The sequence below is a fragment of the Vibrio mediterranei genome (assembly GCF_013364395.1).
Taxonomy (GTDB): Bacteria; Pseudomonadota; Gammaproteobacteria; order Enterobacterales; family Vibrionaceae; genus Vibrio; species Vibrio mediterranei.
This window is the reverse complement of record NZ_JABXGK010000001.1, coordinates 630,921-688,591: the sequence shown is the minus strand read 5'-3', so window position 1 is coordinate 688,591 and position 57,671 is coordinate 630,921. Positions and strand designations below refer to the sequence as shown.

Here is a 57,671-nt window from a genome sequence, read left to right as displayed (position 1 = left end):
AACGCACACGCGTCACTTGATCGGATTTATTGGTATCAAGCATGCGTGATACTGTGCCCTTACGAATCCATACGGACAACATCGCATCAACACCATCTTCACTGAGCGAGAACTTCTTAGCAATCTCCTGACGACTCGCGCCAGGATGCATTTCAATGAATGATTTTAACTCTGTAAGAATCATGCAGTTTGCGCCTCTAGTGCACTCTGTTTTCGGCCTTCGCTTTGCAGTAGCTTGAACACCAGTACACACACTAACAGAATGGCAGCGATCCAAGCAGCACTGGTCATAGGATGAGCCGTGAAATGAGTAACCTGGTAGTACAGCGTTGCACTTCCGTAGGCTAGACCCATTGTCCACACCGCAATAAAGCGTGCGTATTTTTGACCGAACTCTTTAACGTAAGCACCCATTGCTGCAACACATGGTGTGTAAAGCAAGATAAAGATCAAGTAAGCAAACGCTGCATTGCCAGTGACAAAGTAGCCTTTTAGGTTACCAAAAATTGATGTATCTACGGCCTGCTCTTCAGCTACGGCAGAGGAATCAGTAAGGTCACCAACATCGACACCTAGAGGATCTGAGTAGCTAAGACCAGCTAGATTCGCCGGAATAGATTCAACCGCTTCTTGTAGGCTGCCCATCAAATCATATTCACTTTCTTCACCTTCACTCGAAGTGTAAAGGCTATTGAGTGTACCAACGACCGCTTCCTTCGCAAAAATACCAGTGATAATACCCACCGTTGCTGGCCAGTTATCTTGCTGTACACCCATAGGTGCAAAGACTGGAGTAACCACTTGAGCTGCTTTCGACAGTACTGAGTTTTCGCTATCTTCATTACCGAATGAGCCGTCTGTACCAACAGAATTTAGGAAGCTCAAGATAGTCACAACTACTACGATAGTTTTACCTGCACCCAATACAAAGCGCTTCAGTTTCTGCCATGTTTTGATCATGACGTTTTGGAAGGTTGGCAGCTCATAGTCTGGCATTTCCATAACTAAGCTATCACTCGAGCCTGGGTAGATGGTGTGCTTAAGTACTAAACCTGTAAACACTGCCGCGACAATACCAAGGATGTACAAAGCGAATACCACATTTTGACCGCTTTCCGGGAAGAAAGCCGCTGCAAACAAGGCATACACAGGAAGGCGGGCACCACACGACATAAATGGAGCCATGGATGCGGCGAGTTTGCGCTCACGCTCTTGATCTAGGGTACGTGTTGCCATAATGGAAGGCACGTTACAGCCAAAACCTAAAACCAGTGGGACGAATGCTTTGCCCGGTAGACCGATTTTTTGCATGACTTTATCTAGCACGAACGCGGCACGAGACATGTAACCAGAGCTCTCAAGAACGGCCAAGAAAAGGTACAGAGCTGCAATCACTGGGATAAAGGTAGCTACCGTTTGAATACCACCACCGACACCGTCAGCAATAAGCGTTACAAGCCAAACAGGTAAGTGTCCATCCAGTAGATAGTGTCCACCATCAACCAGCAACGCACCGACACCAATGTCAAAGAAGTCGATAAATGCGCTACCAATGTTAATGGAGAACATAAACATTAGGTACATCACCACAAAGAAGAATGGCACACCCACCCATTTGTTCAGAATAAGTGCGTCTACTTTTTCAGTGAAGCTGCGGCTTAGCTTACCTTCACTACGGCGAAGTTTCTTACATTGTTCATGCAGGAATGTGTATTTGGTATCAGCAACCTGTAGATCGATATCAAGTTGAGTTTGCTTGCCAGCCAGTTCAATGTCGTCACGCTGCTCTGATGTCAATGAGTTCAACACCATCACATCTTTTTCTAATGCACGAATCGCTAGTGCTCGCGAATTAACCGTTTCTCCAGCAAAAACAGGTTCCACTTTCGCAATAGCCTGCTCCATCTCTGCACCATAATTAATGGCAAGCGCGTCAAGAGTAAGACCTTGAACAACGGTTTTGTGTAGACGTTCTTTTAGGTTTCTAACTTGGTCTTTATCCGTCGCAGATAGTGTCATCACCGGACAGCCAAGCGCTTTCTCAAGCCCAGCAATATCCAATTTTACTCGTTCACGCTTTAACGCATCCATCTTGTTAAGTACAACTACCATAGGGCGACCCAGCTCACGTAGCTGGAGCGTCATATACAAGCTGCGCTCTAAACTGGTAGCATCAACAACGTTAATGATAAGGTCAGCAGGATGAGTCAGAACAGCGCGAGAAGCTATCGATTCATCAATACTGTTACCGTCATTGCCACTATCTAACGCGTAGATCCCCGGTAAATCTGTTAGTTGAAAGTCATCACCCGCATGATGATATTGACCAGTTTTCTTTTCTACCGTGACACCAGCCCAGTTACCAACTTGTTGCTTAGCACCTGTAAGTCCATTGAATAAGGTCGTTTTACCGCTGTTTGGGTTACCGACTGTCAGAATGGTGTAGTTCATTACACTGACTCCACTTCTATCGCTTGCGCTATGTTATTGCGAACAGCCAAAGAGACGCCACGAACCTCAATTTGCAGAGGGTCACCCATTGGAGCTCGACGAATAACTTTAACTTCGGTATTAGGTAATAATCCCATTACCATCAGTTTTTTACGGACATCATTCGATAGTCCTGTCAGTGCAGTGATTTTTCCACTGCTTCCGATATTCAAATCAGCAAGTTTCATTAAATCCACCCAAACTATGATTGGTAATGAGAAATATTAACATTAACAATAATTTTATATTTAAAAACTAAGGTTTCGCATTGCGCTAAATCAATTTTAGCGCCAACGCAACTGCAATATTTGTCAAAATGTTTCCGTCAATTACGTCAATTTCTGAAAATAAACCCAACTTTCATGACGAGAAGATGACTAGCAAAAAAGATAAATAAAAATAAAATCATTAAATATCAACACTTTACACTAAATACAAAACAATGGCGTAATACTCATAATAAGTTGCCGTTTTTTTTATAAGGAAAATAAGTGGAACTGCTTATAGTAAATCCCAACAGAGCAAACCTGCTCCTGTTAATCGAAATTCCAGAGGTGATGTGGGTAACCGCATCACTCCGGCAGCAAGCGAAGGTGTCATTGGCACCCGCGGTATGGTCCCCCGGCTATGCCGCGAATTTTTTTTCTTACTCGTCTCTCAAACTTCCTTCTCACGTCTACTTTTCTGATTTGTAAACAATTAACCTATTCCCCATACTCAGTAATAGATGGTCAAATGGAATTGGACACTATGTTTAAACTTAACGGAGATGTTGGTGAAAGTTTCGGCCCTTGGCAAATGGGACAAGATGCCTCCTTAATCCCACTGCTAGATATGGCTAACATTGCCTGTGGCTTTCATGCCTCTGATCCTGACAACATGATTGAGACTATCGAACTCTGTGTCACACATCAGGTTACAATTGGTGCCCATCCTGGGTATGCCGATAAAGAGGGATTTGGGCGGCGCTCGATACCAATGACACGAAATGCCCTCATTCACTCCGTGATTTATCAGATTGGCGCTCTTAAAGCACTGACAGAATATCAAGGCAGTCATGTAAGTTATTTTAAGCCACACGGCGCGTTATATAACGATATGATGCAGTCCGATGATATTTTGAAGTGTATGTTGACGGTGTCAGCCTCTTTGAATTTACCTCTTATGCTATTGGCAACAAATCGTGCCATGACCCACTCCGAAATGGCGAGTCAATGTGGAGCATCATTAATATTCGAAGCGTTTGTTGATAGACGCTACCAAACCTCAGGCTTACTGGCACCGCGAAATCTAGAAGGAGCAGTGCTTCACTCTGAAACCGATATTCTTGGGCAAGCCTCATCCCTAATCTCACAACATTCTGTACAAACCATTGACAATAAGACGTTGAAGTTAGATGCCGAGACACTCTGTGTGCATGGAGATAATGAGGCGTCAATTCGAGTCGCCAAAGCAATCCGCTCACTTATTGACGCTCAGGTCTTATCATGAATACCAACTTACGCATCATTGCGGTATCTGAGTCAGCACTTATGGTGTACTTTGGCGATGAAATTGAACTCTCTTTACCAAATGCTATTGGTCAGTTCTGTGACCGGATAGAGCAACAGTTTGGGGAAGGTATACTCAACCTCACCCCTTCCTACACCAGCTTATTGGTGGAATATCATCCTTTGAGAGTGGATGAGCAGCAGCTTCGACAGTTCATCACAGACATTAAGGTAATCGAAACCAGTCTGTCCACAACGTCATCAATTACGGTTTTACCCGCCTACTACGCCCCAGAGGTAGGCCCAGAATTAGACAGCATGTCTCGTGACTTATCTCTTGCAATTGAGCGTATTATTGAAATACACAGCCAGACACTTTATACCGTTTGCGCTATCGGCTTCGCTCCAGGGTTTGCTTTTCTAGCTCAGGTGTCAGAAGCCATCCAAGTTCCCAGACTGGTCACACCGCGACACTTTGTTCCAAAAGGAAGTATCGGTATCGCTAATAATCAAACGGCGGTTTATCCTCAAGATACGCCTGGCGGATGGCAAATCATCGGTAATTGTCCTATTGAACTTTATAACCCTCAGCAGCCACAAGACAGCAAGTTGAAGGTGGGAAATAACGTTCGATTCGAAGCAATAGACAAGCAAGAGTTCATAAGTCTTGGAGGCAAGATATGCCCAAATTGGTAGTGCTCAATCAAGGACATCATGCAACTATTCAAGATCTTGGACGCCACCATTGCGCGCAATTTGGGTTAAGTCCGGGTGGAGTCAGTGATCTACACGCCCATTGCTGGGGCCAAAAACTGTTAGGTAACCCGTCTACCAACGCCAGCATCGAAATACTGCTTGGGCGGATAAAGCTGCGTGCAGTCGGCGATATCGACGCTGTTCTTACCGGAGCTGATTGTCGCGCAATTAACGCTACTCGCGGTATTGCCTTGCCTCAGTGGCAAGCCTTTCGCTTGCATGATGGCGAAGAACTACACCTATCCACGCCCAGAAAAGGACTAAGAACGTATTTCTCGGTCAAAGGAAATTTCCAAATTCCTTCTTTTCTGCATAGCGTCGCAACGGTTGAAAGAAACCAAATAGGAGGACTAGGAGAAGGAAAACCACTCGCTATGGGAGATATATTGACCACTACGGATAAAGCTCATACCAACCCCATCAAGATGCCAAATTCGGCAATTCCACGTTATGCATCCAGTTATCGACTCAGGCTCATCCCCACTTTTCAATACCATCAATTATCATCGCAGGTGACCAATGAAATACTGACATCGCAATATCGAATTTCAGCCAATAGCAATCGCATGGGTATCAGACTCGAAAACGAAAACGGATCAACCAGTACGGCTTTACCTGCTGTTGGTTCGATGATCTCAGAAGGTATTGTTTGCGGAGCTGTTCAACTCCCGCCAGACGGGATGCCAATTATACTACTGCAAGATAGACAAACGTTAGGTGGCTACAAAAATCTTGGCACCGTCGCTTTCAGAGACTTGGCGAGGCTTGCACAGTTAAGACCTGGCGACCACATTGAGTTCCACCTGACTAACCTTGAAGTCGAACGTCATAAGCAACGAGCCTTTTATCAGTACTTTGAACTCTAATCGCTCGTTTCTTCTATATCCATGGCAGCAAACTTCGAGGGCGGCAAACCGAAATAGAGTTTGAAGCGTTGCGAGAAATATGACGGATCGTTGAAACCACAAGCAAACGCCACGTCAGCCACTTTTTCTCCTTGTAACAACATCTCACACGCTTTTTCCATTCTCACATCCGTTAGATAGTCGGTAAATGTCGCACCAAAAAGTGATTTAAAACGACGCTGAAAACTGCGCTCGGAGATAAACAAAGATTTAGACGCCGTAGCGGTACTAAAATCAGGGTCATTGAAGTGTACTGACACCAACTGAGTCACTTGGCGTTTCCAACTTTCATACTTGTCGGTTTTTACTTCAACCGATGAGGTTTCCGTCTCTGGATTCAGTAAAGAGCGAGCCTTCTCCTCTGCCGGTCCCGTAGTTGACTGCTCACCTGACAGAGTCCAGCGCATGGTAATTCGATTTCGACCGTTTCGCTCTACAGGTTTCAACTCGCCACCAGAGTGATGTATATGGAAAGGAAGACTACTTGGACTGAAATCCAACTGATTAACGGCCATCGTATCCAATTGAGTTGCATTACTTTCGCTAAAGTTAGGGAGTGGTAAACCACTATCTTCAAAGCAAACGCTCAGCTTCGCTTGGTCATCATCCAGAGTAATACGTATGACTTGCCCACGAACCAAACGTCTCATTGCGTTAGCAAGTATCGAATTAAATATGATGTCTAAGTCACAACTATCTACTAACACAATATCGCGACTGGCGTGATTAACCAGCTCAACATTGATGCCATAGCTGTCTAACTCTTTCTGCCACGCCGCCAGCGTGAACTTTAGGATCCGCGTCACCGAGCATAACATTGGCTTTTGATTGCTATCCTCAAACACAGCACGCACACTTTTTAGACTTTCACTCGCTTCACTGCTTTTGTGAGAGAAACTGGAATTTTCTAGCTTAAACTGTTTAGAGTGACTGATCGCCTGCTCAGTGAGTTCTCGAAGCACTTGGTGACGTATATTAAATGCCTTTCTAAGTTGTTGATTATTCCCCACCAGAACTCGACTTTGATGTTGCAATTGTTCCGTCTTCAACGCGACTTGTGTTTTTAGCACGGTATTCATTGCTTGTATTCGACGTGAACGCCAGTAGATAAACATCGCCGTTGCACAAACAAAACTTATACCAAGAAGGGTATAAAACCACCCGGTCATATACCAAGGTGTGAGTACATAGAACTCGAACACTTTGGTCCTCGGACTATCTTGCTCGCCTGATATTGCAATTTCGATATGCTGCTTGCCCGGCTTTGGCTTATCAATATTTAACTGCTGTCCTTGCAATTGCTGCCAATTAGAATCACCGATTCGATAGACCAAGTTATTCCCTTGCGCAAAAGGCCATAAACCTAACTGCAAAGCAATTGAATCACCAAACTCCACTTTAGGTGTTAATCCTGCTACACCACCAAGGTGAATGGGTTGGTTATTGATCGATACCTTCGACACTAGTACTTCCGGCAAAGGCAGCTGTGCATCAAGTAGTGCATTCGAACTGAACTCGACAATGCCGTAGCGTGAACCTACTATCACTTCATCACTTTTTTGACTGTAACTACAACTGCCATTGATAAACTCATTATTGATTAGCCCATAAGGCGCACTAAAATGTTTCGTGATATCTCCTGAGGTCGAATAGGCAGAAATCCCCGCTGATGTTACGAGCCAAACACGCTCATCCGCTTGCGTAATACATACTGGACGAATGTTGTCGTGAAATAGAGGAAGGGTCCTAAAGGCTCGACTAGGTAGTGATAACGAAAAGGCTCCATAGCCACTCGCCACCCAAATCTGCTCATCAGAGGAGGATATTTCGATAACGCTGCCAAAGGGTTCACTCTGCTTAATAAAGTGACTTTTGCCATTTTCAATCAGATACAGTCCGTGGTCCGTCCCAACAACGGTGAGTTCTGGATTAACAACTTCGATTTCAGTGATCTTTGCAGGTAAGTGCTTGCTCACCACCCAATCATCACCAAAGTCTGTGACTTTTTTAGTCACTGTGTTTACGCTCATCAACCTTAGTCCATCACTCAGCCACAGGCTGTTGCCCGACCCTATCGCCAAGTGATCAACGTGTGTTGGTATGCTATCAATCTCTTGTCGAATAGCCGTGACACGATATTTGGCGAGATCGAGTTGCAACAGTCCTCTATCAGTCGCTAACCATAATTGTTTGTCTTGTTGGGTCAGTGATGAAACACGCCCCCAAAATACCAGTGTTGAGATTCCCTTGCGATCTATTGAGTAGAGTGCAGATGGCGTAATAACCCAGTAGCCTACCAATGGGTTTGCTACGACTTCCAATTTCGCCTCTACGCGCTGTAGTTCATCTTCTAACGACACCGTAAAACGACGAAATAGATCACCATATTCTGAGAAATAGCGCATGCCATTATCGGTGGCGATCCACATCCCATCCATTTTGTCTGATACTAGCGAATATATCTTTTCACCAGATAAGCTGAACTTGTCATTAATGTTGTGTTCTACACGTTCGGCGCGATAGGTTGCTTTATCAATTAGGAACAAACCATGCTCCGTTCCAACCCAGAAGTATTGAGTAGATTCTTGGAGTGTCAGTACATGGGCGCGATTCAGTAAATAGTAGTGTGACTCTTGGTTTACCAAGGAAAACTGCTCCACGCCTGTACTATACCCTATCAAAAGCTGGCGTGTTGAGGACGAATAGAATAATTCGGTAACCATGCCTCTATGGCTAGTCTTGAGTTGACTCAAGGCTTGATCTTGCCACTTAAACACACCTACATTTGTCCCTAAAAACCAAGTCCCATCAACTTTCAAAACGGCACGTATATCAATATTTGAACCGCTGTAGAACCGTTCAAAGATAGCTAGGTCGATTTGAGAAAAGTTCTGTGAATTTATATCCTGAACGTAAAGGTGTTTTTGATCGGCAAACCAAACTCGCGGTCCACTATGACCAATACGTTTTATGCTACCAGTGATTTCTACTTGATATGCAACTTGCTCTTTACCCAGCGGGTAACGAGTCAATAGCTGATTACCTCTGGCATACCAAAACCGGCCATCTGCAAATGTAACGGTACGACTATTGAAGGACGCACCATTGAGCTCAACAAAACGAGAACCATCGAAAAATCGAACTTTATCATGCACATCAATAGACCATAACCCGCCCTCTTCTCCAGGGAAAAGCTGTTTCGCAGCAAGAAACTTTCCTTCGGTTTGCAGAGTGAGTGGGTAGAATATTGGCGGTAATTCGACGGCAAATGTAGTGATGGAATAAATCGCCAGCGCAGCTAAGCTCAATAGTTTTGCTATAAAGCAAAACAAGTAAGATGAAAAACCCCTGCTTCCACCGCTTTTATAAGGTAGCGGTAAGACATTCGTAGACGAGTAATGAAAGCAATGGGTCAAAATAAACCTAGTTAATTTGCGTCGATAATTATCGATAATTTAATAGATTTACTTAGTCAGGGAAAGTAATTGTGTGACTTCACTCATATAAATGATTGTTGGATCACGCTAAAGGTGATGGTCGTCATCAGCAAAATTCAGAAAACGACCAACACCTCAAGTATCAAGTAGGATTAATCTGGCACAGATCAATTATTGCGTCATGCAATCAACGATATTGGTCGAGATTGACTCAAGAAAAGTAAAATAGCTCCCATCTGCCACTTCAATATCGGTCCCCAGTGGGTCTAGAGTTCCAATGGAAGTATTGGTGCCCCTAGTAACTGATTGAATCACGGCAGGTGTATATTGCGGTTCAGCAAAAACGCACTTCACATTTTGCTCGCGAAGCGTGGTTTTAATCGAGATCAGTGTTTTTGCTCCAGGCTTGCGTTCTGGGCTCACCGTAAAGTGACCTAGATTGTTCAAGTCGAAGTAACTTTCGAAATAGCCATAAGCATCGTGGAAAACATAATACCCTTCCGACTGAATCGGTTTGAGCTGCTGCTGAATCTTCTGTTCCGTTGCATCTAAGTTAGCCTCAAATGCTTTGAGCTTTGCCAAATAACCCGCTTCGTTTTTAGGATCGAGCTCTATCAATTTCGCAGTAATAGCTTTTGCGACCTGTCGCGACTGTGCAGGTCCTAACCATACGTGAGGGTCGTAGCTACCGTGGTTGTGTCCTTCATGACCGTGATCATGACCATCTTCATCGCCATATTCTCTCAACGCTAAGCCAGGAACAGTTTGAATTTCCAGCACGTTATTTTTCCCCTCAAGAGACTTCTCAAGAAAACTCTCTAGGTCGCTACCAAACCAAATGACCAGTTCACTACTTTGTAGTTTTTTCACATCAGAGGGCTTTAGGGCATAATCATGAGGTGAGGCGCTTGCGCTTAACAACGAAGAAGCCGTTTGGTCATCCAGAATCAGTTCATGGGAAATCATCTCGAACGGTTTTATACTATTAAGTACTTCAAATGCTTGCGATTTAAATGGAAGCAGTGTAGTAAGTGCCAAGATCGGAATGTAACGGTACATGTGCCCTCTAATTGTCTACTAGCGTGTGATGATTCGAAATGTTACATTATAACAATAAGCAATTGCAAATGAGTTCTATTCATGACTGAACTGATAAAGCTGAGCGGTGTAACCGTTGAGTTCAGTAAACGTAAGGTTTTGGACGACATAAACCTCACGATAAATAAAGGCCAAATTTTAACGCTTATTGGCCCAAACGGTGCCGGTAAGTCCACACTAGTCAAAGTGTTACTTGGCTTGCAAACTCGCTTTCAGGGAAACATAACCCGTGCCAAAAAGCTTAGAATTGGTTACGTCCCTCAGAAACTTAAATTAAATGACACCCTTCCACTTAACGTGGAACGCTTTCTTGCACTTGCCGGAAAATACAGCGCGCAAGAAAGACAAGATGCACTCAAACTTGTTGGTGCAGAGCACTTAATGAAAAGCAATATGCATCAATTGTCCGGCGGTGAGAATCAACGTGTCTTACTAGCTCGCGCTCTATTACAAAGACCTGACTTGCTCGTTTTAGATGAGCCAGCGCAAGGCGTCGATGTTCAGGGTCAGATTGACCTGTATGAACTCATAGATACATTGCGTCACCGTTTTGGCTGTGCGGTTTTTATGGTCTCTCATGACTTACATCTCGTTATGGCAAAGTCCGACGACGTTATCTGTTTGCATCACCATATTTGCTGCCAAGGCAGCCCGCAAACCATTACGCAACACCCATCGTATATCGCTCTGTTTGGTAGTGCTACTAAAGAGACACTGGCTTTTTATCAACATCAGCACACCCACCATCATCATGATTTATCCGGTGAGCCTGTAAAGGGTAACGCTTCACAATGTGCTCACCACAACCACGGACATACATCATGATTGAGTTCTTACTACCTTCTATTTTCGCAGGTATAGGTATTGCTTTAATTGCTGGGCCTCTTGGTTCATTTGTAGTATGGCGTCGCATGGCCTATTTTGGCGATACACTGGCCCATGCTTCACTTATGGGGCTCGCATTGGGTTTCCTACTAGATATCAATCTGTATTTAGCTCTGACGGTCTGTTGCATGGCATTAGCTATCATCTTAGTAACCTTGCAAAAACAACGACTGGTCGCCACTGACACACTGCTCGGTATTCTCGCGCACAGTGCATTATCGTTAGGTTTGGTTGCCGTCAGCTTCTTGGATAACATTCGAGTAGACTTAATGAGTTATTTGTTTGGTGATTTGCTCGCAGTATCACCAACTGATTTAATGTATATCTATGCTGGTGTGGCGGTCATAGGCGCCTTGCTGTTTGTCTTTTGGCGACCACTGCTCTCTACCACAGTCAACGAAGATCTGGCCGCAGTAGAAGGTGTCAATGTCGACCTAATGCGTCTTATCATTATGTTGATGGTGGGTTTAGTTATCGCAATAGGTATGAAGTTCGTTGGCGCGTTAATCATGACGTCACTATTGATCATACCCGCTGCGACAGCGAGAAAATTTACCGTAACACCAGAGCAGATGGCAATCACCGCCTCATTTATTGGCATCATCTCAGTATTTTGTGGTCTGAGTTTATCTTGGTTTTATGACACGCCGGCAGGCCCATCGGTGGTCATCAGTGCCGCGAGTTTTTTCTTGTTGGCGCAGTTGGTTCCATCGAGAGCCTAATCTGTAGATTACAATATAAGCTCTTGCACAAAAAAGCCCCTGCCTCTTTCAAGGCAGGGGCTTTTTTTATACGTCGAATTACCAACCAGTAATTTCACGCAGACCTTTACCGATATCGGCTAGGCTCTTAACCGTTTTAACGCCTGCAGCTTCTAATGCTGCAAACTTGTCTTCAGCGGTACCTTTACCACCAGAGATAATCGCACCAGCATGGCCCATACGTTTACCTGGAGGAGCTGTAACACCTGCAATGTAAGACACTACTGGCTTCGTGACGTTATCTTTAATAAACGCCGCCGCTTCTTCTTCTGCCGTACCACCAATTTCACCGATCATTACGATCGCTTCAGTCTCTGGATCTTGTTCAAACAACTTAAGAATGTCGATAAAGTTAGAACCAGGGATTGGGTCACCACCGATACCGACACAAGTAGACTGACCAAAGCCTTCATCAGTCGTCTGTTTTACCGCTTCATACGTCAGTGTTCCTGAACGAGAAACGATACCCACTTTGCCTTTCTTGTGGATGTGACCAGGCATGATACCAATTTTGCACTCATCAGGAGTGATAACACCTGGGCAGTTTGGACCAATCATGACCACACCAGCTTCATCGAGACGTACTTTTACATCAAGAAGGTCAAGTGTCGGAATGCCTTCTGTAATAGTCACGATAAGCTTAATACCCGCATCGATAGCTTCAAGGATCGCGTCTTTACAGAATGGTGCAGGAACGTAGATCACAGATGCCGTTGCACCCGTTTCTTCAACAGCTTCACGCACAGTGTTAAATACAGGCAGACCTAAGTGAGTTTGACCACCTTTACCAGGAGATACACCACCAACCATCTGTGTGCCGTATTCAATCGCTTGCTCTGAGTGGAACGTACCTTGACCACCAGTGAAACCTTGGCAGATAACTTTTGTATCTTTATTAATTAGTACAGACATTATTTGCCCTCCGCTGCAGCAACTACTTTTTCCGCTGCTTCTGTTAGCGAGTTTGCAGCAATGATATTAAGACCACTTTCTGCCAGTTTCTTCGAACCTAGAGGCGCATTGTTACCTTCAAGTCGAACAACAACAGGGACTTCAACACCTACTTCTTCAACCGCACCGATGATACCGTCTGCAATTAGATCACAACGTACAATACCGCCGAAGATATTTACCAATACAGCTTTTACATTGCTGTCAGATAGGATGATTTTGAATGCTTCTGTAACACGCTCTTTTGTCGCGCCGCCACCAACATCTAGGAAGTTTGCAGGTTGACCGCCATGAAGGTTTACGATGTCCATAGTACCCATCGCTAGGCCTGCACCGTTAACCATACAACCAATGCTTCCATCAAGAGCAACGTAGTTTAGCTCCCACTGTGCGGCATGTGCTTCGCGCTCGTCTTCTTGTGAAGGATCGTGCATTTCACGAAGCTTAGGTTGGCGGTAAAGCGCATTTGAATCGATATTGATCTTACCGTCTAGGCACAGTAGGTTGCCTTCGCCAGTAATAACAAGAGGGTTGATTTCCAGCAGAGCAAGATCGTACTGTGCAAACATGTTGCCAAGACCCATAAAGATCTTCACAAATTGTTTGATTTGGTCGCCTTCAAGGCCCAGCTTAAATGCAAGCTCGCGGCCTTGGTAAGCTTGAGGGCCAACCAATGGATCAATCGCTGCTTTATGAATCAGCTCAGGTGTCTCTTCTGCTACCTTCTCAATTTCCACACCACCTTCTGTTGATGCCATGAAAACGATACGACGAGAAGCGCGATCAACGACTGCACCAAGGTACAGCTCGTTAGCAATATTTGATGCTTCTTCTACTAGGATTTTTGTAACTGGCTGACCATTGGCGTCTGTTTGGTAAGTCACTAGGTTTTTGCCTAGCCACTTTTGAGCAAACTCTTTAACACCGTCTTTGGTATCGTGAAGTTCAACGCCGCCCGCTTTACCGCGGCCACCAGCGTGAACCTGACATTTGACTACTTTCTTTTCAGTACTGATACGACCAGCGGCTTCGAACGCTTCTTGTGGGGTGTCACATGCGTAGCCTTCTGGTACAGGCAATCCGAATTCTGCAAACAGCTGTTTGGCTTGATATTCATGCAAATTCATTGTGCGATTCCATTTGTTATATCCCTGAGGGATTTTTTATTTCCATAAAACCGGTATCGGTTATACGTCTGTAGGAGTACTCGTTAGAGTCGCCTTAAGGGCTTACTAAGGAGCTAGACGTGAGCAAGTCTAGCTCCTTTTATTTTAGACGTCCATACGTCCAAAATAAAAACAACGCTTAATTACACATCAAGTAGCAAGCGTGCTGGATCTTCCAGTAGTTCCTTGATGGTTACCAAGAAGCCTACGGATTCACGACCATCGATTAAACGGTGATCATAAGACAGAGCTAGGTACATCATCGGCAAAATTTCTACTTTGCCGTCCACCGCCATTGGGCGATCTTGGATTTTGTGCATACCCAAAATAGCAGCCTGAGGAGGGTTGATGATCGGCGTAGACATAAGAGAACCAAAGACACCGCCGTTTGTGATAGTAAAGTTACCGCCTGTCAACTCTTCAACAGTTAGCTTACCGTCACGACCTTTAATCGCTAGCTCTTTGATACCTTTCTCGATGTCAGCAAAACCTAAAGTGTCGCAATCTTTAAGTACCGGCGTAACCAAGCCACGAGGAGTGGAGACGGCCATGCTGATGTCGAAGTAGTTGTGATACACAATATCATCGCCATCAATCGACGCGTTTACTTCAGGGTAACGCTTCAATGCTTCCGTTACTGCTTTCACATAGAAAGACATGAAACCTAAACGTGTACCATGACGCTCTTCGAATTGGTCTTTGTACTGCTTACGAAGGTCCATGATAGGTTTCATGTTCACTTCGTTAAATGTTGTCAACATCGCCGTACTGTTCTTCGCTTCCAGCAAACGCTCAGCAACACGCTTACGTAGGCGCGTCATCGGAACACGCTTCTGGCTACGAGCAAGCACAGGAGCCACAGCTACTTCATCTTCCGCTTTAGGTGCTGCTTTCGCCGCCGCTAGGTGCGCTTCAATATCTTCACGTGTGATACGACCACCAACACCAGTGCCTGTCACATCATTTGCCGTCAAATCATTCTCGGCCAATAAGCGGCGAACCGCTGGGCTCAATGCATCATTAGACTCTTCTGTTAGTGAGGCTTTATGGCGCTTATCTGGAGAAGCTTCTGTAGAGTCAGTCGTGTCGCTAGTTGGTTCACCTGCGACAGCACCTGGCTTAAGCTTAGCGATTAGTTGTTTAGAAAGTACCGTTGCACCTTCTTCTTCAATAATTTCCTCTAGAACACCCGCATCAGGAGCCGGTACTTCTAGAACTACTTTATCGGTTTCGATATCAACGATAACTTCATCACGCGCTACCGCTTCGCCTGGTTTTTTATGCCAAGTTGCGACTGTCGCGTCTGCAACTGATTCAGGTAAGTCTGGAACCAGAATTTCAATTGTCATATCTGTGTCTTCCTTTTACTTCTAGTTCTTAATCTAGAGTCAACGCGTCTGAAATTAACGCTTTCTGTTGTTTTAAGTGTACTGACATATAACCTACTGCCGGAGACGCTGATGCTGGTCGGCCAGCATAGCTCAGTTCTGCTCCTACAGGGATTGCCGCACGGAAGTTATGTTGGCTCGAATACCAAGCGCCTTGGTTTTGAGGCTCTTCTTGACACCACACAAAATCTTTCGCATTGGTATAAGCAGCAATCTTCGCTCTAACGTCATCCATTGGGAATGGATACAACTGCTCAATACGAACGATAGCAACGTCATCTTGGTCGTTGTTACGACGCTGCTCAAGTAAGTCAAAGTAAACTTTACCTGAACAGAAAACGACACGTTTCACGTTCTCTGGAGCAATATCGTCAATTTCCCCGATCGCAGGTTCAAACGTACCTTGTGCAAGCTCTTCAATAGTTGAAGTACACAGTGGATGTCTTAGTAGCGATTTTGGCGACATAACGATAAGCGGTCTACGCATCGGGCGAACCACTTGACGACGAATCATGTGATACACCTGGGCTGGCGTAGATGGGATTACCACTTGCATGTTTTGTTCAGCACAAAGCTGTAAGTAGCGCTCCAGTCTTGCCGAAGAGTGTTCTGGGCCTTGGCCTTCATAACCGTGTGGCAATAGCATAGTCAGGCCACACAAACGCCCCCACTTTTGTTCACCAGAAGATATGAACTGATCGATGACAACTTGTGCACCGTTAGCGAAATCACCAAACTGCGCCTCCCAAATAGTTAGGCCGCTTGGTTCCGCAGTAGCATAACCGTATTCAAATGCCAGTACCGCTTCTTCAGACAGTACGGAGTCAAAGACTTGGAAAGGTCCCTGTTTGTCGTGCAGGTTAGCTAGAGGAATATAGGTACTTGCATCATCTTGATTATGCAGAACCGAATGTCTGTGGAAGAAGGTTCCTCGGCCTGAGTCTTGACCAGAAATACGAATACGTTTTCCATCATCCAGAAGCGTAGCGTACGCGAGCGTTTCAGCCATACCCCAATCGATCATTTTCTCACCGCTCATCATAGCAGCGCGATCGTTGTAGAGTTTATTGACTCGACTTTGCAGTTTATGGCTATCTGGATACTGTCCAAGACGTTGGCCAAGCTCAATAAGACGCTCTGTCTTAACTTCACTCGCCCATTCTTCGTCCCATTCTCGGTCCATATATGGAGACCAGTCTACTGAGTGCAGAGCCATAGGACGCCATTCTTTACATACCACTTCGCCTCGATCCAGTGCATCACGATATTCATTGATCATTTGAGTCGCAGTTTCAATATCACTCTCTTCACGCTCGATTAGCACATCGGCATACAACTTACGTGGAGTTGGGTGCTTCTTGATTTTTTGGTACATCAATGGCTGAGTAGCATTTGGTTCATCTGCTTCGTTATGGCCGTGGCGACGATAGCAAACTAAGTCAATGACCACATCTTTAGCAAATTCATTTCTGAAGTCCAATGCGATTTGAGTAACAAATGCAACGGCTTCAGGATCATCAGCATTAACATGGAATATCGGTGCCTGTACCATCTTAGAGATGTCAGTACAGTACATCGTAGAACGCATGTCATGTGGGTTTGAAGTAGTAAAGCCGACTTGGTTATTCACAACAATGCGAACCGTACCACCGACTCGGAAGCCTCGTGCTTGAGACATGTTGAACGTTTCAGCAACCACACCTTGACCCGCGATTGCAGAGTCACCGTGGATGGTAATCGGCAGTACCGAACGACCATCTTTGTCGCCTAAGCGATCTTGACGAGCACGCACAGAACCAATAACTACTGGGTTAACGATCTCAAGGTGAGATGGGTTAAATGCTAGAGCTAAATGCACATCTCCACCAGGCGTTGCAAAGTCAGCAGAGAAACCTTGGTGGTACTTAACATCACCAGTACCCCATGTTTCGTCATGCTTACCCGCAAACTCATCAAACAAATCTTGTGGTTTCTTACCCAAGACGTTGACCAGCATGTTCAAACGACCACGGTGCGCCATACCAATCACAACTTCACGCATCCCCTTGCTACCAGCATGGCGGATAAGTTCTTTAGTCATTGGAATAAGGGCGTCGCCACCTTCTAGAGAGAAACGCTTTGCACCTGGGAATTTGGCACCTAAATAGCGCTCAAGCCCTTCCGCAGCAGTCAGTTCTTCAAGGAAAGTGTGTTTATGTTCAATATCAAAGGAGGGTTGACCGACTACTGATTCTAAACGCTGCTGGATCCAACGTTTTTGTGCGGTGTTGGTCATGTGCATGTATTCTGCACCAACGGAGCCACAATAGGTTTTTTGCAGCGCCTTATGAAGATCACGTAATGTCATGCTTTCTTGCCCAATAGCAAAAGAGCCAACATTAAATGTCTCATCTAAATCGTCTTCAGTAAGAGAGTGGAAAGCAGGTTCCAGCTCTTCAACAATCGGACGTTTCCATAAACCCAGCGGATCTAGGTTAGCAGCTTGGTGACCGCGGAAGCGGTAAGCGTTGATTAGCTGCAGTACTTTTACTTGTTTAGCATCGACCTCGGGGTCACTTACTTGAACACTTGAATGCTTTGTTTCTTGAGCGAGTCGTCGGAAGTAATCACGGACACGTGAATGCGGTTGTTCAACCACATCGTCAGGTTGCACAGGCAACCCTTCAAAAACACGTCTCCACTCCTCACTTACCTGATCGGGATCACTTAGATACAGTTCGTAGAGGTCTTCTACGTACGTTGCATTGGCGCCTGCCAAGTGTGAAGACTCGAGCCATGCCTTCATCACACCATTGTGCATATTTTCCCTTAACCAGTAGTAGTTTTCACGTATGCTTCGGTCTACGCCGAGCTATTAGAAGCCGGCTCTTCCAAAAGGTCGAGCCGGCAATTTTATTATTTGTTACACCGAACGATTCACAAGCATTGACTTGATGTGGCCAATTGCTTTTGTCGGGTTTAATCCTTTAGGACATACACTGACACAGTTCATGATGCCATGACAACGGAAAACGCTAAATGCATCGTCAAGATTTGATAAGCGTTCATCTGTTGCTGTATCGCGGCTGTCAATTAACCAACGGTACGCGGCAAGTAGACCTGCTGGTCCGATGAATTTATCTGGATTCCACCAGAATGACGGGCAAGATGTCGTACAACATGCACACATAATGCACTCATACAATCCATCCAAATGCGCTCGCTCTTCTGGCATTTGCAGATTTTCACGCGAAGGTGGCAAATTGCCATCCGAAATAAGAAACGGCTTAACTTTCGCGTAGTTATCATAAAACTGAGTCATGTCGACAATCAAGTCACGAACTACAGGTAATCCAGGAAGTGGTCGAATTACGATCTCGTTCCCTTCCAGAGCTGACAGTGGCGTGATACAAGCCAGGCCATTTTTGCCATTCATGTTTAGGCCATCAGAGCCACAAACACCTTCACGACAAGAACGACGGAATGATAGCGTTGGGTCTTGCTCTTTCAGAAGAATCAGAGCATCTAACACCATCATGTCAGAGCCTTCATCGACTTCAAGCGTGTATGCCTTCATGTAAGGCTTATTGTCTACATCCGGATTGTAACGGTATAGAGAGAAATTAAGTTTCATAGTCTGGTCCTCCCTCTAGTACGTACGTGCTTTCGGTGGGAAAGCTTCACGATGAACTGGTGTCATGTTGACATCACGTTTCGTCATCTGTTCAGTTTCCGGGTTGTAGATAGAGTGACATAGCCATTGCTCGTCATCACGGTCTGGATAGTCAAAACGAGCGTGTGCTCCGCGGCTTTCTGTACGATAGTTCGCCGCAACCGCTGTAGAGAATGCCGTTTCCATCAAGTTATCAAGCTCTAAACACTCAACACGTTGGGTATTAAATTCTGAAGACTTATCTGCAAGGTGTGCGTTTTGTAGGCGCTCACGAATCACTTTTAGCTCTTCTAGACCTGTTGCCATTGCATCACCTTCACGGAATACCGAGAAGCTGTTTTGCATACAAGTTTGTAGATCTTTACGAATTTGAACAGGATCTTCACCTGAAGTGCTGTTTTCCCAGCGCATAGTACGTGCCAGTGACTCTTCAATGTCTGATTCCGTCGCTGGACGAGCTTCTGTTTGCGCGGCCAGAGTTTCACCAAGGTGAAGACCAGTCGCACGACCAAATACCACAAGGTCAAGCAGTGAGTTACCACCAAGACGGTTAGCGCCATGAACCGATACAGAAGCAATTTCACCACAAGCAAATAGGCCTTGTACTTCAAGGTCGTTTCCAGAAGCATCTTGTTTAATAGCTTGACCAGAAACTTGCGTTGGTACACCACCCATCATGTAGTGACACGTTGGAATAACAGGGATTGGCTCTTTAACTGGATCAACGTGTGCAAACGTTCGAGAAAGTTCACAAATACCTGGAAGGCGCGACTCAAGTACGTCTTTGCCTAGGTGATCCAATTTCAGTTTAATATGTGGACCCCATGGACCATCGCAGCCGCGACCTTCACGAATTTCAATCATCATTGAACGAGCAACTACATCACGACCAGCAAGGTCTTTTGCATTTGGTGCATAACGTTCCATGAAGCGTTCGCCATCTTTATTAAGAAGATAGCCACCTTCACCACGACAACCTTCTGTTACTAGTACACCAGCGCCAGCGATACCAGTTGGGTGGAACTGCCACATTTCCATGTCTTGCATAGGAACGCCTGCACGTAACGCCATACCGACACCATCACCAGTGTTGATGTGAGCATTAGTAGTAGAAGCGTAGATTCGACCTGCACCGCCTGTCGCTAGAATGGTTGCTTTGGACTTGAAGTAACAAATCTCACCAGTTTCCATGCATAACGCAGTACAACCAAGAATCGCACCGTCTTGGTTTTTCACTAGGTCAAGTGCATACCACTCTGAGAAAATTGTGGTCTTGTGCTTAATGTTTTGCTGATAAAGCGTATGAAGCAAAGCATGACCAGTACGGTCAGCTGCAGCTGCAGTACGTGCTGCCTGCTCGCCACCAAACTCTTTAGACTGACCACCAAATGGACGTTGGTAGATCGAGCCATCTTCAAAACGAGAAAACGGTAGACCCATTTTTTCTAGTTCGATAACAGACTTAGGACCATTCTTACACATATACTCGATAGCGTTTTGGTCACCAATGTAGTCAGAACCTTTAACAGTGTCATACATATGCCACTGCCAGTTGTCTTTATGAGAGTTTCCTAGCGCTACTGTGATACCACCCTGAGCGGATACTGTATGTGAACGAGTAGGAAATACTTTGGATAGCAATGCACATGATAGGCCTTGCTCTGAAATTTGTAGTGCGGCACGCATGCCCGCACCACCAGCGCCGATTACTACGGCATCGAACTCACGAACTGGAATAGACACTTACGCACCCCACAGAATAAAGAAACCAGAGAAGAAATAACCAAGAAGCACTGCGATGAAAGTCAGTTGCAGTGCACCACGAAGCTTGGCACATTTGATGTAGTCTGTAAGAACTTGCCATAGACCAATCCACGCATGAATAAGCACTGAAGCTAGCGCCAACATAGTGAAGACTTTAGTGAAAGTACCACCAAAGAAATTGGTCCACGATACGTAGGAAATGTCTCCTGCAAAAGCGCAGAAGCTCACGAGATAAATCGTATAAAGCGTCATAATGATAGCGGTAGCACGAATCAATAAGAAATCGTGTACGCCATTACGACCAAATGTTGAGACGTTGTTTACCATACCAATACTCCAGCCAGCAGTGACAGAACACCTGTCACGATGAAGGCAACCTTAGCACTTTTGGTGCCCGACTCGAGCTCCTCAAAATAGCCTAGGTCCATAATCAAATGACGCACACCACCAACAATGTGGTACGCCAATGCCGTCAAAATTCCCCAAAGGATAAATTTCACGAAGAAACCATCGACGATGTCAGCAGCTTCTGCGAAACCAATCGGAGAAGAGAGTGATTTGGATAGTAACCAAAGAAGTATACCGATCGACACAAACGTAATCACACCCGACACACGGTGCAGGATGGAAGCGATTGCTGTGATCGGAAAGCGAATTGTCTGCAAATCTAAATTAACAGGTCTGGACTTTCTTTCTTTCACGGGCTTGCTCACTCAGCTCCATTGAGCCATTTATTGTTATGAATAAATTTTGGTCCGTAAGCCTCAAAAGTTAACATAAAGTTAACAATAAATTCGTGTTACAAGAGAGATAATTGTAACAATAATGTTAACAGACTAAGATCCAAATCGACCTCACCTCGGTTTGTACCCTAGAATTTATAAGGATTTGACCAACAATTTCACCGCAACTATACGGTTGGCAACATTCTAATACAATTGGTGTAACAAAATATGCTACACAGAACAGATTTTTAACCATTTTTCTATAAAAAATCATAACAAGTGCACACATCACCGTTTAAAAATTGACTTTAACTGCGAAGCGAAGTAAAAAATTGGCACACAAACATCCTGGACGGATTAAATAATAAACAAAGGAGATTGTTATGGCAGATAAGAAAGCGACCCTTCATATTGAAGGTCAAGCGCCAATCGAGCTGCCGATTATGGATGGTTCTATCGGACCACAAGTAGTCGACGTTCGTAAACTTGGAGCCAATGGTTACTTTACTTTTGACCCAGGTTTTCTTGCCACTGCATCCTGTGAATCTCAAATCACTTATATCGACGGCGGCAAAGGTGTGCTACTGCACCGTGGCTTCCCAATCGATCAGTTAGCTAACAATGCAGACTACCTTGAAGTTTGCTATATCCTTCTTGTTGGTGAAGCCCCTACACGAGAAGAATATGAGAGTTTCAAACAAATCGTTACACGCCACACCATGGTTCACGAACAAATCGCGAGTTTCTTCCACGGTTTCCGTCGCGATGCTCACCCAATGGCGGTTATGTGCGGAGTTGTAGGTGCTCTTGCAGCCTTCTATCACGATTCTTTAGATATTAATAATGATACTCACCGTGAAATCGCGGCTTATCGTTTGATTTCTAAGATGCCGACACTTGCAGCTATGTGTTACAAGTACTCAATCGGTCAACCATTCATCTATCCTCGTAACGATCTAACGTATGCGGAAAACTTCCTACACATGATGTTTGCTAATCCATGTGAAGAGTATGAAGTGAACCCTATCGTTGCACGTGCGATGGATAAAATCTTCACTCTGCACGCAGACCACGAGCAAAACGCTTCGACTTCTACAGTACGTCTTGCTGGTTCATCGGGTGCTAACCCATTTGCGTGTATTGCAGCTGGTATTGCATCACTATGGGGCCCTGCTCACGGTGGTGCCAACGAAGCATGTTTGCGTATGCTTGAAGAAATCGGCTCTGTTGATCAGATCCCTGAATTCATCGAGCGCGCGAAAGATAAAGACGACCCATTCCGCCTAATGGGCTTTGGACACCGTGTTTATAAAAACTACGATCCACGTGCAACAGTAATGCGCGAAGCGTGTCACGAAGTACTGAAAGAGCTAAACATCAAAGATCCACTACTCGACGTGGCAATGGAGCTTGAGCGTATAGCACTTTCAGATGAGTACTTCGTTGAGAAGAAACTGTATCCAAACGTAGACTTCTACTCAGGTATTATCCTTAAAGCGATTGGTATCCCTGTTTCTATGTTTACGGTTATCTTCGCGATGTCTCGTACTGTGGGTTGGATTGCTCATTGGAACGAAATGCACAGCGATCCAGGCAACCGTATCGGTCGTCCTCGCCAGCTTTATACTGGTGAAGAAATGCGTGATTTCAAACCGCTTCACGAGCGTGAATAACAGAGCACATCAATCAGACACAACATCTGAAAACAAAAGAGCAGCTTACGCTGCTCTTTTTTATTAGAAGAAAGTCTAAACTGGATTATCAATGTCGATAAACTCGACATCAAGGCCATGCGCTGATGCTAGCCACTCACCCAGAGCCTTAATACCATATCTTTCAGTTGCATGGTGGCCCGCCGCAAAATAGTGGATGTTCAATTCACGGGCTGTGTAGGTTGTGCGCTCAGAGATCTCACCTGAGATAAATGCATCGAGCCCTTTAGATGCAGCAAGTTCAATATAGTCCTGACCACCACCGGTGCACCAACCTACCGTTTCAATCATTTTCTCCGCTTGTTCAGGTGCAATGTGAAGCGGTTCTCTAGAGAGAACCTGAGCAATTTTCTGAGCAAAGGCTTCACCAGTCATCGGTTGAGCCAGTTTACCAAACATAGCTACAGACTGAGGGTGCCCTTCTAGTCCATCAATCACTTCAATGTCGAGTAATTCAGCTAATCTCGCATTGTTGCCAAGTTCAGGGTGTATATCCAGAGGTAGATGGTAACCATACAAATTAACATCATTTTTGATAAGGGTGCGAATACGTTTTCCTTTCATACCACGAATGGCTTCAGGTTCGCCTTTCCAGAAATAACCATGATGAACCAATAGAGCATCCGCGTTAACAGATACCGCATAATCGATCAGTGCTTGCGAGGCCGTTACACCTGTCACTACCTTTTTTATTTCACTAGCGCCTTCAACTTGTAGTCCATTTGGACAATAGTCTTTAATCAATTGAGGAGACAACTTTTCATTGAGCACCGCTTCGAGTTGTAAGTTATTCATAGCACTTCCAGAGCAATTTCTTGATTTCCGTGGTTATAGCAATTTAATCTAGGATTGTCGAAAGGAAAACGCAAACACATGAGCATGAATATTATAAAGGAATTCTTATCTTGGATAAGGACTAGTCCTAGTCTAATGATGAATGACCACAGAATCTCGCCTTACTTCCCCTGCGTCAATATGGATTCAGAAGTTACGATTCACAGAGACTATGACGGCAACCCTAGACTCGGTTTTTTGTATCAGGAACTGTGTCGTCGACAGTTTGAAGCCAGTCATGAGTATCAAGTTATAGTCGAAGAATTACAGTTGCAGCAAAATAACCGAACTATTGGTGCTATCGACTTTATTTTGGATAACCTTGCCACTGAGCAAATTGAGCATTGGGAAGTGGCAATAAAGTTCTATCTACTCAAGGACGGCTATTGGTATGGACCAAATGCCAAAGATCGCCTGGATAAGAAATTGCATCGCATGCTTGAGCACCAACTTATGATGACTCGTACAGAAGCGTTTCAAGCTTTGTATCCGAACATTGATGACATTTCTCAGCACCTACTGATGCAAGGCAGACTTTACGTCAACCCATTTGAAAAGACTACAGTTCCAGAATACTGCCTAGGTTTGAAGATCAATCCGGAGCGAGTCACTGGCTTTTGGTGTTATCAAAGTCAGTTTGAAAGGGTTACGGAGCCTTTGTACCAACTATCCAAACCTCTTTGGGCTACGGGATTCAACAACGAAAACAAAGTGCCAGTGACTGAACTGCCACAACACTTTATCCATTGTCAGTCTGAAACTGGTCAGTTTTGGTTTATTGTTCCCGATGACTGGCCGCAGAGTAGTATGTAACTTTAAAGCCATAAATAACGGGCATAAAAAATGGGCCCTAATAAAGCGCCCATTTTTACCTTGTGATTTGTCTATCGCTTTAAAGACGATCCCTAAGGGCGATACACCTTCACATTGTTAAAACCTTGTTCTTGCAAATACAAGGCTTGAAGACGACTCATTACGCCGCGATCACAGTACAGCAGATATGTTTTCGACTGGTCTAAGTCACCAAACTTGGTTCCTAACTTAAAGAATGGAAGGTGTTGAACTTCAACGCCATCGAGTTCCAACGGACTCTCTTCCTCTTCCTCTGCACTACGAATATCCAAAACGATAGCGTGCTCTTCAACTGCTTGAACTTGCTCAACTTCAGGCGCTTGCTCCTGACTTTCTTTTTCGATATCACGAATGTCCATCATTCGCGCATCACGCACGACTTGCTCAAGAATCCCAAAGTCGAATTTCTCTTCTTCAGCTTCTAACTTAGTTTTCACAGCCTTCACGGTTGGCTTACGAGAAATCACACCGCAGTACTCAGGCATGGTCTTAGCGAAATCTTCAGTACCAATTTCACGTGCAAGGTCGATAATGTCTTCTTTATCCCAGTTGATTAGAGGGCGAAGAATTAATGTGTCAGTGACACCATCTATATGACGTAAATTAGTCAGCGTTTGGCTTGATACTTGGCCGAGTGCTTCACCCGTTACCAAGGCTTCAATGCCAAACTTTTCAGCAAGCATTCCACCAGCACGCATAAACATACGCTTAAGAATAACGCCCATTTGGCCGTCTTCTACTTTTTCAAGAATTTCAGCAACAACCGGTTCAAAGTCCACCGAGATGAATTTCACTTTCGCAGAAGAGCCATACTTGTTCCACAAGTAATGCGCAACTTGCTTAACGCCAATCTCGTGAGCAGGGCCGCCTAAGTTGAAGAAACAGTAATGCGTTTTAGAACCGCGTTTAATATGCAGATAGCTCGACACTCCAGAATCAAAGCCGCCTGAAATCAAGCTCAGCACATCTTCTTGTGTTCCAAGAGGGAAACCACCAAGCCCTTTATGGCGAGCGATGATTTGATTCAGTTTATCGTTCGCAACTTCGATGTTTACTGTTACGTCAGGCTTAGACAGTTTCACACGAGCACTTTCGACAGCTTGGTTCAAGCCACCGCCAACATAGCGCTCAAGCTCGATTGAGGTGAAGTCGTGTTTGCCGCGTCGCTTAGCTCGAACAACAAAAGTTTTGTTTTCGATACGGCTGCCGTTTAGTTCCAACACCTGCTCGTAGATATCGTGCATATCTTCAAAATCAGATTGCTGAACCTCAAGAACATGATGGATACCCGGGGTGTGAGTTAGGATCTCCAACACCTCGTTGTAGTATTCATCAGAGCTAGCATTCACTTCAATGTGGTCACGACGGTTATATACCGCTACAGATTCCGTACGGCGCTGGATAATAATTCGCAGGTTGCACTCTAAGATTCTTGTAAAGCGCTTACGCACTGAATCGCTTTTTACAAAAATCTCTGGATGGGGCTTTACGATAAATCTCATAGTCTTTTCACATCTCGTTGCAATGCTGTCTGAGCACGACAGTATAGGTAACAAATATCAACTGTAGTACAAACTCACCCAACTCATCGTGCCAAGTTTGAGACTAGAGCGGGCATTCGTCTATTTGGGGCGCAAGTATATACTCTACGTAGTTAAGATGCGAGTGTTGCAATTGTAGCGTTCAGCACAATAAAAAACACCAGCGCTGAACGCTGGTGTTTCATAGTAATAGTGCACATTTTATTGACCGTCTGCAGACACCTCATCAGTGTACACTGGCTCCCCTTGCATAATACTGATTTCAACACGGCGGTTGCGCGCTCTCTGTCGCTCAGTATCATTCGGGCCCAAAGGTTCGGTATCAGCCACTCCCAGCACTCGCAACCTTTGATGAGAGAAGCCTTTTACTTTCTCCATCTCTTGGGCAACAGAAACAGCTCGCTGAGACGATAAATCCCAATTAGAACGGTACAGCTCAGAATCCAAAGGCAAGTTATCCGTATGCCCTGACACACGGACTTGGCCAGGTATATCCTTAACTAAATCAGCAACCTGACGAACAAGAGGTCTAAATTTAGGCTGCAAGAAGGCCGACCCCTCTGGGAAAGCTCCTTTTTCTTGAATCCGAATCACCAGTTGTTGTCCCAAGTTGTCTACTTCAACAGCACCCTGTTTAATCTCTTGTTGCAACGCTTTCTTGATGATCTCTTCTAGTTTATCGAGATCTTCATTTTCTTGTTCGTTCTGTGCCGATGCCGTACCAATCTGGTTCTTTTGAGTCCTATCCGCTGTTTGACCACCCGTCATTTTGCCATCGTCTCGCTGATTACCACCAGCGCGATCTGACTCACCTTCATGAAACTCCAGCGTTTGCTGAGTGATGTCCATGGTCTGCTGCATAATGACGTCAATTGGCGTTGGTTCAGGGCGACCTGGTCGGAATTCTTGTGCGATGATGCTGGTACCCTTAGGAATATCTTTCACCTCAAGGCGATTTTGTACCCCGAAGGCAAACTTCATAGAGCCCGCAATCTGCTTGAACTTCAGTACATCCATCTCAGAAAATGACAACAGAAGTACAAAGAAGCACATGAGTAGCGACATCAAATCCGCAAATGTGCCCATCCATTGGGGAAGACCCGGTGGTGGACAATCGCATTTTTGTTCCTCTTCCACAGCTCCTCCTACGCCAATTTAATATGTGAGACCAGCATGTTTACTCACCGTCCAAATCAAAGGCTCGCTTGCTCTCATTGAGGTAGTTTTTCAAATAGCCATCAATCACGCGAGGGTTTTGACCATCTTGAATCGCCAATACACCATCCATGATCAAACGACGATTGAGTTTTTCTTGCTCGCGACGCAACGTAAGCTTGTCAGCAATCGGGAAGAAAAGCATGTTGGAAAGAATCGCCCCATACAAGGTTGTTAAAAGTGCCACCGCCATTGCAGGACCAATCGACTTCGGATCGTCCATGTTAGAAAGCATCGCAACCAGACCAATGAGGGTACCGATCATTCCCATTGCAGGAGAAACATCACCAAATGCCTTAAAAACGCCCGCTCCTTTCACATGGCGTTCATCGGTTAATGCGATGTCTTTTTGCATCGCGTTACGCACAACTTCTGCATCGTGACCATCAACCAATAGATCGATGCCTTTTTGCATAAAGCTGTTCTGAATATCCATTTCCTCTAAAGCTAGGAAACCACCTTTACGTGCCGCATCCGCCATTTCGACGATTTTCGCGATTAAGTCTTCAGGTTCATCGGTTTTGAACATGAACGCTTTGCCAGCAATCTTCGTTGCACTAAAGAACTGGCTCAGAGTGAACTTCATCAACACCACAAATGTCGAACCACCGATTACGATGAATACCGACGTGGTATCGTAGTAAGTCATGATGCTGCCACCCAGCACCATCGCCATAATGATCGAAGCGGCCCCACCAATTAGGCCTATCAGCGTTGCTAAATCCACTCAACACTCCATAAATAATTGCCATCAATCGACATTGACGAACCTGAATATCCGCACGAGTCTATCGCGTTATATTCAGGTTATCGACCACATGCCCATATCTTTAAGTAATTTATGACCTGAAAATCACAAAATTCCCTGTTCCCTCTTCTTTTAGCCGGAGTCAATTCGAGAAATCGCCGTAAAACAACACCTTCCCCAGTTTCTATATCCATCCTGTTGAACAAATTTGTAGCAGAAACAAAAAGTGGAAAGCATCTTGGTTACATTTTTGGCACCATTAGTTTGACCATCCGTTAAGGCTAATGTAACGTTCGAACATTTCTGATAAAACAAGTAAGTTATGGCGACGAAAAAACCAGAGAACATGTCGTTTGAAGCGACAGTGGATGAGCTAGATATGCTTGTCGAACAATTAGAAAATGGTGACCTTGCATTGGACGACGCTTTGAAGAAGTTTGAACGTGGTATCGCTTTAGCTCGTGCTGGGCAACATAAGCTTACAGAAGCAGAACAAAAAGTCAGCATCCTGCTAGCCAAAGATGACGATGCAGAACTTGATGACTTCTCCCAGTCAGCGGAATAGAAACAAAAGTGAGTATCCCCATGATTGAGGCTTTAAAGTCTTATCAACAACGTAATAACGAGCAACTGGACGCTTGGCTCGACCTCTACCCTTTCCAAGAACAAAGATTAATAGAAGCAATGCGATATGCATTGCTACTTGGCGGTAAACGTGCTCGCCCTTTCCTTGTTTATGCTACCGGACAGATTTTTGGTTGCACCAATGAACAATTAGATACTCCGGCCGCTGCTATTGAGTGTATCCATGCCTATTCATTGATCCACGATGATCTTCCTGCAATGGATGATGACGAACTCCGTCGAGGTCAAGCGACTTGCCATATTCAATTCGATGAAGCGACTGCTATTCTAACTGGTGATGCTCTGCAAACACTGGCCTTTACCATTTTATCTGAAGGTGAATTGGCATCCTTTGCCAATGAGCAACGTATTACTATGGTACAAAAGCTTGCTCACGCTTCAGGTGCTGCTGGTATGTGCATTGGGCAAGCACTCGATCTAGAAGCAGAGAACCGCAATGTGACGCTGGAAGAGCTTGAGCGTATACATCGTCATAAAACAGGGGCACTGATTAAGTGCGCTGTTCAGTTAGGTGCTTTGGCAGCTGGGGATAAAGGGGGTCAATACCTGCCTCAGTTGGAAAATTACGCTGATGCAATTGGACTCGCGTTTCAGGTGCAAGACGATATTCTAGATATTGTCGGTGACACGGAAACCTTAGGTAAACCTCAGGGTTCGGACGTCGAACTTAACAAAAGTACCTACCCTGCTTTGCTAGGATTAGAAGGGGCTCAGCAAAAAGCAGCGCAGCTTTTTGAAGAAGCACTTTGTGCTTTAGAGGCTATACCCTACAATACTCAATTACTCGAAGATTTCGCCCGATATGTCATCGAGCGCAACAACTAAACAGAATTAAAGCGCTAACACTATGACACTTGATATTTCAAAATATCCAACACTGACATTAGCAAATACACCGGAAGAACTTCGCTTGATGCCAAAAGAGTCACTTCCGAAGCTTTGTGAGGAGCTAAGAACGTATTTGTTAAACTCTGTGAGCCAATCAAGCGGACACCTAGCTTCTGGCTTAGGGACGGTTGAATTAACTGTCGCCCTACATTACGTATATAACACGCCTTTCGACCAATTGATTTGGGATGTGGGCCATCAGGCTTATCCACACAAAATTTTGACGGGTCGACGCGAGAAGATGTCGACGATCCGACAAAAAGATGGGCTTCACCCTTTCCCTTGGCGTGAAGAAAGTGAGTACGACGTTTTATCCGTTGGCCACTCATCCACATCTATCAGTGCGGGACTTGGTATTGCCATCTCTGCGGCTAAAGAAGGCAAAGACCGTAAAGTGGTCAGCGTTATTGGCGACGGCGCCATTACTGCAGGAATGGCATTTGAAGCACTCAACCACGCTGGTGATGTTCATCCTGATATGCTCGTAATCCTCAATGATAACGAAATGTCGATTTCAGAAAACGTTGGCGCTCTAAACAACCACCTCGCTCAGGTCTTATCTGGTAGTTTATACACTTCGATTCGTGAAGGCGGTAAGAAAGCACTATCTGGTTTGCCACCAATTAAAGAGCTAGTTCGTCGTACAGAAGAACATTTAAAAGGTATGATCGTTCCGGGCACGCTATTTGAGGAGCTAGGCTTCAACTACATCGGCCCTGTTGATGGTCATGATGTCAATGAACTGGTTAAAACGTTGAAGAACATGCGTGAGCTTAAAGGCCCGCAGTTCCTGCACATTATGACCAAGAAAGGTAAAGGATACGAACCAGCTGAGAAAGATCCAATCGGTTACCATGGCGTACCTAAGTTCGATCCTTCTCACTCCTGTCTGCCAAAAAGCAGCTCAAGCAAACCAACCTATTCAAAGATCTTTGGCGATTTCCTATGTGATATGGCAGCCAAAGACCCTTCATTAATGGCAATTACTCCTGCCATGCGTGAAGGCTCTGGCATGGTACGTTTCTCGAAAGAGTATCCGAGCCAATATTTCGATGTCGCGATTGCAGAGCAACACGCCGTGACATTAGCCACTGGTATGGCTATTGCTGGTAACCGCCCAATCGTTGCCATTTACTCTACGTTCTTACAGCGCGGCTATGACCAACTGATCCACGATGTTGCTATTATGGATTTGCCTGTAATGTTTGCTATCGACCGAGCAGGATTAGTCGGCGCTGATGGTCAAACTCACCAAGGTGCCTTCGACTTAAGCTTTATGCGCTGCATCCCTAACATGGTCATCATGGCACCAAGTGATGAAAATGAATGTCGCCAGATGCTCTACACTGGTCACATGCACAATGGTCCAAGTGCCGTACGCTACCCACGTGGTGGGGGCAATGGAACAACACCAGAAGCTGAATTTACCGCTCTAGAAATAGGCAAAGGTCGCACCGTACGTGAAGGCGAAAAAGTAGCGATATTATCCTTCGGCACTTTCTTAGATAATGCGCTTATCGCGGCGGAGAACATCAATGCTACCGTCGCTGATATGCGTTTTGTCAAACCGCTTGATGAAGCGCTAATTAGAGAGCTTTGCAATAGTCACGACGTCATAGTTACTCTAGAAGAAAACGCTATTGCAGGTGGTGCTGGCGCTGGCGTAATTGAGTTCATGATGAGTGAGAAACTAATGAAGCCCGTCCTAAACCTAGGACTTCCTGACAGGTTTGTCGCTCAAGGCACTCAAGATGAGTTGCACGCAGAGCTTGGATTGGATGCGGTGGGTATAGAAAAATCCATTCGAGACTATCTAGAGAAGTAATCTTACTTCCATATGAAAAGCGGCTTGTGAGTCGCTTTTTTGTTTTTATGAAAAAAAGGCCGCAATATTTATTGCGGCCTTTTCAATATCTTAGATTAGGAGTAATTAAGCGTTCGCTTCACGCTCAGCAATAAATGCTAAAGCCATCTTAATGCGAGCAATAACACGCTCTTTGCCAACCAGTTCCATAACTGCATCAACCGATGGAGATTGACCACCGCCTGTTACTGCTACGCGAAGTGGCATACCGATTTTACCCATACCAATTTCTAATTCTTCACAGACCGCGGCAATGACTTGCTCTTTAATATTTACTGTTGTCCACTCTTCCAACGCTTCTACTTTCGCTAGCGCAGCTTCTAAAGGCGCTTTAGCTACACCGCGTAGATGTTTCTTCGCAGCACCAGCTTCGAACTCAGAGAAATCTTCGTAGAAGTAACGGATTTGCTGTGCAAGTTCAACCAATGTATTGCAACGCTCACCAACTAGCTTAATGACTTCTGTGATAGCAGGGCCATTCTCTGTGTTTAGCTTTTGCTCATCAAGGTGCCATTGTAGATACTTTGCCACATACTCTGGCTCAGATGTCTTGATGTAATGGTTGTTCAACCAGTTTAGTTTGTCAGTATTGAACGCAGATGCTGATTTTGAAATAGCATTCAAAGAGAACAGTTCGATCATCTCTTCTTGTGAGAAGATTTCTTGGTCACCATGAGACCAACCTAGACGCACCAAGTAGTTGTTCAAAGCATTCGGAAGGTAGCCTTCATCACGATACTGCATCACAGAAACCGCGCCGTGGCGCTTAGACAGTTTCGCACCATCATCACCCAGAATCATTGCACAGTGTGCAAATGTAGGTACTGGAGCACCTAGAGCTTCATAGATGTTGATTTGACGAGGCGTGTTGTTGATGTGATCTTCACCACGAACAACATGTGTAATACCCATATCCCAATCATCAACCACTACCACAAAGTTATATGTTGGCGCGCCATCGGTACGACGAATAATCAGGTCGTCCATTTGGCTGTTTGAGATTTCAATGCGACCACGGATTTGGTCATCAAACACCACGCTACCCTCTTTCGGATTGCGGAAGCGAATAACACACGGGTCACCTTCTTTTGCTGCTGCGTTCGCTGCAACAATTTTAGGGTGGTTCGCATCATAGCGAGGAATTTCTTTGTTCGCTTCTTGCTCTGCACGAATCTCTTCTAGCAACTCTTTCGGCGCATAACATTTATATGCTTTGTCTTCCGCAAGTAGCTTATCAACCATTTCATTGTATCGATCAAAACGCTTAGATTGGTAATAAGGACCCTCGTCCCATTCCAAACCCATCCACTGCATGCCTTCCAAGATCGCATCCACTGCTTGTTGCGAGTTACGCTCTAGATCGGTGTCTTCGATACGAAGAACGAATTCGCCGCCTTGGTTTTTAGCAAATAGCCAAGAATACAGTGCAGTACGTGCACCACCGACATGAAGATAGCCTGTAGGGCTAGGAGCAAAACGTGTTTTAACCGTCATCGAATGTACCTTGTTGTCAACGTCGCACGATGCGCTTCATCGTGCGTTGCAAATTTGGGCGCTATTTTATCACCTTAAGCTAAATCTACAATCAATAGCTTGACCTTACCCTTGCGGTAAGGTTTATCGTTAGTCACAGTTCAATATTTCTTCGAGGTGTTTTATGAATCAATATACGCTAAATCTATCAGGACTCTCCTGTATGGGGTGCGTGAATAAGCTGCAAAAAGCACTCGATGCCTCCCCGCTATCGATGGATATCAAAACACTCACCACTGAACAACTTATCGTGGAGAGTTCGTCGGATGTCCAAGACATTATTTCCATAGTCCAATCCCTTAACTACCATGCCATTCCCGTATGGCACTTTGCACTTTCAGGCCTGAACTGCGGAAAATGTGTAGCGAAATTGCGCACTCAACTTGAATCATTGGAAGATTGCGAAATTCTCTCTTTGAGTAAATCAGAGTTGACCATTGCAACATTAGATAATCCGCTAACTATTATCGATAGCGTAGAAGCTGTCGGATATCAAGCAAAGCAAGAGGCTAATTCTACCAGCGGCAATGACCTTGATACGTCTACGCAAAGCGAAAGTATTGAGCCTATTTCTCCTGATATCTCGTTGCTAAACGAGTCAAATGACGAACTGCTGTTAACACAAGAAGGCTACAGACTTCATTACCTGATTCATGGAATGACTTGTGCAAGCTGTGTGAGCTCGGTAGAGAAAGCACTAGCCAGTGTTGATGGCGTCGAGAACGCTCGCGTTAACCTTGCTGAACAAAGTGCTTTGGTAGTAGCTTCCAAAGATGTAGAAAGCATCAATGACGCTTTGCTCGCTGCGGTTTCGAGTGCTGGTTATCAAGGGGAGCTAGTTCAAGACTTAGCCACAAGCCAAAGTCAGCAACAGCAAGCACTTTTAGACCATCAAGCGACTCAAAAAAAGCACACTATTGTTGCCTTAGCCATTGGTGCTCCGCTCATGCTTTGGGGAGTATTAGGTGGCAATATGATGATCCGCAACCCTCTAGACCAAATGACCTGGGGGCTAATTGGTGTCATCTGTTTATGGCTACTCGCTACTGCCGGGCGCGACTTCTATGTAAATGCTTATAAAGCGCTAACACACAAACGAGCAACGATGGATACCCTCGTCGCGTTAGGCACGGGCGCAGCATGGTTTTACTCTATGTTAGTGGTGGTTAAGCCTAGTTGGTTCCCACATCAATCTAGACATGTTTATTTTGAGGCAAGCGCGATGATTGTGGGATTAATATCTCTCGGGCACTACATCGAAGCCAAAGCAAAGTCTAAAACCAATCAGTCGCTTCAAGCGCTAATGAACCTTCAACCACAATATGCGACTGCCATTATTGATGGTCAAGATCAGTCTATGGCAGTGTCCGATATTCGTCTTGGGATGCTGCTTAGAATAAAGCCAGGTGAAAAAGTTCCTGTTGATGGACTAGTACTTGAAGGACACAGCTATATTGATGAATCCATGTTGACGGGTGAACCTGTGGCCGCAGCAAAAGATATTAATGACACGGTGTCTGCAGGCACATTAAACACCGATGGTAGCTTGGTTATCAAAGCAACAGGTGTGGGCGCAGATACTATGTTGTCGCGTATAATTAACCTAGTAAGGGAAGCGCAAAGCAGTAAACCTGCCATTGCCAAATTAGCAGACTCTATCTCAGCAGTATTTGTTCCCGTCGTTGTGGTTATCGCTTTGTTAGCCGCGGCAGTTTGGTTCTTTGTCGGACCAGAGCCTAGAGCCAGTTATATGCTTGTTGTGACGACAACAGTACTTATCATCGCCTGCCCATGCGCATTAGGTTTGGCAACACCGCTGTCTATTACTGTAGGTATAGGCAAAGCAGCCCAAGCAGGAGTATTAATTAAAGATGCCGACGCCTTACAAAAGCTAAGTAAAGTAAAAGTCGTCGTATTCGATAAAACCGGCACACTGACCATGGGTCAACCAACCGTACAGCGAGTATTTACATCGAACCTATCAGCACATGAGCTGGCCAAATTGGTATTGCCATTAGAAAAACGTTCGGAACATCCTCTAGCGAAAGCGGTCACTCGATATTGGTCTGCCACTGACACAAGTGAGCCCCAACAATTTGAGAATCTTAAGGGCAAAGGGGTTAAAGGGATAGTTGACGATAAGCAAATAACCATTGCATCGCTCAATCACGTACAAAGTTTGAACATTGATACAACGCCGATTCAAAGTGGCCTCGATGAAGCAGCAAATATGGCTGCGACACCAGTGGTCGTAGTTATCGATAATTCAGCCGTAGCTGTTATTGCAATCGCCGATGAGCTTAAACCAGAAGCGGCTTCTGCAGTGGCATCATTGAAACAGCAAGGCATTCATACTGTGATGCTAACTGGTGACAACCGACATGTTGCTAACGTAATCGCTAAGAAGCTTGGTATCGACGAGGTGGTTTCTGAGGTATTACCAGATGAGAAATCCGCTCATGTAGAGTCACTCAAGGCTAAGTTTGGGCCTGTCGCTATGGTTGGTGATGGCATCAATGACGCACCTGCTTTAGCACTTGCTGATGTCGGTATTGCCATGGGCTCAGGGAGTGACGTGGCCATCGAAAGTGCGCCAATGACATTGCTTAATAGTAACCCTGCGACTGTGGCATACGCTATTTCACTGTCTAAGGCGACAGTGAAGAACATAAAACAAAACCTATTTGGTGCATTTATCTATAACTCGTTAGGGATCCCGATTGCAGCAGGGATTCTTTACCCGATTTTTGGTTTTCTGCTCAGCCCTGTTTTTGCTGGAGCAGCTATGGCACTGTCCTCTATTACCGTTGTCAGCAACGCAAATAGACTCAGAAACTTTCAATATAAAGGCTAATCGAGTTGGTTAACCGATAACGATATAGCCAATAATTACTTGTTAAAAGGATTCAATATGTCAAAGCAAACACGTCTATTCAAACTAGCAACACTGTCGTTTGCGATGGTAACAGGTTCAGCGTTTGCCACGGATATGCTCACGTATAAGTCACCTTATTGTGGCTGCTGTAAAGAATGGGTGAAGCATATGGAAGATGCTGGATTTAACGTTACGGTTGAAGAGCATAAGAATATGAACCCAATAAAAGAAAAACTAGGTATAAAGCCCGAACTCGCATCGTGTCATACGGCGGTTATCGGTGACTATGTTTTCGAAGGCCATATTCCAGCCGATGACATCAAGGCTTTCCTAGAGAACCCACCTAAGAACGCTAAGGGACTCGCTGTTCCAGGCATGCCCGTTGGTTCTCCAGGTATGGAATATGGCGACAAGAAAGACCCTTATCATGTTTATGCTTACAATGAGAAAGGTCAAGTCTACAGTTTCCGTGCTTACAATATGTAACGTGAAGCACTGATACTAGATAAACGCCGCAGCAATCGCTGTGGCGTTTTTCTGGCTAAAAGTTATAAATCCCACCTATAAGAAATGCACTATTCGCTACACCATGGCCATATCGTGGTACTTTGACATCCCCTTGACTCTTGTACTCAAAATACGGCTGAAAAGCGTATTTCGTTAACGTCAACCTAAACTCATGGTCCATGGTGCTGTCCGTGTATGGGTAGTATGGACCATAAGCTCCTATGGCATGGTACACATTGTTATAGTGGATTTTCACTGGGTGCGTTTGGAACGTATAGGCAATCTTGTTATCAAATCGATAATCTGTATCCGGCTTATACCCCCAACGGTCATGTTGTGCATAAACTTCGATTCGAGTGCGATGACTCAAAGAGAGACCTTGCTCAAAGTCATAGCCGATTTTAAAGAGTGGACGGTACTGCATGGTTTCACCCACTTGCATTAGGTGTTCATATCCAGCCCCTAGCCAGAAGTTGTCCGACATTTGAAAACGCTGCTCTACCCCTAGCGTTACCAAAGGAGCTCTCACGCGGTGTCCATAGTACATGTTATGGTGGTGATGGTGACCATCACTGTGAGGCGTTGCACCAATCGCAATATCTTCTATTTTGAACTTAATCGTTGTATCCGTATCAAAAGTATGGCCTGCCGCCATCTTAGCTGTGGTTTTGGAATCATAGAGATAACTGCTATTGAACTGGATGTTACCTTCAATATATGACGATGCAGCAAATGCGCTGCTCGAGCTAAATGCGAGTGCCAAGAATGAAATTTTACGCAAGACGTTAGTCCTAACTTAGTCAGAAAAAAACGCATCTTCACGCTCGATTTACCTTGTGGCAAATTCTAACAAAGTCATGACTCTGCAAGACACAAATTGTCAAAAAATCAGATAAATACTGGAAATTCAATCAACTAGCTTAACCCTAACTTCGCTATGTAAATAAACCGTCTGAAAGACATATTTTCTGGACAGAAAAACGACAAAGGACGACCAATAGTCGACCTCAGTAAGGATAAGTAAAAGTTGCTCAGTAAACCGCAAATTTATTAAAACAAACTAAACGTTCAGATTTATATCAGCGTACCGCCTCAGTTACTCTATAAGCGACCAAGACTTTGATTTGAACGTCCATCGTTATACTTCATTCGGAATCGCCAATCGAGGTCGTCACAAATCCCCAGATAGCTTTTCCCCATAATCCCTAACTTGTAGGCATCTTGCGCGCAGTATTCAGTTCGGCCTTTTTCATACCCTTCAGAGTAAGCCGTTTCTAAAGCCGCATCATTGACACTTAATTCTTCAGGTGTTTTTTTCATGTAGCCTTTTTTTGACTGCTCATAACCAAATGTCTGCCATGAATCACTCGTCCCATCTGTTGGAAAAGCTGTCTGTGTACAACCACTCATAAATACAACTGTGATTAAGCTAGATACAAGAAATTTAATGTTCATCTCATCATCCTTTTAAGTCATTACTGAAAACAAGAAGTTTAGTACGCCATGACTTGAGTATTCGTTCAGTGTCGTTCACGTATTTTATCGTGTCACTCTTAAGATAAGGAACAGATAAAAAGAAATTGCGAGGCACCTCTATTCTAAATCCGAACTTAGAACAGAAAAAAGGCTCCTGACGGAGCCCTAAATATGGAAATATGAACAATCTTGGGGGATAGATTAGAAGCCGTATGAAGCACCGAACACAACAGCATTGTTTACTGCACTGCTTCCGTCAGCATTCTTTAGGCCGTGAGCTTGGCTACGGAACTCAAAGTATGGTTGTACGCCATCACGAGTCCAAGTTGCACGAAGCTCGTGATCCATCGTATTAACTTTATCATCGCCATTCGCATCTTTGTCGCCAGCCACTACGTATACGTTGTTATAAGAAAGAGCAATAGGCTGATCAGCAAATTGATAAGCAATTTTGTTGTCCAAACGAACATCTGTATCTGACTTGCGTGCTTGGCCATCTAGTTGATTATTAATGTGCATACGAGTACGGTTGCTCAAAGAAAGACCGTTATCGAAGTTATAACCGATCTTGATAAGTGGGCGATATTGAATTGTTTCACCGCCTTGAATCAAGTGATGGTAACCTGCCGCAAACCAAAGGTGGTCAGTTGCGTTAAAGACCTGTTCAACACCCAAAGTAGTCGCTGGTAGTGGACTAGCACCATCTTGTACTTTACCCAGTGGAATAGCATCAAACTCAACTAACAGCGTAGTGTTAGAGTCAAATGTGTGGCCGGCTTCTAGCGTAGACGTTGCTTTAGAACCTTGAAGGTACGTATCGTGAAATTGAACGTTACCAGTTACGTAAGAAGAGCCTGCGAAAGCGCTAGTTGATGCAACTGCAAGAGCGGTAAGAGCGAGAACTTTTTTCATTATAACACCTATATATGCTTTAGTTTTGAGCAGCTTATGTTGCTGCCTTGATATGCTGCCGTCTGGCTTGAGCACACTATAACTAGATTTAATTCGCGCTAACAAATAATTACCCCACCAAAGTGATCAAAATCACAACAGGAAAATGACAAAAAACATAAATACATAAAAAACAGCAACTTAAAAAAGTTATATAAAATACCGTAAATTCACAAAGAAAAATTACCTATGATGAAAGTCACAAAAACCATACTCATATCGCCATGTTGATGACAAAAATGTCGTAAAAACCACATCCAGTCCAAAATAACTCTTATAAAATCGTGATATCAAACGTGCTTTTAGGTTTAAAACAGCATTTAATTCGCATTAAAAAAGTAGTTTTATCGAGGAAAAACAACCTAGAGCAGTAACTCTCTACTTCAACCTTGGCATTTGAGGAGCGAACTTGTGTTAGTCTGAACACTCAACCGTAGTTCAGAAAGTGGTGAATAGATTGCTTAGATATATTTCGAGTTATATAAAGAGAGCTCACTTGGGGCCTTCATTCATGAACCTTCTGTTGTTGATCTCATTTTTTTCTCATGCAGAACCGTTGTTATGGCAAGCAGACAAAGGTGAACAGCGCCTCTATCTCATGGGGACAATTCACGTTGGGGATACCAAACTCGATCCATTTTCTAGAAAAGTGACAGAAGCTTTAGATAGCTCTGATAGCCTGGTTGTCGAAACACGCCTAAATGAAAAAGTTCGTTTCCCGCAAGAACCACAACCCAGTACTAAGCAAATGTTAGACGAAGAACACTTAGCTACATTAGTTAAAATCTTAAAACAGACCTCCCTAGCTCCAACTAAAATATTGAACTTACCACCTTGGCAAGCAGCCTTAACCTTACAACAATTACAATTCCAATCTCTTAACTATCAACCTCAGTTCGGCATTGATATGCAGTTTGTTCAGTGGGCAAACACTCATCAATTACCAATAAAGGGATTAGAGAGTTTACAATTTCAAATCGATTTACTCGCAAATCAGCCTGATGACGGATTAGATATGTTGAAACAAACAATCCAAGAGTGGCCAAATAGTGAAGCAAGCATCCAATGTTTAGTCGAGTCTTGGCGTATGGGGGATAAAAAGAACCTTGAAGAAGTGTTACAAGCAGAGGCCTATAACGATGACTTCTATCATTCATTCATTTACGAGCGGAACGAAAAGTGGGTAGAGATATTAAGCCAATCACAAGAATACAAAGCAGGAACCCATTTTGTGGCTGTGGGCGCTCTGCACCTTGTTGGAAAACACAGTGTTGTTGAACAGCTAGGAGAGCAAGGTTATGCCATAAACCTACTTTCCACACCAAACAAGGCAAATTGCTCGATCTCTGATTCCAGTCAAGACAACTGACTGTTATCGAAATTCGCTCATTTTACCGGCTAGTTAGAACAAAACATCGAAAACGAGCTCTTTTTGAGCTGGGAGCACGTCACCGCAAATCAGATTTCCTTAGATTCCTTAATTACCAACTAGTTAACCATCATTGCCATAGATTGTTCTAGAAACTAAGTAAGTTAATTTAAGTAGTTGAGCGGCATTTCCCCATACTACATGATAAAACTATAGATTATTTTTACCATCTAAATCATATAGTTATTAATTTCACACAATTAATAAGTTCCACTTTTTTGGAATTAAAAATTTTTTAATTCTTACTCTTTTTTTTGATCTTTATTCTCTCTTGTTCATACTTAGGATTATCTCGAAGTGCGAGATGCCTCTAAATATTGAATAATTGAAAGGGATCGTTATGAAAATTTTCTCAGCACTAATCTTCGGCATCATGCTGACGCTTGCTCCAATCACCCATGCCTCAAACAGTTCTGCATTAGGTCCATATGTCGACTGCCAACTAAGCGATGGCTCTCAAACGTATACTCCGATTGAGCGTTGCGAACGTTTAGGTGGCCAAAAACGCTTTTGATATATCAAGCCCTTGGCTGCATAGTACGAACATCAGTTTTGGACTTTTGTATTGCAGCCTTGCATCAAATCATCAACGATTGGACATGCCGAATTAGTGTCTCCCGGGCACTGAGAAAGCCAGACTTCCAGTTGCTGTTCAATAGCTTGCAACTCTGAAATCTTGCGTTTAACTTCCGCAAGTTTTTCGCTGGTTCGACGTTTAACTTCGGCACTCGTCCTGTCCGTTTTGAAGGCTAACGACACCATATCGCGACACTCATCAAGCGTAAAACCGACTCGTTTGGCCTTAGCAACAACACTTAGTTCATCAACATGCTTGGCCGAATAAATGCGATAGCCATTATCGCTTCTCAACGGTGACGAGATGATTTTCTTTTCTTCATACAGTCGGATTGATTTCGTTGTTAGACCGGTCTTTTTAGCAACTTCACTGATGTTCATATCGAACTCCACTTAGGCAAACCTACACAATTATTCAAATGATAAGTGACTCGCAAATTTCTGTACAGACGCTTTCTGCTTTCATAACAACGCTATTATTCGCGATGTAAAAAAACTAAGATGAAACAGACCCTACAAGAGAATTGCCATATTGGCAAAGTACTAAGGAGTGGTAATGAAATTAACAAAAACACTACTTGCGAGTCTAATTTTGGCACCGTCACTAGCTTACTCGTCAGTGACCATTGACGTGCCGTCTGGCATCCAACTGCTCACTGTTAATGGTAAAGACGCTGGCTACTCAAACTTTGGTTTCGATAGTAACGACAACATCGTTCTCGATAACGGTGTAAACCAACTGGTTTTTAGAATTTCTAAAATAGTTATGGAAACGGGCTCAGACAAAACCAAATTTAAATCTCAACCTTTAGTTGCAACATTTGATGCAAAAGATAAGGATATCTCTATATCCGTGCCTAACATTAAGACACTGCAACAAGGTGTAGAGTTCAATAGTAAACCTACCTTTGAACTTGTTAGCGATTCAAAGCCCCTCGTTGGCGTGAAGAAAGATCAGTTAGGTTTAACGTTTAGTCTAACTGCGGATATGGCACAAGAAGTAAAAGACTACAATCAAACCAACGCTGTTGCTAGCTTGTCACACTACTCACAATCCAAAATAGAAACCGCTGACATCCAACTTGATGGTGATGTGTACCAATCTTTAAAACGCTCTTTCAAAAGTGCCTCATACGAAGAAAGAAAGAAGTTTCTTACTTGGGCAATCAGCAACCTCGAAGAGTAATTTAACCGACTGTGCTCGCACTCGCGGGCACATTTTCATTTTATCGCGAGATCTCCTTTTCTTAACTCAACTTTATTTAACGTCCATCTTCTATATTTTCGTCAAAACAACTATTTATTAATCTCACTGTGAATTACACAAAAAAAAAACGGCCCCTATTTCTAGGAGCCGAAGGTATAAGGCAGTATCAGATTGTATTTTAGAAGTAGTATTCTACGCCTAGACCCCAGCCGAATTCAGCTGAAGATTCGTCTTTAGAAATCATATAAGGACGTACATAGGTAATCGCTGAGTCATCCAAGAAATATAGTGCCTGTGCTGAAACGATGTAATCTGCATAGCCATCTGCATCGGTACTATCAATTTTAGGATCTAGATTCGCAGCATAATTAAGCTTGAACTGCCAATTCTCAACGCCACTGAATACAGCTCCTAACGAGTAGCTATTCTGAGAAATTTTCGAACCATACTGTAGAAGATCATTATCGTCTTTGTCTTTCAACTCTTTATAGTCTGCTTCTTCGTATTTCCATGCACCATTAAAGGCAAATGTGTCAAAGTTCAGCTCAAAACCTAACAATCCAGCTTGCGTATCTGAACGACCATTAACTGTATCTTTATCACCAATGATTGGAGCACCAGGGTTTTGCTTCAAGAAGTTCTGGTAAGCTGAGTTGAGAGTATCAAACTTACGATCCTTACCGTACTCGTAGCCACCGTGTAGAGTAAGCATTCCAACAGTATAGTGCGCCCCTAAGCCATAGAAGTTTGAGTCAGCACTTGCTTCATCACCACGACCAGCTGCTAGGTTGAATGTAAACCCTCCTAAGTTAGCAGAGTCATAACGAACCATATTAGATTGACGATCATAGCGTGCGCCACCTAGTACATCGCCACCCCAGTCAAAAATAGCACCAGCACGTTGACCTGAGTATGGCCAGTCGATGATTTCATAGAGTGGTGTCAACATACGACCAATACGTACGCGACCAGCTTCCTCGAACTCAAAACCACCATAGGTATCACGAACACCTAGACCACTACCAGCACCGTCATCACCAACGTTACCACCTTCCAATTGCCAAATAAACTTAGGACCACGTGCTAGTTCATGTGAACCGCGTAAACCAAAGCGAGATTCATTTTCTAGTTTCAGTGGAGCATCACCGCCACCAATTTTATCTTCACCATATTGCCATACAGACAATGCAACTTGACCATAAAGATCAACTGTATCTGTTGCCGGTTTCGCTTGTACTGCACCCGCCATTGTTAAAGACGCCACTGCTGCACCGATAAGAGTGCGTTTAAACATTTTTTCCATGGAATAACTCCTAAAAATGGATATAGCTGTTTTTTATATTTCACTCTTAAGTTGGCCGCCGAAGGGTGAAATATTTCCTTATTTATTTAACCAAAATAGACTGGTTAATTTTCCTGTCTACACCTTGTGTATCCATATTCACAAGACTAACTTCGCAGAGAAAATTATCAATTTCAAAATCAATTAAGCTAAAAAAAATAGGACGCACTACAAACTTTTACCATGGTTATTGATGAAGATCTTATTTTTCAAACACAGCTATAATGAAATGCTTTACATCCTTTGTTTTCAAGAAGTTAAAACACCATCAACATTGCCATTCGTGATATGGATCGCATGGATTTTTTATTTAATTTAATTAAATAAAAAAACGCTATTTATACGATTGTTTTTTATTTATGACGTAGTAGAACCATCATTATTTGAACTCACTCGCAAAAAAAAGAGCCCCATATTAGGAGCTCTTTTTTCTATTCCTTAAATCAGCCGATTAATTCTATTAGGTCGTCCTCAGTTCTAATCTCAATATTGAGCTCTTGTGCTTTAGCCAATTTAGAACCTGCATTTTCTCCTGCAAATAAAATATCGGTTTTCTTAGAAACACTTCCCGTCACTTTCGCCCCTAGCGCCTGAAGTGCTGCCTTGGCATCATTGCGGTTTAGCTGTGACAACGACCCTGTTAAAACCACCGTCTTGCCCGCAAGTGGTTGAGGTGTATCTTCCGCTGGTGCTTCTACTGCCGCCCAATGAATACCTGCTGCAATCAATGCCTCAATTACTTTTTGATTAGATTCAGCAGCAAAGAAGAACCGAATATGCTTAGCAACAATCTCACCGACATCAGGCACTTCAATCAACTGATCATGAGTCGCGTTCATCACATTTTCTAAAGTTTCAAAATGCGTTGATAGATTCGCAGCGGTGGCTTCACCAACTTCACGAATCCCCAGTGAGTACAGGAATCTCGCTAGTGTGGTTTCTTTTGACACATTTAGGGCATTGACGACATTCTGTGCGGACTTCGGCCCCATACGCTCTAAAATAGTGAGTTGCCCCGCAGATAACTTGAACAGATCTGCTGGTGTCTCGACCATTTCTTTGTCTACAAGCTGCTCTATCACTTTCTCCCCAAGACCATCAACGTCTAAAGCCTTACGAGAAACAAAGTGTTTTAGTGCTTCTTTACGCTGTGCTTGGCAAACCAAACCACCGGTACAACGGGCTACTGCTTCTCCCTCAATGCGTTCAATCAGAGATGCACATACCGGACACTCAGAAGGAAAAACGATTTCTTTTGCATCCGCAGGTCGACGCTCTGGCACATAAGAAACAATTTGAGGAATAACATCCCCAGCACGGCGAATAATAACACTATCACCAACCTTCACACCCAAACGCTCAATTTCATCGGCATTATGCAAGGTAGCATTGCTCACCGTCACGCCACCAACAAACACTGGCTCTAGCTTCGCAACAGGGGTAATGGCTCCGGTGCGTCCAACCTGAAACTCGACAGAGTTCAGTACGGTAATTTCTTCTTGAGCGGGGAATTTGTAGGCAATCGCCCAGCGAGGGGCTCGAGCCACAAAACCTAACTGCTCTTGTAGGGCAATGTCGTCAACTTTAATGACGACGCCATCTATTTCATATTCAAGCTCATCACGCTTTTCTTGGATCGCTTTGTGGTAGGTTTTAACTTCTTCAATACTGTTAACGCGTTTGGTTTCAGGCCCCATTGGAAAGCCTAAAGATTTGAGTTTTAGAAAACGATCAAAATGACTTGCTGGTAACTCGGTACCTTCAACAATGCCCAGACTATAGGCATAGAAGCTTAAAGGACGAGTTGCGGTGATACGAGAGTCTAATTGACGTAAACTACCTGCTGCCGCATTTCTTGGGTTTACAAACACTTTCTCACCTTTTCTTTCGGCAAGTTCGTTAAGTTTTGCAAACCCAGCTTTAGGCATAAATACTTCACCGCGTACTTCAATGCGCGCTGGAATGTCGTCGCCTTGCAGCTTCAGTGGAATTGCACTAATAGTTCGAACATTCTCTGTGATGTTCTCCCCCGTGGTTCCATCACCTCGAGTTGCAGCTTGAACAAGTACACCATTTTCATAAAGTAAACTCACTGCTAATCCATCGAGTTTTACTTCGCAACAATAAGCGCCAATATCGGTTCGATTTACGCGATCACAAATGCGCTTATTAAAACTATCTAAATCTTCATCTGAGAAAGCATTATCCAAAGACAGCATCGGTATTTCATGTTTCACTTGGGTAAAACTGTCAAGTGGTAACCCTCCGACTCGTTGACTTGGCGAATCTACAGTTACCCAATCAGGATGCTCAGCTTCAATAGCGAGCAATTCTTGCATTAGTCTGTCGTACTCGACATCCGGAATCTCTGGGCTGTCTTCTACATAGTACTTCACGCCATGATAGTGAAGTTGCTCTTTCAGTTCATTTAATCGTTGTTGCGACATGGTATACCTTGGTAGTACGGATAAAAAAGGCTCCCGAGGAGCCTTTTCTCTAACATAAGTGGAACGATTACGCGCTTACTTTCGCTGCGTTAAAGTCTTGAATTTGTTTACGGTAGGCATCGAGTCTTGTCGGTGTCATTAAGTTACGCTTGTCGTCAAGAACGTTGCCCCCAAGATCATCAGCAATTTGCTGCGCTGTTCTTAGCATCAACTTGAAGTTCTGCTCGGCTTCGCCAAAACAAGGTAGAGTCATAAAGAACGAGATACCTTTGGTAGTAAAAGTGGCTGGATCATTATGTTGAAGCGTACCTGGCTGCATCATATTTGCCACACTAAACAGTACTTTTCCTGTGCCTGATAAATCGGCATGACGATGGAAGATATCCATTTCACCGTAAATAAGACCATTCTGGCGCATGCTATCAAACAGCTGAGTACCAACAAAATCTTCAGAACCAGCACAATGCACGTTCATCACAATCACCTGCATTTCGGGCTCTTCAGGTTCACTTTCAGCCTGTATAGGTGCACTCGATTCCTTTGCCGACGTTGGGGTTGATGCCTCAATAGGCTGAGGTTTTGTTTCCAATTCCTCGTCAGTATCATCGAATTTGTTTAGATCTAGCTGAGGTTCAAGTTTTTCAAACTCTTCGGGTTCGACATCGGTTTTGGCCGAAAATGATGGTAGCTCTTCTTCAACCATTTCTTCTGATAATGCAGAGACCGGAGGCTTTTCGAATTGTTCTTCTAAAGGTTGATGATGAATCTGCTCTTCATGCTCAAAGCTCTGTTCAGAGTGACTGGCGACATCGTCTAAGGGATCATAATTAGTCTGTTGTTGGTTCAAACCAAAGTCAGGTTCATTACGCGTTTTTCTTATAATTTCGAAATCGTCTTCTGGCGCAACGTATTCGTCTTCTTGCTCAGCGTTGTCATCCAACTTTCCTAACGGCCTATCACCGAACTTCTTCTGTCCTTCTTTTTTGCTAGACCATAGGCCATGGAACAGCAGCGCCGCGATAGCTAGGGCACCGACAATAATGAGTACGAATCGCAATTCCTGCATTGTTTGCTCTCAACGTTAAAAAATAGTCCTTAATGAGGTGAATACACCTCAGCTCACTCTACTTTACCAAAACTCTATAGACTATTAGAACACCTTAGTATAAGAAGTTTGTGATTTCCTTAAGTCTTTTTTGATATAGTCACTAAGAAACAACAGTAGCAAAAGGTAAAAGGAAACATATTTTGAACAAAGCCAAAACCGGATTCGGTTACTTTCATCAAGGTTTTCAAATCGCCTTTACACCGGGTATCCGTCGTTATGTACTGCTACCATTACTTGCCAATATTTTGTTAGTTGGTTCAGCAATGTACTACCTTTTCTCCAACCTAAACGCGTGGATTGAAGGCTGGCTGGGCTATTTGCCTGAATTTCTCTCTTGGCTGAGTTATGTGCTTTGGCCGCTACTCGCCATCACTATATTGGCGACCTTTTCTTACTTCTTTAGCACATTAGCTAACTTTATCGCCGCTCCATTCAATGGCCTTTTAGCAGAGAAAGTGGAAGAAATGCTAACCGGTCAAAAAGTTTCAGAAGACGGGATCATGAGCGTTGTCAAAGACGTTCCAAGAATTATGGCTCGGGAATGGCGCAAGCTATTGTATACCTTGCCTAAAGCTATCGGCTTATTCTTACTGCTACTTATCCCTGCGCTGGGTCAGACGATAGGACCTTTTCTTTGGTTCATTTTTACCGCTTGGATGTTGGCAATTCAATACTGTGATTATCCATTTGATAACCACAAGGTACCATTTAACGACATGCGAATGTCTATGAAGCAAAAACAAGGAAAAGCCTACAGCTTCGGTATGCTTGTCTCGGTATTTACAACAATCCCAATACTTAACCTGTTTATCGTTCCAGTATCAGTATGTGGCGCAACAGCGATGTGGGTACAAGAATTCAAACAGCAATATAAGTAAGTGTTTCTCACTATCTAGCAGTATCCAAAGAGACTGTAGGCAAGCCATACAGTCTCTAGAACAGCTAGCTTCTATGGTTTTAGGGGCTGTCGACTAAATGTACTATGACTACATTTTGGACAATCAGAAATGGTAGTTGGGTGATTGTATTCTGTCTTATGCCCACACTGTTCACACACCAAAATACCTAATCCTATCATTTCTCCTGAGGAATAAACGCCCTGATGCTCAAGATCTTGGAACAGCTCAACCCACTCGACTTTTGTTCTATCTGTGATATCCAGCAGACCTTGCCAAATTGAATTAGCAATCATGAGATAGAAGGGCCCGCTTTTACTCTCTTCGTAGTTTTCGGCAAATTCCTTTAGATCAGACTTCACATACGCAGAAATTAACGCCATTTCGTCCTTAGTCATATCGTTGGCGGCCTCAACCACTTGTCCTGACTTTTCAAGCACGTGCTGTAACTCTTCAGGACTGTGTTTTAGGTTGTCAACCACATCTTCAATCATTTCTTCATAACTGGCTTTACGCTTAGGCATACATCCCCCTATTTTCACCAAAGTAGCAGAACACTATGTGATTACCGTTAACGTGCATCACCTCTTCTCCCACGAAGGGTATATTGACTATTGTTGACCGGGCTTCCTTTAGGTATTCTATGACGATCTAATAGTTTCTGTGGTAACAGAACTCACAAATTCCAAGATAACCGGAAATCATCGATGCAAGAACAATATAACCCGCAAGATATTGAACGTAACGTTCAACAGCACTGGGACAACAATAAGACCTTTGTTGTAAGTGAAGACCCAAATAAAGAAAAATTCTACTGTCTGTCTATGTTCCCTTATCCAAGTGGACGACTGCACATGGGTCACGTGCGTAACTACACCATCGGTGATGTGGTATCTCGTTTCCAACGCCTACAAGGAAAAAACGTAATGCAACCAATTGGTTGGGACGCGTTTGGCCTACCTGCTGAAAACGCAGCAGTAAAAAACAACACAGCGCCAGCACCATGGACTTATGAGAATATTGAGTACATGAAAAACCAACTTAAGTTGCTTGGTTTTGGCTACGACTGGAACCGTGAGTTTGCTACGTGCACACCAGAGTACTACCGTTGGGAGCAAGAGTTCTTCACTAAGCTTTATGAAAAAGGCTTAGTATACAAAAAAACCTCTTCTGTTAACTGGTGTCCAAATGACTTAACTGTTCTAGCAAACGAACAGGTTGAAGATGGCTGTTGCTGGCGTTGTGATACTCCAGTTGAACAAAAAGAAATCCCACAGTGGTTTATTAAAATCACAGAATACGCCCAAGAGCTTCTTGATGATTTAGACAACTTAGAAGGTTGGCCTGAAATGGTTAAAACCATGCAGCGCAACTGGATTGGTCGCTCTGAAGGTGTTGAACTGAAGTTTGAAGTACAAGGTCATCAAGACCTTGAAGTATATACGACGCGTCCAGATACTCTTATGGGTGTTACATACGTAGGTATCGCTGCAGGCCACCCTCTTGCTGCTGCTGCGGCTGAAAACAACCCTGAGTTAGCTGCATTTATCGATGAGTGTAAGAACAACAAGGTTGCAGAAGCTGAACTAGCAACAATGGAGAAAAAAGGTATGGCAACTGGCCTTACTGCTATTCATCCATTGAATGGTCGTGAAGTGCCAGTATTCGTTGCTAACTTTGTCTTGATGGATTACGGAACAGGTGCAGTTATGGCGGTTCCTGGTCATGACCAACGTGACTTTGAGTTTGCTACTAAATACAACCTAGATATTCTTCCTGTAATCAAACCGGTTGACGGCAGCGAGCTTGATATTTCAGAAGCGGCTTACACTGAGAAAGGCATACTATTTAACTCTGGCGAGTTCGATGGACTTGAGTTCCAGGCCGCGTTCGATGCTATCTCTGCTAAGTTAGAAGCAGAAGGCAAAGGTCACAAGACCGTAAACTTCCGTCTACGTGACTGGGGTGTTTCTCGTCAACGCTATTGGGGTGCTCCAATTCCAATGGTAACGACTGAAGATGGTGAAGTTCACCCGGTTCCAGCAGAGCAACTTCCTGTAATCCTTCCGGAAGATGTTGTTATGGATGGCGTAACTAGCCCAATCAAAGCTGATAAAGAGTGGGCAAAAACGACCTTCAACGGTGAGCCAGCACTACGTGAAACAGACACCTTCGATACCTTCATGGAGTCTTCTTGGTATTATGCACGTTACTGTTCTCCGCAAGCTGATGATATTTTAGATCCAGAAAAAGCGAACTATTGGCTACCTGTAGACCAATATATCGGTGGTATCGAGCACGCATGTATGCACTTACTGTACTCTCGCTTCTTCCATAAGTTGCTTCGTGATGCGGGCTATGTGACTTCCGACGAACCATTTAAGAAACTCCTATGTCAAGGTATGGTGCTTGCTGATGCTTTCTACCACACCAACGAAAAAGGCACCAAAGAATGGATCGCTCCAACAGACGTAAAAGTTGAGCGTGACGGTAAAGGTCGCATTTCCTCTGCAACAGATAACCAAGGTCGTGACGTAGAACACTCGGGCATGATCAAAATGTCTAAGTCAAAGAATAACGGTATTGACCCACAAGAAATGGTAGACAAATACGGTGCTGACACTGTACGTCTATTCATGATGTTCGCCTCACCTGCGGATATGACATTAGAGTGGCAAGAATCTGGTGTGGAAGGTGCAAACCGCTTCCTTAAACGTGTTTGGAAGTTGGTAAAAGAACATACAGAAAAAGGTACAGCAGAAAGCGTTGACGTTTCGGCTCTATCTTCAGACCAAAAAGCACTGCGCCGTGATGTTCATAAGACCATTGCAAAAGTAACCGATGATGTTGACCGTCGCCAAACATTCAATACAGCGATTGCAGCCATCATGGAGCTAATGAACAAACTTGCTAAGGCACCTCAAGACTCAGCACAAGACCGTGCGATTCTTGATGAAGCACTACAAGCAGTCGTTGCCATGCTTTACCCTATCACTCCACATATCTGTTTCGAAATGTGGACGGCACTGGGTAATGCAGACATCGACAATGCTGTTTGGCCAACATTTGATGAAAAAGCCCTCGTTGAAGACGAGAAACTTATCGTTGTTCAAGTTAACGGCAAGCTACGCGCTAAGCTGACCGTTGCTGCGGATGCAACTAAAGAACAAGTAGAAGAACTTGGTCTTAACGACGAGAACGTGACGAAGTTCACTGATGGTAAAACCATCCGTAAAGTGATTTACGTACCGGGTAAACTACTGAATATTGTAGCTAATTAATTTAGTTGTCTTTATGATACTAAGAGTCGCGAAGAATACTTCGCGGCTCTTTTATCAGCCACACATAAAAGTCTTATTTAAGTTCACTGCCTAATGAAACTTACATAAGCCTTTTTAACAGAGTCTGCGAGCACTATGCGCCTACTAAAAAATAACACTGCAAGAGTCAGCTTAGTCCTTTTCTTATCTACTTTGTTGACCGCTTGTGGCTTTCACTTGCGTGGAGAGTACAACGTTCCCGAAGATATCAAAGAAATCTCAGTCACCAGCTTTGACCCATATGGAAAAATCACCCGACTGGTTAAAGAACAACTAAGATTGAGTAAAATAGAAATCGTCGACCCACAGCCTAACATCCCTAACCTCCATATTACCGGAGAGTCTATCAGCGACCGCACACTGTCTTTGTATCAAAATACAAGAGCGGCAGAAAAAGAACTGACCTATATCGTGAATTATCGTGTTACGGTTCCTGAGCTTGGCTCTAAAGATTTCTCTGCGCAAATCACACGTAGCTATCTCGATAACCCACTTTCAGCTCTGGCAAAGTCAGAAGAGCGCTCTTTAATTGAAGACGAGATGAGAAACTTTTCAGCTCAACAAATGATGCGCCAAATGGCACGTCTTAAAACCGATATTGAACAGTACGAAGCACAACAAGAAACCGTAGAGTCAGACGCTACCTCGTCTCCTCAACCCTAGTGACGCAGAGTAGAACGACGTGAGAGTATTTGCTGACCGCCTTGCAGAAACACTGAATCGTCAGTGGCATGGCTGCTACCTTGTTTTTGGTAATGAACCATTATTTGTACAAGAAAGTCGAGACTTGATCATTCGTCATGCTCGACAGTTAGGATTTGAAGAACATCATAGGTTCTCCGTGGACAGTTCATTGGACTGGAATGATGTCTATGACTGCACACAAGCCCTTAGCTTGTTTTCATCTAAGCAAATTATAGAGTTATCCATCCCTGAGTCAGGTATTAACGCAGCTATCGCCAAACAGCTGTTAGAAATATCGTCACACTTGCATGAAGACATTGTTGTTATCATCACTGGAACCAAGCTGACGCGAGCTCAAGAATCAGCAAAATGGTTCAAGGCTCTAAATGGCTGCTTGGTGAGCTGCGCCGCCCCTGATGTCAAACACCTCCCTCAATGGGTAATGAGGCGATGCAATGCCTCAGGACTTAAGCCTGACGGTGAAGCGATACAGCTCCTATGTCAGTGGCATGAGGGAAACCTGTTTGCTCTTTCTCAAAGCTTAGAGAAGCTGTCATTGCTCTATCCTGATGGCCAACTCAATCTGCTCCGTGTTCAAGAGTCGCTGAGCCGCCATAACCATTTTACAGTGTTCCACTGGATAGATGCGATCTTAGAGGGTAAACCAAAGCGAGCGAATCGAATTCTCTTACAACTTGAAGCAGAAGGAGTAGAAGCCGTTATTTTGTTGCGTTCGATTCAAAAAGAGCTACAACAGCTCATCAAAATGCAACAGATGTTGACTCAATCTTCGCTTAACCAAGTCTTTGATAGCTTCAGAGTGTGGCAAAATAAAAAACCACTCTATAGCGCTGCTCTGCAGCGCCTTACCGCAATACGACTTAAACAAGCCATGCAACTACTCGCTTCAATCGAGGTCCAAGTAAAGACCCAGTACGAGTTGAGCCCGTGGCCCTTTCTACACCAGCTAACGCTCAACCTGAGTGCTACTGACAGCAGCCTGTCTTTACATCCATAATTTCGTGGTATAATTGCGGGTCAATTGAGCCTGAGGCTCAACTTAATTAAGAACAACGAGGAAAAACTTTTGCAACGCGAAGAATTGAAACTATTTCTAGCCGACAAAGCCGACGATATGAAAGCACAAGACATCGTAACGATTGATGTTGAAGGGAAGTCTAGCGTGACTGATTTTATGATTGTCTGTACGGGTACGTCAAAAAGACATGTAATTTCAATTGCCGATCATGTTGCTTCTGAAGTGAAGAAAGCGGGTATGGAACCTCTCGGCGTTGACGGTGAACAAGAAGGTGAATGGGTAGTTCTCGATATGGGGTCAACCATGCTGCATGTCATGCAGGAACAGCACCGTGATCTTTACCAATTAGAAAAGCTTTGGAGCTAATACATTGAAACTCCAACTCATCGCAGTCGGTACTAAAATGCCGAAGTGGGTCGAAGAAGGCTTTCAAGAATACAAGCGTCGCTTCCCTCATGATATGCCACTTGAACTGGTGGAAATTGTCGCGGGGAAGCGAGGCAAAAATGCTGATATAGCACGTATCTTACAAAAAGAGGGCGAAGCGATGTTAGCAGCGGTTCCTAAAGGAAACCGTATTGTGACATTAGATATTCCAGGTAAGAAATGGGATACCCCTCAACTGGCTGAGCAACTCGAGAGCTGGAAGCTAGATGGGCGCGACGTCTCTATTTTGATTGGTGGCCCAGAAGGTCTAGCACCAGCTTGTAAAGCCGCTGCCGATCAAACCTGGTCACTTTCAGCGCTAACGCTACCCCACCCTCTGGTGAGAATTGTCATGGCGGAAAGCCTCTATCGCGCTTGGTCAATTACTGCAAACCATCCTTACCATAGAGAGTAAGCCAACAAGTTATGAGACGTAAACGTAGCCAGATACGGGACCATCAGGCAGAAGCACGGCTGTTCAAAAGCCGTGCTGTCGTTGCATTCGTATTTATCATTGCCATGATGCTAGTACTTGTTGCAAACCTTTATAATATTCAGGTTAATCAGTATCAAGACTACAAGACTCGCTCTAATGATAACCGCATTAAAGTCGTACCAATCGCGCCAAATCGCGGCCTTATCTATGACAGAAATGGCATCCTATTGGCAGAGAACCGTCCAGTCTTCAACCTAGAAATCACCCCAGAAAAGGTGAAAAACATGGATGAGACTATTGCTGGGCTGCGTAAATTTTTAGATATCCCCGAAGAACGTATTGAAGCATTTGAACGAGACCGAAAACGTACTCGCCGATTCAAATCTATCCCTCTTCTTACTCAATTAACCGAAGAACAAGTTGCTGTTTTCTCCGTTAATCAACATAAGTTTCCTGGCGTAGAAATAGCGGCAAACCTGAAGCGTTATTACCCATTTGGCGATGTACTGACGCATGTTATTGGCTACGTATCACGAATAAACGATCGTGATATGCGTCGTCTCGTCAGAGAAGAAAGAGACGCGAATTACCAAGCTACTCGTGACATTGGTAAGTTAGGCATCGAACGTTACTACGAAGAAATTCTACACGGCACCGCAGGTTATCAAGAAGTTGAAGTAAACAGTCGTGGTCGAGTACTGCGTACCTTAAAGTTTGTTCCGCCAATTCCGGGCAAAGATATCGTGCTAAACCTCGATATCAAACTACAACTTAAAGTTCATAAACTGTTAGCAGGAAGACGCGGCTCTGCGATTGTCCTAGATCCAAATGACAATGGCGTACTCGCAATGGTGTCTAGCCCTAGTTATGACCCTAACGCCTTTGTAAATGGTATTTCAAGTAAAGCTTATAAAGCCCTTTTGGAAGATAAAAACCGTCCACTGGTGAACCGTGCAACGCTTGGTATTTATCCACCAGCATCAACGGTAAAACCTTTTATTGCGGTTGGGGCACTCCAAGAAGGCGTCATTACGCCTCAAACAACGCGTAATGACCCTGGGTATTGGCGAATTCCAAACTCGAAAACGCGTCCCTTCCGTGATTGGTTACGTTGGGGACACGGTAAAGTCAATATCCTTAAAGCCATTGAAGAATCCGTGGATACTTTCTTCTATCAAATCGCCTATGATATGGGCATTGATAGACTATCTAAGTGGATGATGATGTTTGGTTTTGGTGACTATACCGGCATTGATATCTATGAAGAAAGTAAAGCGAATATGCCGACACGAGAATGGAAAATGGCTCGTCATCGCACGCCATGGTATCAAGGTGATACGATTCCTGTAGGCATTGGACAAGGTTATTGGACTGCAACGCCAATGCAAATAGCCAAAGCTACCTCCGTACTGGTTAATCATGGAGAAGTTTTATCTCCACACCTATTACGTGCCACTATCGATAATGGTGATAGTTTTGAACACCAAACAATGGCTGAAGTTGACTCTCGCCCGCCGATTACTGGAGTGAAAGAGAGCTACTGGGACATCGCACTCGAAGGTATGCGGTTGGTTAACCATGGTGTCAAAGGTACTGCTCGCCGCGCCTTTAAGAACATGCCTTATCAGTCGGGTGGTAAGTCCGGTACAGCGCAGGTGTTTAGCTTGGCTCAAGACCAGGAGTACAACGCTGAGGAACTGGAGGAGCACCTAAAAGACCACGCATTATTCACGGGTTTTGCACCTTTCAAAGATCCAAAGGTAGTTGTGACAGTTGTACTAGAAAACGCCGGAGGTGGTTCTTCTAATGGCGCACCTGTAGCACGTCAGCTGTTTGATTTGGCCCTTCGAGACGAAAAGAGTGAAGAAGAATGAGATTTGATCCATCAACAGGACAAAATAGAGTTCTATTCGAACGCTTCCATATCGATTTGCCACTGCTATTAGGTATTCTCGCTTTAATGGCCTTTGGTCTAGTTGTTATGTACAGTGCAAGTGGGCAGAGCTTGGCCATGATGGACAGGCAAGCCATGCGTATGGTTCTCGCCCTCGTTGTTATGATTGTACTCGCACAATTCTCCCCGAGAACCTACGAGTCACTCGCTCCAATCATGTTCTTTGTTGGGGTACTATTGCTACTCGGAGTATTGTTTTTTGGTGAAGCATCTAAGGGAGCGCAGAGGTGGCTCAATTTAGGTTTTGTTCGCTTTCAACCTTCAGAACTACTGAAACTTGCCGTGCCTTTAATGGTCGCTCGATACATAGGTAAGCGTTCACTTCCCATCACCTTCCAAACTTTAGTGATGTCTTTGGTGATGGTATTTGTACCAACTATTTTGATTGCTAAACAACCCGACTTAGGTACATCCATACTAATTGCCGCTTCTGGTATTTTCGTAATCTTCCTTGCAGGTATCAGTTGGAAAATCATTATTAGTGCGGTTGTAGCACTTGGGGCCTTTATCCCTGTGTTATGGTTCTTTTTGATGCGTGAGTACCAAAAAGTCCGTGTCAGAACCTTGTTCGATCCAGAATCAGATCCACTCGGTGCGGGCTATCATATTATCCAAAGTAAGATAGCCATTGGTTCTGGTGGGATTACTGGCAAAGGCTGGATGCAAGGCACTCAATCACAACTTGAATTTATTCCAGAACGACATACTGACTTTATTTTTGCAGTTATCGCCGAAGAATGGGGCATGATAGGCATTTTATTATTGCTTTCCCTCTATCTATTTATTATTGGCCGTGGTTTATATTTAGCCAGTTCAGCACAAACCGCATTCGGTAGAATGATGGCAGGCAGCATTGTACTTAGCTTTTTTGTTTACGTTTTCGTAAATATTGGTATGGTAAGCGGTATATTACCTGTAGTAGGCGTACCTCTACCTCTTGTCAGTTATGGCGGCACCTCCATGGTGACGTTAATGGCTGGTTTCGGCATCTTAATGTCTATCCATACGCACAGAAAGGCATTTTCAAAGGCAACGTAATGAATCGATTTTCTATCCGCCACCGTCACTACCAAACATTGCTTTGCTTTACTGTGGGATTGGTCGCTCTTGCTGGTTGTTCGTCGTCTGACAGTCGCTATGAGTTAAGCGATGATGTTGCACCTTCAAGTCCTATCTCTGTTGACCATATTGAAGGAGCTCAACCTAAATATGAACCTTATAGCTTAGGCGGCAACAAGAACTACACCTTGCGAGGAAACAGCTACAAGGTGATTAAAGATCCAACCGGATTTAAAGAGCGCGGACAGGCTTCGTGGTATGGGAAAAAATTTCATGGTCATCTGACGTCGAATGGTGAAGTGTATGACATGTATTCTATGTCGGCTGCCCATAAAACCTTGCCTCTACCAAGCTATGTTAAGGTCACCAATTTAGACAATGGCAAAGAAACCATCGTTCGCGTCAATGATCGAGGTCCTTTTCACGAAGGGCGAATCATTGATTTGAGCTATGCGGCGGCAAAGAAACTCGATGTCATTAAGACAGGTACCGCCAATGTTGAGATTGAGGTAATCATTGTCGAACGCTCCACTAGCCAACATAAAGTAGACAAACACCCAGAGTACACCATTCAAGTTGCCGCATCTCCACATAAGGATCGCGTCGAAACTTTATCGAAAGAACTCGGTCAAAAGCTAT

50 protein-coding genes (2 of these 50 cut by a window edge) are annotated in these 57,671 nt (G+C 44.2%); 24 read left to right on the top strand and 26 right to left on the bottom strand.

Translation table 11 applies throughout. The features are described 5' to 3' along the window. The 3 genes in view from HOP38_RS03340 to HOP38_RS03330 are tightly spaced (each overlapping or abutting the next) and all read right to left on the bottom strand, a layout consistent with a single transcriptional unit that may run on beyond the window. Positions 1-184, bottom strand: partial view of a FeoC-like transcriptional regulator gene (locus tag HOP38_RS03340; protein ID WP_006074279.1) — the 5' portion only. It extends 47 nt beyond the left edge of the window; only the first 184 of its 231 coding nucleotides appear in the window; it begins with the start codon at positions 182-184; the stop codon falls past the left edge of the window. Beyond that, the gene (gene feoB / locus HOP38_RS03335; protein WP_006074278.1) at positions 181-2,451 is read right to left on the bottom strand and encodes a Fe(2+) transporter permease subunit FeoB; all 2,271 of its coding nucleotides are present in this window, start codon (positions 2,449-2,451) and stop codon (positions 181-183) included. Before feoB ends, HOP38_RS03340 begins: the two co-directional genes overlap by 4 nt. Beyond that, entirely contained in the window at positions 2,451-2,678 is a 228-nt protein-coding gene (locus HOP38_RS03330) for a FeoA family protein (protein WP_006074277.1), read from the bottom strand. The genes feoB and HOP38_RS03330 overlap by 1 nt, the downstream gene beginning before the upstream one ends. A 562-nt stretch (positions 2,679-3,240) precedes the next feature. On the opposite strand from HOP38_RS03330, the gene HOP38_RS03325 reads away from it, so the two are divergent. From HOP38_RS03325 to HOP38_RS03315, 3 genes are read left to right on the top strand one after another with little or no spacing between them, the layout of a single operon-like run. Next, positions 3,241-3,981, top strand: a complete 741-nt coding sequence (locus HOP38_RS03325; RefSeq protein ID WP_198557422.1) for a 5-oxoprolinase subunit PxpA — start codon at positions 3,241-3,243, stop codon at positions 3,979-3,981. Next, on the top strand, positions 3,978-4,676 hold the full coding sequence (gene pxpB, locus HOP38_RS03320) for a 5-oxoprolinase subunit PxpB (protein ID WP_198557421.1): 699 nt from the start codon (positions 3,978-3,980) through the stop codon (positions 4,674-4,676). The genes HOP38_RS03325 and pxpB overlap by 4 nt, the downstream gene beginning before the upstream one ends. Further along, positions 4,661-5,602 (top strand): 5-oxoprolinase subunit C family protein, encoded by a 942-nt coding sequence (locus HOP38_RS03315; RefSeq protein ID WP_198557420.1) that lies wholly within the window; start codon positions 4,661-4,663, stop codon positions 5,600-5,602. The genes pxpB and HOP38_RS03315 overlap by 16 nt, the downstream gene beginning before the upstream one ends. Here HOP38_RS03315 and HOP38_RS03310 read toward each other — a convergent pair. Together HOP38_RS03310 and znuA are read right to left on the bottom strand one after the other, a co-directional pair. Further along, positions 5,599-8,949, bottom strand: coding sequence for an AraC family transcriptional regulator (locus HOP38_RS03310; protein ID WP_198557419.1), 3,351 nt, complete (start codon positions 8,947-8,949; stop codon positions 5,599-5,601). The genes HOP38_RS03315 and HOP38_RS03310 overlap by 4 nt on opposite strands. A gap of 300 nt (positions 8,950-9,249) precedes the next feature. Next, positions 9,250-10,137, bottom strand: a complete 888-nt coding sequence (gene znuA, locus HOP38_RS03305) for a zinc ABC transporter substrate-binding protein ZnuA (RefSeq protein ID WP_198557418.1) — start codon at positions 10,135-10,137, stop codon at positions 9,250-9,252. Between the two features lie 81 nt (positions 10,138-10,218). On the opposite strand from znuA, the gene znuC reads away from it, so the two are divergent. Then, positions 10,219-11,001 carry a zinc ABC transporter ATP-binding protein ZnuC gene (gene znuC, locus HOP38_RS03300; protein WP_006074271.1) on the top strand — a complete coding sequence of 261 codons (783 nt, stop codon included), beginning with the start codon at positions 10,219-10,221 and terminating at the stop codon, positions 10,999-11,001. After that, positions 10,998-11,783: a zinc ABC transporter permease subunit ZnuB gene (gene znuB / locus HOP38_RS03295; RefSeq protein WP_088876795.1), complete on the top strand. Its 786-nt coding sequence runs from the start codon at positions 10,998-11,000 to the stop codon at positions 11,781-11,783. Before znuC ends, znuB begins: the two co-directional genes overlap by 4 nt. Before the next feature lie 78 nt (positions 11,784-11,861). On the opposite strand, the gene sucD is transcribed toward znuB, so the two are convergent. The 8 genes from sucD to sdhC all read right to left on the bottom strand — a co-directional run bounded on the left by sucD (position 11,862) and on the right by sdhC (position 21,456). After that, on the bottom strand, positions 11,862-12,734 hold the full coding sequence (gene sucD, locus HOP38_RS03290) for a succinate--CoA ligase subunit alpha (protein ID WP_006074269.1): 873 nt from the start codon (positions 12,732-12,734) through the stop codon (positions 11,862-11,864). Then, the gene (gene sucC, locus HOP38_RS03285; RefSeq protein WP_038225388.1) at positions 12,734-13,900 is read right to left on the bottom strand and encodes an ADP-forming succinate--CoA ligase subunit beta; all 1,167 of its coding nucleotides are present in this window, start codon (positions 13,898-13,900) and stop codon (positions 12,734-12,736) included. The genes sucD and sucC overlap by 1 nt, the downstream gene beginning before the upstream one ends. Before the next feature lie 182 nt (positions 13,901-14,082). Then, the gene (gene odhB, locus HOP38_RS03280; RefSeq protein WP_198557417.1) at positions 14,083-15,288 is read right to left on the bottom strand and encodes a 2-oxoglutarate dehydrogenase complex dihydrolipoyllysine-residue succinyltransferase; all 1,206 of its coding nucleotides are present in this window, start codon (positions 15,286-15,288) and stop codon (positions 14,083-14,085) included. 28 nt (positions 15,289-15,316) lie between these two features. Continuing rightward, positions 15,317-18,127: a 2-oxoglutarate dehydrogenase E1 component gene (gene sucA / locus HOP38_RS03275; protein ID WP_124940707.1), complete on the bottom strand. Its 2,811-nt coding sequence runs from the start codon at positions 18,125-18,127 to the stop codon at positions 15,317-15,319. 102 nt (positions 18,128-18,229) lie between these two features. Beyond that, complete coding sequence (locus HOP38_RS03270; RefSeq protein ID WP_006074265.1) at positions 18,230-18,940, bottom strand: succinate dehydrogenase iron-sulfur subunit; 711 nt, start codon at positions 18,938-18,940, stop codon at positions 18,230-18,232. 15 nt (positions 18,941-18,955) lie between these two features. Continuing rightward, the gene (gene sdhA / locus HOP38_RS03265) at positions 18,956-20,722 is read right to left on the bottom strand and encodes a succinate dehydrogenase flavoprotein subunit (RefSeq protein WP_038225391.1); all 1,767 of its coding nucleotides are present in this window, start codon (positions 20,720-20,722) and stop codon (positions 18,956-18,958) included. Continuing rightward, a complete protein-coding gene (gene sdhD / locus HOP38_RS03260) occupies positions 20,723-21,070 on the bottom strand; it encodes a succinate dehydrogenase, hydrophobic membrane anchor protein (RefSeq protein WP_006074263.1) in 348 nt (115 codons plus the stop codon). After that, on the bottom strand, positions 21,064-21,456 hold the full coding sequence (gene sdhC, locus HOP38_RS03255) for a succinate dehydrogenase cytochrome b556 subunit (protein ID WP_038222929.1): 393 nt from the start codon (positions 21,454-21,456) through the stop codon (positions 21,064-21,066). The genes sdhD and sdhC overlap by 7 nt, the downstream gene beginning before the upstream one ends. Before the next feature lie 395 nt (positions 21,457-21,851). Between sdhC and HOP38_RS03250 the strand changes: the two genes are divergently transcribed. Continuing rightward, positions 21,852-23,141, top strand: a complete 1,290-nt coding sequence (locus HOP38_RS03250) for a citrate synthase (protein ID WP_006074261.1) — start codon at positions 21,852-21,854, stop codon at positions 23,139-23,141. Positions 23,142-23,216: 75 nt separating this feature from the next. Here the strand turns inward: HOP38_RS03250 and HOP38_RS03245 are convergent, their stop codons facing one another. Beyond that, a complete protein-coding gene (locus HOP38_RS03245) occupies positions 23,217-23,975 on the bottom strand; it encodes a Nif3-like dinuclear metal center hexameric protein (RefSeq protein WP_198557416.1) in 759 nt (252 codons plus the stop codon). Between the two features lie 84 nt (positions 23,976-24,059). On the opposite strand from HOP38_RS03245, the gene HOP38_RS03240 reads away from it, so the two are divergent. After that, entirely contained in the window at positions 24,060-24,827 is a 768-nt protein-coding gene (locus tag HOP38_RS03240; protein WP_124941224.1) for a DUF1853 family protein, read from the top strand. A gap of 92 nt (positions 24,828-24,919) precedes the next feature. Here HOP38_RS03240 and thiI read toward each other — a convergent pair whose 3' ends face one another. The 3 genes from thiI to pomA all read right to left on the bottom strand — a co-directional run bounded on the left by thiI (position 24,920) and on the right by pomA (position 28,349). Beyond that, positions 24,920-26,368 (bottom strand): tRNA uracil 4-sulfurtransferase ThiI, encoded by a 1,449-nt coding sequence (thiI, locus tag HOP38_RS03235; protein ID WP_065311685.1) that lies wholly within the window; start codon positions 26,366-26,368, stop codon positions 24,920-24,922. A gap of 240 nt (positions 26,369-26,608) precedes the next feature. Then, positions 26,609-27,544: a flagellar motor protein MotB gene (locus tag HOP38_RS03230; RefSeq protein ID WP_198557415.1), complete on the bottom strand. Its 936-nt coding sequence runs from the start codon at positions 27,542-27,544 to the stop codon at positions 26,609-26,611. A 40-nt stretch (positions 27,545-27,584) separates the two neighbouring features. After that, the gene (gene pomA, locus HOP38_RS03225) at positions 27,585-28,349 is read right to left on the bottom strand and encodes a flagellar motor protein PomA (protein ID WP_031493735.1); all 765 of its coding nucleotides are present in this window, start codon (positions 28,347-28,349) and stop codon (positions 27,585-27,587) included. A 343-nt stretch (positions 28,350-28,692) separates the two neighbouring features. Here pomA and xseB point away from each other — a divergent pair, with 343 nt between their 5' ends. The 3 genes from xseB to dxs are packed head-to-tail and all read left to right on the top strand — an operon-like array spanning position 28,693 to position 31,728. Further along, positions 28,693-28,935, top strand: a complete 243-nt coding sequence (gene xseB, locus HOP38_RS03220; RefSeq protein ID WP_006074254.1) for an exodeoxyribonuclease VII small subunit — start codon at positions 28,693-28,695, stop codon at positions 28,933-28,935. Between the two features lie 20 nt (positions 28,936-28,955). Next, complete coding sequence (ispA, locus tag HOP38_RS03215; RefSeq protein WP_198557414.1) at positions 28,956-29,840, top strand: (2E,6E)-farnesyl diphosphate synthase; 885 nt, start codon at positions 28,956-28,958, stop codon at positions 29,838-29,840. A 22-nt stretch (positions 29,841-29,862) separates the two neighbouring features. Next, a complete protein-coding gene (dxs, locus tag HOP38_RS03210) occupies positions 29,863-31,728 on the top strand; it encodes a 1-deoxy-D-xylulose-5-phosphate synthase (protein WP_198557413.1) in 1,866 nt (621 codons plus the stop codon). Between the two features lie 105 nt (positions 31,729-31,833). On the opposite strand, the gene gltX is transcribed toward dxs, so the two are convergent. Further along, on the bottom strand, positions 31,834-33,261 hold the full coding sequence (gene gltX, locus HOP38_RS03205; protein WP_038225397.1) for a glutamate--tRNA ligase: 1,428 nt from the start codon (positions 33,259-33,261) through the stop codon (positions 31,834-31,836). Positions 33,262-33,424: 163 nt separating this feature from the next. Here gltX and HOP38_RS03200 point away from each other — a divergent pair, with 163 nt between their 5' ends. Together HOP38_RS03200 and HOP38_RS03195 are read left to right on the top strand one after the other, a co-directional pair. Beyond that, positions 33,425-36,154: a heavy metal translocating P-type ATPase gene (locus HOP38_RS03200; protein ID WP_198557412.1), complete on the top strand. Its 2,730-nt coding sequence runs from the start codon at positions 33,425-33,427 to the stop codon at positions 36,152-36,154. 57 nt (positions 36,155-36,211) lie between these two features. Continuing rightward, positions 36,212-36,661 (top strand): DUF411 domain-containing protein, encoded by a 450-nt coding sequence (locus tag HOP38_RS03195; protein WP_006075234.1) that lies wholly within the window; start codon positions 36,212-36,214, stop codon positions 36,659-36,661. A 55-nt stretch (positions 36,662-36,716) separates the two neighbouring features. Here the strand turns inward: HOP38_RS03195 and HOP38_RS03190 are convergent, their stop codons facing one another. From HOP38_RS03190 to HOP38_RS03180, 3 genes are all read right to left on the bottom strand, one after another. Then, on the bottom strand, positions 36,717-37,463 hold the full coding sequence (locus tag HOP38_RS03190; RefSeq protein WP_198557411.1) for a porin: 747 nt from the start codon (positions 37,461-37,463) through the stop codon (positions 36,717-36,719). Between the two features lie 320 nt (positions 37,464-37,783). Continuing rightward, positions 37,784-38,137 carry a DUF2799 domain-containing protein gene (locus HOP38_RS03185; protein ID WP_006075232.1) on the bottom strand — a complete coding sequence of 118 codons (354 nt, stop codon included), beginning with the start codon at positions 38,135-38,137 and terminating at the stop codon, positions 37,784-37,786. 222 nt (positions 38,138-38,359) lie between these two features. Then, complete coding sequence (locus HOP38_RS03180; RefSeq protein WP_062457002.1) at positions 38,360-39,070, bottom strand: oligogalacturonate-specific porin KdgM family protein; 711 nt, start codon at positions 39,068-39,070, stop codon at positions 38,360-38,362. 550 nt (positions 39,071-39,620) lie between these two features. Here HOP38_RS03180 and HOP38_RS03175 point away from each other — a divergent pair. Then, complete coding sequence (locus HOP38_RS03175) at positions 39,621-40,478, top strand: TraB/GumN family protein (RefSeq protein ID WP_198557410.1); 858 nt, start codon at positions 39,621-39,623, stop codon at positions 40,476-40,478. Positions 40,479-40,878: 400 nt separating this feature from the next. Continuing rightward, on the top strand, positions 40,879-41,052 hold the full coding sequence (locus tag HOP38_RS03170) for a hypothetical protein (protein ID WP_006075229.1): 174 nt from the start codon (positions 40,879-40,881) through the stop codon (positions 41,050-41,052). Between the two features lie 32 nt (positions 41,053-41,084). Here the strand turns inward: HOP38_RS03170 and cueR are convergent, their stop codons facing one another. Continuing rightward, positions 41,085-41,495: a Cu(I)-responsive transcriptional regulator gene (cueR, locus tag HOP38_RS03165; protein ID WP_006075228.1), complete on the bottom strand. Its 411-nt coding sequence runs from the start codon at positions 41,493-41,495 to the stop codon at positions 41,085-41,087. A 175-nt stretch (positions 41,496-41,670) separates the two neighbouring features. Here cueR and HOP38_RS03160 point away from each other — a divergent pair, with 175 nt between their 5' ends. Next, positions 41,671-42,300 carry a YccT family protein gene (locus HOP38_RS03160; protein ID WP_198557409.1) on the top strand — a complete coding sequence of 210 codons (630 nt, stop codon included), beginning with the start codon at positions 41,671-41,673 and terminating at the stop codon, positions 42,298-42,300. A 199-nt stretch (positions 42,301-42,499) separates the two neighbouring features. On the opposite strand, the gene HOP38_RS03155 is transcribed toward HOP38_RS03160, so the two are convergent. The 3 genes from HOP38_RS03155 to zipA form a co-directional block, all read right to left on the bottom strand. Then, positions 42,500-43,624, bottom strand: a complete 1,125-nt coding sequence (locus HOP38_RS03155) for a porin (protein ID WP_006075226.1) — start codon at positions 43,622-43,624, stop codon at positions 42,500-42,502. A 482-nt stretch (positions 43,625-44,106) separates the two neighbouring features. Continuing rightward, positions 44,107-46,110, bottom strand: a complete 2,004-nt coding sequence (ligA, locus tag HOP38_RS03150) for an NAD-dependent DNA ligase LigA (protein WP_198557408.1) — start codon at positions 46,108-46,110, stop codon at positions 44,107-44,109. A gap of 67 nt (positions 46,111-46,177) precedes the next feature. Then, the gene (gene zipA, locus HOP38_RS03145; RefSeq protein WP_198557407.1) at positions 46,178-47,176 is read right to left on the bottom strand and encodes a cell division protein ZipA; all 999 of its coding nucleotides are present in this window, start codon (positions 47,174-47,176) and stop codon (positions 46,178-46,180) included. A gap of 182 nt (positions 47,177-47,358) precedes the next feature. Here zipA and cysZ point away from each other — a divergent pair, with 182 nt between their 5' ends. Continuing rightward, positions 47,359-48,096 carry a sulfate transporter CysZ gene (cysZ, locus tag HOP38_RS03140; RefSeq protein ID WP_031495762.1) on the top strand — a complete coding sequence of 246 codons (738 nt, stop codon included), beginning with the start codon at positions 47,359-47,361 and terminating at the stop codon, positions 48,094-48,096. A 71-nt stretch (positions 48,097-48,167) separates the two neighbouring features. Here cysZ and HOP38_RS03135 read toward each other — a convergent pair whose 3' ends face one another. Beyond that, the gene (locus tag HOP38_RS03135) at positions 48,168-48,638 is read right to left on the bottom strand and encodes a zinc ribbon-containing protein (protein ID WP_198557406.1); all 471 of its coding nucleotides are present in this window, start codon (positions 48,636-48,638) and stop codon (positions 48,168-48,170) included. Positions 48,639-48,821: 183 nt separating this feature from the next. Between HOP38_RS03135 and leuS the strand changes: the two genes are divergently transcribed. From leuS to HOP38_RS03095, 8 genes are all read left to right on the top strand, one after another. Next, complete coding sequence (gene leuS, locus HOP38_RS03130; protein WP_198557405.1) at positions 48,822-51,395, top strand: leucine--tRNA ligase; 2,574 nt, start codon at positions 48,822-48,824, stop codon at positions 51,393-51,395. A 135-nt stretch (positions 51,396-51,530) separates the two neighbouring features. Continuing rightward, positions 51,531-52,097, top strand: coding sequence for an LPS-assembly lipoprotein LptE (locus tag HOP38_RS03125; RefSeq protein ID WP_198557404.1), 567 nt, complete (start codon positions 51,531-51,533; stop codon positions 52,095-52,097). Between the two features lie 19 nt (positions 52,098-52,116). Continuing rightward, entirely contained in the window at positions 52,117-53,136 is a 1,020-nt protein-coding gene (gene holA, locus HOP38_RS03120; protein ID WP_198557403.1) for a DNA polymerase III subunit delta, read from the top strand. Between the two features lie 69 nt (positions 53,137-53,205). Next, positions 53,206-53,523, top strand: coding sequence for a ribosome silencing factor (gene rsfS / locus HOP38_RS03115; protein ID WP_006075611.1), 318 nt, complete (start codon positions 53,206-53,208; stop codon positions 53,521-53,523). Between the two features lie 4 nt (positions 53,524-53,527). Continuing rightward, positions 53,528-53,998 (top strand): 23S rRNA (pseudouridine(1915)-N(3))-methyltransferase RlmH, encoded by a 471-nt coding sequence (gene rlmH / locus HOP38_RS03110; RefSeq protein WP_198557402.1) that lies wholly within the window; start codon positions 53,528-53,530, stop codon positions 53,996-53,998. 11 nt (positions 53,999-54,009) lie between these two features. Further along, positions 54,010-55,893: a penicillin-binding protein 2 gene (gene mrdA / locus HOP38_RS03105; protein ID WP_006075609.1), complete on the top strand. Its 1,884-nt coding sequence runs from the start codon at positions 54,010-54,012 to the stop codon at positions 55,891-55,893. Continuing rightward, positions 55,890-57,011, top strand: a complete 1,122-nt coding sequence (gene rodA, locus HOP38_RS03100) for a rod shape-determining protein RodA (protein WP_124940695.1) — start codon at positions 55,890-55,892, stop codon at positions 57,009-57,011. The genes mrdA and rodA overlap by 4 nt, the downstream gene beginning before the upstream one ends. Then, on the top strand, positions 57,011-57,671 hold the 5' portion of the coding sequence (locus HOP38_RS03095) for a septal ring lytic transglycosylase RlpA family protein (protein WP_038225413.1). Its footprint extends 140 nt past the window's final position; 661 of the gene's 801 nt are visible here — the first part of the coding sequence; its start codon is at positions 57,011-57,013; its stop codon lies beyond the right edge, outside the window. The genes rodA and HOP38_RS03095 overlap by 1 nt, the downstream gene beginning before the upstream one ends.

Excerpts from the sequence above, each read along its gene's own strand:
- sucC (WP_038225388.1), bottom strand. The coding sequence starts at position 13,900 with ATGAATTTGCATGAATATCAAGCCAAACAGCTGTTTGCAGAATTCGGA.
- gltX (WP_038225397.1), bottom strand. The coding sequence starts at position 33,261 with ATGACGGTTAAAACACGTTTTGCTCCTAGCCCTACAGGCTATCTTCAT.
- mrdA (WP_006075609.1), top strand. The coding sequence starts at position 54,010 with ATGAGACGTAAACGTAGCCAGATACGGGACCATCAGGCAGAAGCACGG.
- HOP38_RS03270 (WP_006074265.1), bottom strand. The coding sequence starts at position 18,940 with ATGAAACTTAATTTCTCTCTATACCGTTACAATCCGGATGTAGACAAT.
- HOP38_RS03315 (WP_198557420.1), top strand. The coding sequence starts at position 4,661 with ATGCCCAAATTGGTAGTGCTCAATCAAGGACATCATGCAACTATTCAA.
- HOP38_RS03200 (WP_198557412.1), top strand. The coding sequence starts at position 33,425 with ATGAATCAATATACGCTAAATCTATCAGGACTCTCCTGTATGGGGTGC.
- HOP38_RS03250 (WP_006074261.1), top strand. The coding sequence starts at position 21,852 with ATGGCAGATAAGAAAGCGACCCTTCATATTGAAGGTCAAGCGCCAATC.
- rodA (WP_124940695.1), top strand. The coding sequence starts at position 55,890 with ATGAGATTTGATCCATCAACAGGACAAAATAGAGTTCTATTCGAACGC.
- HOP38_RS03135 (WP_198557406.1), bottom strand. The coding sequence starts at position 48,638 with ATGCCTAAGCGTAAAGCCAGTTATGAAGAAATGATTGAAGATGTGGTT.
- HOP38_RS03330 (WP_006074277.1), bottom strand. The coding sequence starts at position 2,678 with ATGAAACTTGCTGATTTGAATATCGGAAGCAGTGGAAAAATCACTGCA.
- znuB (WP_088876795.1), top strand. The coding sequence starts at position 10,998 with ATGATTGAGTTCTTACTACCTTCTATTTTCGCAGGTATAGGTATTGCT.
- cueR (WP_006075228.1), bottom strand. The coding sequence starts at position 41,495 with ATGAACATCAGTGAAGTTGCTAAAAAGACCGGTCTAACAACGAAATCA.
- xseB (WP_006074254.1), top strand. The coding sequence starts at position 28,693 with ATGGCGACGAAAAAACCAGAGAACATGTCGTTTGAAGCGACAGTGGAT.
- HOP38_RS03125 (WP_198557404.1), top strand. The coding sequence starts at position 51,531 with ATGCGCCTACTAAAAAATAACACTGCAAGAGTCAGCTTAGTCCTTTTC.
- odhB (WP_198557417.1), bottom strand. The coding sequence starts at position 15,288 with ATGACAATTGAAATTCTGGTTCCAGACTTACCTGAATCAGTTGCAGAC.
- HOP38_RS03180 (WP_062457002.1), bottom strand. The coding sequence starts at position 39,070 with ATGAAAAAAGTTCTCGCTCTTACCGCTCTTGCAGTTGCATCAACTAGC.
- HOP38_RS03325 (WP_198557422.1), top strand. The coding sequence starts at position 3,241 with ATGTTTAAACTTAACGGAGATGTTGGTGAAAGTTTCGGCCCTTGGCAA.
- thiI (WP_065311685.1), bottom strand. The coding sequence starts at position 26,368 with ATGAGATTTATCGTAAAGCCCCATCCAGAGATTTTTGTAAAAAGCGAT.
- ligA (WP_198557408.1), bottom strand. The coding sequence starts at position 46,110 with ATGTCGCAACAACGATTAAATGAACTGAAAGAGCAACTTCACTATCAT.
- pxpB (WP_198557421.1), top strand. The coding sequence starts at position 3,978 with ATGAATACCAACTTACGCATCATTGCGGTATCTGAGTCAGCACTTATG.
- feoB (WP_006074278.1), bottom strand. The coding sequence starts at position 2,451 with ATGAACTACACCATTCTGACAGTCGGTAACCCAAACAGCGGTAAAACG.
- HOP38_RS03185 (WP_006075232.1), bottom strand. The coding sequence starts at position 38,137 with ATGAACATTAAATTTCTTGTATCTAGCTTAATCACAGTTGTATTTATG.
- sdhD (WP_006074263.1), bottom strand. The coding sequence starts at position 21,070 with ATGGTAAACAACGTCTCAACATTTGGTCGTAATGGCGTACACGATTTC.
- HOP38_RS03160 (WP_198557409.1), top strand. The coding sequence starts at position 41,671 with ATGAAATTAACAAAAACACTACTTGCGAGTCTAATTTTGGCACCGTCA.
- sucD (WP_006074269.1), bottom strand. The coding sequence starts at position 12,734 with ATGTCTGTACTAATTAATAAAGATACAAAAGTTATCTGCCAAGGTTTC.
- sucA (WP_124940707.1), bottom strand. The coding sequence starts at position 18,127 with ATGCACAATGGTGTGATGAAGGCATGGCTCGAGTCTTCACACTTGGCA.
- HOP38_RS03240 (WP_124941224.1), top strand. The coding sequence starts at position 24,060 with ATGAATATTATAAAGGAATTCTTATCTTGGATAAGGACTAGTCCTAGT.
- HOP38_RS03155 (WP_006075226.1), bottom strand. The coding sequence starts at position 43,624 with ATGGAAAAAATGTTTAAACGCACTCTTATCGGTGCAGCAGTGGCGTCT.
- HOP38_RS03245 (WP_198557416.1), bottom strand. The coding sequence starts at position 23,975 with ATGAATAACTTACAACTCGAAGCGGTGCTCAATGAAAAGTTGTCTCCT.
- ispA (WP_198557414.1), top strand. The coding sequence starts at position 28,956 with ATGATTGAGGCTTTAAAGTCTTATCAACAACGTAATAACGAGCAACTG.
- znuC (WP_006074271.1), top strand. The coding sequence starts at position 10,219 with ATGACTGAACTGATAAAGCTGAGCGGTGTAACCGTTGAGTTCAGTAAA.
- leuS (WP_198557405.1), top strand. The coding sequence starts at position 48,822 with ATGCAAGAACAATATAACCCGCAAGATATTGAACGTAACGTTCAACAG.
- HOP38_RS03170 (WP_006075229.1), top strand. The coding sequence starts at position 40,879 with ATGAAAATTTTCTCAGCACTAATCTTCGGCATCATGCTGACGCTTGCT.
- zipA (WP_198557407.1), bottom strand. The coding sequence starts at position 47,176 with ATGCAGGAATTGCGATTCGTACTCATTATTGTCGGTGCCCTAGCTATC.
- znuA (WP_198557418.1), bottom strand. The coding sequence starts at position 10,137 with ATGTACCGTTACATTCCGATCTTGGCACTTACTACACTGCTTCCATTT.
- dxs (WP_198557413.1), top strand. The coding sequence starts at position 29,863 with ATGACACTTGATATTTCAAAATATCCAACACTGACATTAGCAAATACA.
- HOP38_RS03175 (WP_198557410.1), top strand. The coding sequence starts at position 39,621 with ATGAACCTTCTGTTGTTGATCTCATTTTTTTCTCATGCAGAACCGTTG.
- HOP38_RS03195 (WP_006075234.1), top strand. The coding sequence starts at position 36,212 with ATGTCAAAGCAAACACGTCTATTCAAACTAGCAACACTGTCGTTTGCG.